Annotated in this window: 60 protein-coding genes and 3 tRNA genes (2 of these 63 only partly in view); 28 read left to right on the forward strand and 35 right to left on the reverse strand. The window is 67.4% G+C overall.

All coding sequences use genetic code 11. From position 1 onward, the window contains the following. Window positions 1-572, forward strand: the 3' portion of a protein-coding gene (locus tag C441_RS01405; RefSeq protein ID WP_007273452.1) for a DR2241 family protein. Its footprint begins 610 nt before the window's first position; only the last 572 of its 1182 coding nucleotides appear in the window; the start codon falls outside the window, past its left edge; the stop codon is at window positions 570-572. A gap of 56 nt (window positions 573-628) precedes the next feature. Here the strand turns inward: C441_RS01405 and C441_RS01410 are convergent, their stop codons facing one another. The 3 genes from C441_RS01410 to C441_RS01420 all read right to left on the reverse strand — a co-directional run bounded on the left by C441_RS01410 (window position 629) and on the right by C441_RS01420 (window position 2903). Continuing rightward, window positions 629-1210, reverse strand: coding sequence for a DUF7524 family protein (locus tag C441_RS01410; RefSeq protein ID WP_007273453.1), 582 nt, complete (start codon window positions 1208-1210; stop codon window positions 629-631). Between the two features lie 57 nt (window positions 1211-1267). Then, window positions 1268-1453, reverse strand: a complete 186-nt coding sequence (locus C441_RS01415; RefSeq protein ID WP_013035425.1) for a methytransferase partner Trm112 — start codon at window positions 1451-1453, stop codon at window positions 1268-1270. A gap of 118 nt (window positions 1454-1571) precedes the next feature. Then, a complete protein-coding gene (locus C441_RS01420) occupies window positions 1572-2903 on the reverse strand; it encodes an adenylosuccinate synthase (protein ID WP_007273454.1) in 1332 nt (443 codons plus the stop codon). Between the two features lie 232 nt (window positions 2904-3135). On the opposite strand from C441_RS01420, the gene C441_RS01425 reads away from it, so the two are divergent. Next, on the forward strand, window positions 3136-3441 hold the full coding sequence (locus tag C441_RS01425) for a hypothetical protein (RefSeq protein WP_004043804.1): 306 nt from the start codon (window positions 3136-3138) through the stop codon (window positions 3439-3441). Window positions 3442-3706: 265 nt separating this feature from the next. Here C441_RS01425 and C441_RS01430 read toward each other — a convergent pair whose 3' ends face one another. Next, on the reverse strand, window positions 3707-5689 hold the full coding sequence (locus tag C441_RS01430) for a DUF7527 domain-containing protein (protein WP_007273455.1): 1983 nt from the start codon (window positions 5687-5689) through the stop codon (window positions 3707-3709). 177 nt (window positions 5690-5866) lie between these two features. Between C441_RS01430 and C441_RS01435 the strand changes: the two genes are divergently transcribed. After that, window positions 5867-6772 carry a hypothetical protein gene (locus C441_RS01435; protein WP_007273456.1) on the forward strand — a complete coding sequence of 302 codons (906 nt, stop codon included), beginning with the start codon at window positions 5867-5869 and terminating at the stop codon, window positions 6770-6772. Here the strand turns inward: C441_RS01435 and C441_RS01440 are convergent, their stop codons facing one another. Both C441_RS01440 and C441_RS01445 read right to left on the reverse strand, forming a co-directional pair. Then, window positions 6773-7597: a CDP-alcohol phosphatidyltransferase family protein gene (locus tag C441_RS01440; RefSeq protein WP_007273457.1), complete on the reverse strand. Its 825-nt coding sequence runs from the start codon at window positions 7595-7597 to the stop codon at window positions 6773-6775. Between the two features lie 166 nt (window positions 7598-7763). Then, on the reverse strand, window positions 7764-8117 hold the full coding sequence (locus C441_RS01445) for a hypothetical protein (RefSeq protein ID WP_007273458.1): 354 nt from the start codon (window positions 8115-8117) through the stop codon (window positions 7764-7766). A gap of 53 nt (window positions 8118-8170) precedes the next feature. Here C441_RS01445 and C441_RS01450 point away from each other — a divergent pair, with 53 nt between their 5' ends. Beyond that, window positions 8171-9829, forward strand: a complete 1659-nt coding sequence (locus tag C441_RS01450; protein ID WP_007273459.1) for a potassium channel family protein — start codon at window positions 8171-8173, stop codon at window positions 9827-9829. A gap of 80 nt (window positions 9830-9909) precedes the next feature. Here C441_RS01450 and C441_RS01455 read toward each other — a convergent pair whose 3' ends face one another. Next, window positions 9910-10758 (reverse strand): cytochrome c oxidase subunit 3, encoded by an 849-nt coding sequence (locus tag C441_RS01455; protein ID WP_007273460.1) that lies wholly within the window; start codon window positions 10756-10758, stop codon window positions 9910-9912. A gap of 211 nt (window positions 10759-10969) precedes the next feature. Further along, window positions 10970-12046: a phytoene/squalene synthase family protein gene (locus C441_RS01460; RefSeq protein ID WP_049918188.1), complete on the reverse strand. Its 1077-nt coding sequence runs from the start codon at window positions 12044-12046 to the stop codon at window positions 10970-10972. Window positions 12047-12163: 117 nt separating this feature from the next. On the opposite strand from C441_RS01460, the gene C441_RS01465 reads away from it, so the two are divergent. Next, the gene (locus C441_RS01465) at window positions 12164-13306 is read left to right on the forward strand and encodes an acyl-CoA dehydrogenase (RefSeq protein WP_007273461.1); all 1143 of its coding nucleotides are present in this window, start codon (window positions 12164-12166) and stop codon (window positions 13304-13306) included. Between the two features lie 2 nt (window positions 13307-13308). On the opposite strand, the gene C441_RS01470 is transcribed toward C441_RS01465, so the two are convergent. Further along, entirely contained in the window at window positions 13309-13659 is a 351-nt protein-coding gene (locus tag C441_RS01470; RefSeq protein ID WP_007273462.1) for a hypothetical protein, read from the reverse strand. Between the two features lie 120 nt (window positions 13660-13779). Here C441_RS01470 and C441_RS01475 point away from each other — a divergent pair, with 120 nt between their 5' ends. Both C441_RS01475 and C441_RS01480 read left to right on the forward strand, forming a co-directional pair. Further along, window positions 13780-14055: a DUF7111 family protein gene (locus C441_RS01475; protein WP_007273463.1), complete on the forward strand. Its 276-nt coding sequence runs from the start codon at window positions 13780-13782 to the stop codon at window positions 14053-14055. 71 nt (window positions 14056-14126) lie between these two features. Continuing rightward, the gene (locus tag C441_RS01480; protein ID WP_007273464.1) at window positions 14127-14390 is read left to right on the forward strand and encodes a hypothetical protein; all 264 of its coding nucleotides are present in this window, start codon (window positions 14127-14129) and stop codon (window positions 14388-14390) included. 14 nt (window positions 14391-14404) lie between these two features. Here C441_RS01480 and C441_RS01485 read toward each other — a convergent pair whose 3' ends face one another. Further along, entirely contained in the window at window positions 14405-15076 is a 672-nt protein-coding gene (locus C441_RS01485; protein WP_049920372.1) for a protein sorting system archaetidylserine synthase, read from the reverse strand. Between the two features lie 166 nt (window positions 15077-15242). Between C441_RS01485 and C441_RS01490 the strand changes: the two genes are divergently transcribed. After that, the gene (locus tag C441_RS01490; protein WP_007273466.1) at window positions 15243-15689 is read left to right on the forward strand and encodes a cupredoxin domain-containing protein; all 447 of its coding nucleotides are present in this window, start codon (window positions 15243-15245) and stop codon (window positions 15687-15689) included. A gap of 128 nt (window positions 15690-15817) precedes the next feature. Here C441_RS01490 and C441_RS01495 read toward each other — a convergent pair whose 3' ends face one another. From C441_RS01495 to C441_RS01510, 4 genes are read right to left on the reverse strand one after another with little or no spacing between them, the layout of a single operon-like run. Further along, complete coding sequence (locus C441_RS01495) at window positions 15818-16483, reverse strand: 30S ribosomal protein S3ae (RefSeq protein WP_007273467.1); 666 nt, start codon at window positions 16481-16483, stop codon at window positions 15818-15820. Continuing rightward, window positions 16476-16718: a KEOPS complex subunit Pcc1 gene (locus C441_RS01500; protein ID WP_007273468.1), complete on the reverse strand. Its 243-nt coding sequence runs from the start codon at window positions 16716-16718 to the stop codon at window positions 16476-16478. The genes C441_RS01495 and C441_RS01500 overlap by 8 nt, the downstream gene beginning before the upstream one ends. Next, window positions 16715-17836, reverse strand: a complete 1122-nt coding sequence (locus tag C441_RS01505) for a hypothetical protein (protein ID WP_007273469.1) — start codon at window positions 17834-17836, stop codon at window positions 16715-16717. The genes C441_RS01500 and C441_RS01505 overlap by 4 nt, the downstream gene beginning before the upstream one ends. Before the next feature lie 4 nt (window positions 17837-17840). After that, on the reverse strand, window positions 17841-18308 hold the full coding sequence (locus C441_RS01510; protein ID WP_004977438.1) for a 30S ribosomal protein S15: 468 nt from the start codon (window positions 18306-18308) through the stop codon (window positions 17841-17843). A gap of 233 nt (window positions 18309-18541) precedes the next feature. Between C441_RS01510 and C441_RS01515 the strand changes: the two genes are divergently transcribed. Next, a tRNA-Ala gene (locus C441_RS01515) sits at window positions 18542-18613 on the forward strand. Between the two features lie 413 nt (window positions 18614-19026). Here the strand turns inward: C441_RS01515 and C441_RS01520 are convergent. Beyond that, window positions 19027-19239, reverse strand: a complete 213-nt coding sequence (locus tag C441_RS01520) for a hypothetical protein (RefSeq protein WP_007273470.1) — start codon at window positions 19237-19239, stop codon at window positions 19027-19029. A 152-nt stretch (window positions 19240-19391) separates the two neighbouring features. On the opposite strand from C441_RS01520, the gene C441_RS01525 reads away from it, so the two are divergent. After that, window positions 19392-19463: transfer RNA gene (locus tag C441_RS01525), tRNA-Ala, on the forward strand. 514 nt (window positions 19464-19977) lie between these two features. Continuing rightward, window positions 19978-21492 carry a DUF7289 family protein gene (locus tag C441_RS01530; RefSeq protein WP_049920360.1) on the forward strand — a complete coding sequence of 505 codons (1515 nt, stop codon included), beginning with the start codon at window positions 19978-19980 and terminating at the stop codon, window positions 21490-21492. 60 nt (window positions 21493-21552) lie between these two features. Here the strand turns inward: C441_RS01530 and C441_RS01535 are convergent, their stop codons facing one another. The 9 genes from C441_RS01535 to tatA all read right to left on the reverse strand — a co-directional run bounded on the left by C441_RS01535 (window position 21553) and on the right by tatA (window position 31159). Beyond that, on the reverse strand, window positions 21553-22323 hold the full coding sequence (locus C441_RS01535; protein WP_007273472.1) for a DUF7289 family protein: 771 nt from the start codon (window positions 22321-22323) through the stop codon (window positions 21553-21555). Next, window positions 22320-22835, reverse strand: coding sequence for a DUF7266 family protein (locus tag C441_RS01540; protein ID WP_007273473.1), 516 nt, complete (start codon window positions 22833-22835; stop codon window positions 22320-22322). The genes C441_RS01535 and C441_RS01540 overlap by 4 nt, the downstream gene beginning before the upstream one ends. After that, complete coding sequence (locus C441_RS01545; protein ID WP_007273474.1) at window positions 22832-23866, reverse strand: hypothetical protein; 1035 nt, start codon at window positions 23864-23866, stop codon at window positions 22832-22834. The genes C441_RS01540 and C441_RS01545 overlap by 4 nt, the downstream gene beginning before the upstream one ends. Beyond that, entirely contained in the window at window positions 23854-24489 is a 636-nt protein-coding gene (locus tag C441_RS01550; protein WP_007273475.1) for a DUF7288 family protein, read from the reverse strand. Before C441_RS01550 ends, C441_RS01545 begins: the two co-directional genes overlap by 13 nt. After that, window positions 24483-24986 (reverse strand): DUF7287 family protein, encoded by a 504-nt coding sequence (locus tag C441_RS01555; protein ID WP_007273476.1) that lies wholly within the window; start codon window positions 24984-24986, stop codon window positions 24483-24485. Before C441_RS01555 ends, C441_RS01550 begins: the two co-directional genes overlap by 7 nt. After that, entirely contained in the window at window positions 24983-27025 is a 2043-nt protein-coding gene (locus tag C441_RS01560) for a type II secretion system F family protein (RefSeq protein WP_007273477.1), read from the reverse strand. Before C441_RS01560 ends, C441_RS01555 begins: the two co-directional genes overlap by 4 nt. Next, window positions 27026-30274, reverse strand: coding sequence for an ATPase, T2SS/T4P/T4SS family (locus tag C441_RS01565; RefSeq protein WP_007273478.1), 3249 nt, complete (start codon window positions 30272-30274; stop codon window positions 27026-27028). A 455-nt stretch (window positions 30275-30729) separates the two neighbouring features. Beyond that, window positions 30730-30802, reverse strand: a tRNA-Arg gene (locus C441_RS01570). Between the two features lie 81 nt (window positions 30803-30883). Next, window positions 30884-31159 (reverse strand): twin-arginine translocase TatA/TatE family subunit, encoded by a 276-nt coding sequence (gene tatA / locus C441_RS01575; RefSeq protein WP_004970850.1) that lies wholly within the window; start codon window positions 31157-31159, stop codon window positions 30884-30886. Window positions 31160-31420: 261 nt separating this feature from the next. Here tatA and C441_RS01580 point away from each other — a divergent pair, with 261 nt between their 5' ends. Together C441_RS01580 and C441_RS01585 are read left to right on the forward strand one after the other, a co-directional pair. Beyond that, the gene (locus C441_RS01580) at window positions 31421-31921 is read left to right on the forward strand and encodes a redoxin domain-containing protein (RefSeq protein ID WP_007273479.1); all 501 of its coding nucleotides are present in this window, start codon (window positions 31421-31423) and stop codon (window positions 31919-31921) included. A gap of 81 nt (window positions 31922-32002) precedes the next feature. Next, the gene (locus C441_RS01585; RefSeq protein ID WP_007273480.1) at window positions 32003-32815 is read left to right on the forward strand and encodes an HD domain-containing protein; all 813 of its coding nucleotides are present in this window, start codon (window positions 32003-32005) and stop codon (window positions 32813-32815) included. Between the two features lie 75 nt (window positions 32816-32890). On the opposite strand, the gene C441_RS01590 is transcribed toward C441_RS01585, so the two are convergent. From C441_RS01590 to C441_RS01600, 3 genes are all read right to left on the reverse strand, one after another. Next, window positions 32891-33799 carry a mechanosensitive ion channel family protein gene (locus tag C441_RS01590; RefSeq protein WP_007273481.1) on the reverse strand — a complete coding sequence of 303 codons (909 nt, stop codon included), beginning with the start codon at window positions 33797-33799 and terminating at the stop codon, window positions 32891-32893. After that, entirely contained in the window at window positions 33796-34044 is a 249-nt protein-coding gene (locus tag C441_RS01595) for a YhbY family RNA-binding protein (RefSeq protein WP_007273482.1), read from the reverse strand. The genes C441_RS01590 and C441_RS01595 overlap by 4 nt, the downstream gene beginning before the upstream one ends. A gap of 111 nt (window positions 34045-34155) precedes the next feature. Continuing rightward, window positions 34156-34431, reverse strand: a complete 276-nt coding sequence (locus C441_RS01600; protein ID WP_004970845.1) for a ribonuclease P protein component 4 — start codon at window positions 34429-34431, stop codon at window positions 34156-34158. A gap of 109 nt (window positions 34432-34540) precedes the next feature. Between C441_RS01600 and C441_RS01605 the strand changes: the two genes are divergently transcribed. Continuing rightward, window positions 34541-35602 (forward strand): glycosyltransferase family 4 protein, encoded by a 1062-nt coding sequence (locus tag C441_RS01605; RefSeq protein WP_007273483.1) that lies wholly within the window; start codon window positions 34541-34543, stop codon window positions 35600-35602. A 134-nt stretch (window positions 35603-35736) separates the two neighbouring features. Then, complete coding sequence (locus C441_RS01610) at window positions 35737-36852, forward strand: glycosyltransferase (RefSeq protein WP_007273484.1); 1116 nt, start codon at window positions 35737-35739, stop codon at window positions 36850-36852. A 26-nt stretch (window positions 36853-36878) separates the two neighbouring features. Here C441_RS01610 and C441_RS01615 read toward each other — a convergent pair whose 3' ends face one another. From C441_RS01615 to C441_RS01625, 3 genes are all read right to left on the reverse strand, one after another. Next, a complete protein-coding gene (locus C441_RS01615; RefSeq protein ID WP_007273485.1) occupies window positions 36879-37316 on the reverse strand; it encodes a hypothetical protein in 438 nt (145 codons plus the stop codon). A gap of 58 nt (window positions 37317-37374) precedes the next feature. Then, on the reverse strand, window positions 37375-38121 hold the full coding sequence (locus tag C441_RS01620; RefSeq protein ID WP_007273486.1) for a DUF2797 domain-containing protein: 747 nt from the start codon (window positions 38119-38121) through the stop codon (window positions 37375-37377). A gap of 115 nt (window positions 38122-38236) precedes the next feature. Beyond that, a complete protein-coding gene (locus C441_RS01625) occupies window positions 38237-39184 on the reverse strand; it encodes an NAD-dependent epimerase/dehydratase family protein (RefSeq protein ID WP_007273487.1) in 948 nt (315 codons plus the stop codon). A gap of 137 nt (window positions 39185-39321) precedes the next feature. Here C441_RS01625 and C441_RS01630 point away from each other — a divergent pair, with 137 nt between their 5' ends. The 6 genes from C441_RS01630 to C441_RS01655 all read left to right on the forward strand — a co-directional run bounded on the left by C441_RS01630 (window position 39322) and on the right by C441_RS01655 (window position 44043). Beyond that, entirely contained in the window at window positions 39322-39864 is a 543-nt protein-coding gene (locus C441_RS01630; RefSeq protein WP_007273488.1) for a tRNA (cytidine(56)-2'-O)-methyltransferase, read from the forward strand. A gap of 84 nt (window positions 39865-39948) precedes the next feature. Beyond that, window positions 39949-40479 (forward strand): transcription factor, encoded by a 531-nt coding sequence (locus C441_RS01635; protein ID WP_004043767.1) that lies wholly within the window; start codon window positions 39949-39951, stop codon window positions 40477-40479. Then, window positions 40480-41157, forward strand: a complete 678-nt coding sequence (locus C441_RS01640) for a DUF2110 family protein (protein ID WP_004970838.1) — start codon at window positions 40480-40482, stop codon at window positions 41155-41157. A 4-nt stretch (window positions 41158-41161) separates the two neighbouring features. Beyond that, a complete protein-coding gene (locus C441_RS01645) occupies window positions 41162-41917 on the forward strand; it encodes a DUF5803 family protein (protein ID WP_007273489.1) in 756 nt (251 codons plus the stop codon). A gap of 86 nt (window positions 41918-42003) precedes the next feature. Then, window positions 42004-42696 (forward strand): competence/damage-inducible protein A, encoded by a 693-nt coding sequence (locus tag C441_RS01650; protein ID WP_007273490.1) that lies wholly within the window; start codon window positions 42004-42006, stop codon window positions 42694-42696. Window positions 42697-42978: 282 nt separating this feature from the next. Further along, complete coding sequence (locus C441_RS01655; protein ID WP_007273491.1) at window positions 42979-44043, forward strand: ATP-NAD kinase family protein; 1065 nt, start codon at window positions 42979-42981, stop codon at window positions 44041-44043. 78 nt (window positions 44044-44121) lie between these two features. On the opposite strand, the gene C441_RS01660 is transcribed toward C441_RS01655, so the two are convergent. After that, window positions 44122-44496, reverse strand: coding sequence for a carboxymuconolactone decarboxylase family protein (locus C441_RS01660; protein WP_007273492.1), 375 nt, complete (start codon window positions 44494-44496; stop codon window positions 44122-44124). 314 nt (window positions 44497-44810) lie between these two features. Here C441_RS01660 and C441_RS01665 point away from each other — a divergent pair, with 314 nt between their 5' ends. Next, window positions 44811-45842, forward strand: coding sequence for a phosphate signaling complex PhoU family protein (locus C441_RS01665; RefSeq protein WP_004970831.1), 1032 nt, complete (start codon window positions 44811-44813; stop codon window positions 45840-45842). Window positions 45843-45872: 30 nt separating this feature from the next. Here C441_RS01665 and C441_RS01670 read toward each other — a convergent pair whose 3' ends face one another. Continuing rightward, a complete protein-coding gene (locus C441_RS01670; RefSeq protein ID WP_004970830.1) occupies window positions 45873-46316 on the reverse strand; it encodes a DUF7528 family protein in 444 nt (147 codons plus the stop codon). 183 nt (window positions 46317-46499) lie between these two features. After that, window positions 46500-47696, reverse strand: a complete 1197-nt coding sequence (locus C441_RS01675; protein ID WP_007273493.1) for an LEA type 2 family protein — start codon at window positions 47694-47696, stop codon at window positions 46500-46502. A gap of 152 nt (window positions 47697-47848) precedes the next feature. Between C441_RS01675 and C441_RS01680 the strand changes: the two genes are divergently transcribed. From C441_RS01680 to C441_RS01695, 4 genes are all read left to right on the forward strand, one after another. Further along, on the forward strand, window positions 47849-48031 hold the full coding sequence (locus C441_RS01680) for a DUF7525 family protein (protein ID WP_007273494.1): 183 nt from the start codon (window positions 47849-47851) through the stop codon (window positions 48029-48031). 61 nt (window positions 48032-48092) lie between these two features. After that, a complete protein-coding gene (locus tag C441_RS01685; RefSeq protein WP_004043755.1) occupies window positions 48093-48317 on the forward strand; it encodes a DUF7123 family protein in 225 nt (74 codons plus the stop codon). Between the two features lie 43 nt (window positions 48318-48360). Continuing rightward, a complete protein-coding gene (locus C441_RS01690; RefSeq protein ID WP_007273495.1) occupies window positions 48361-48792 on the forward strand; it encodes an SRPBCC family protein in 432 nt (143 codons plus the stop codon). Between the two features lie 445 nt (window positions 48793-49237). Continuing rightward, entirely contained in the window at window positions 49238-49552 is a 315-nt protein-coding gene (locus C441_RS01695; protein WP_007273496.1) for a DUF7526 family protein, read from the forward strand. 52 nt (window positions 49553-49604) lie between these two features. On the opposite strand, the gene C441_RS01700 is transcribed toward C441_RS01695, so the two are convergent. Next, complete coding sequence (locus tag C441_RS01700) at window positions 49605-51131, reverse strand: aldehyde dehydrogenase family protein (protein ID WP_007273497.1); 1527 nt, start codon at window positions 51129-51131, stop codon at window positions 49605-49607. Window positions 51132-51263: 132 nt separating this feature from the next. Here C441_RS01700 and C441_RS01705 point away from each other — a divergent pair, with 132 nt between their 5' ends. After that, window positions 51264-51983 (forward strand): helix-turn-helix domain-containing protein, encoded by a 720-nt coding sequence (locus C441_RS01705; RefSeq protein ID WP_004970824.1) that lies wholly within the window; start codon window positions 51264-51266, stop codon window positions 51981-51983. A gap of 30 nt (window positions 51984-52013) precedes the next feature. Here C441_RS01705 and C441_RS01710 read toward each other — a convergent pair whose 3' ends face one another. Further along, window positions 52014-52853: a proline dehydrogenase family protein gene (locus C441_RS01710; RefSeq protein ID WP_007273498.1), complete on the reverse strand. Its 840-nt coding sequence runs from the start codon at window positions 52851-52853 to the stop codon at window positions 52014-52016. Window positions 52854-53033: 180 nt separating this feature from the next. Between C441_RS01710 and C441_RS01715 the strand changes: the two genes are divergently transcribed. Further along, window positions 53034-53470, forward strand: partial view of an ABC transporter substrate-binding protein gene (locus C441_RS01715; RefSeq protein WP_007273499.1) — the beginning only. Its footprint extends 874 nt past the window's final position; the window shows 437 of its 1311 coding nt (coding positions 1-437); the start codon lies at window positions 53034-53036; its stop codon lies beyond the right edge, outside the window.

Raw genomic sequence — 53470 nt, forward strand, 5'->3', positions numbered from 1 at the left:
ACCTCGGCGGCCGCGACCTCGTCGAGACCGTCGAGACGTTCTACCCCGCGTCGGTGCCGAACTGGTACCGCGAGCGCCGGGGCGAACTCGACGTGACCCACTGGGAGGACGCCATCGGCCGCCAGACCGGGATGTACAGCGTCGTGAAGACGTGGAACCGCGGCGACGGCCACGAGCACGTCGACTGGGTCGCGGAAGCCTGCTGTGACGACAGCCAGTGCGTCAAGCGCCGCGAGTGGGAGTACGACGACGACACCGCCCTCGACGTCGACGGCGGCGACGGCGCATTCCCGTGCCGCGAGCCGTGTTCCGTCGTCATCGCGGCGTCCCGCAAGTGGACGCGGCTGGAGGGCGAAGAGACCCAGACGTACGAGTTCGAACTGACGCCCTCGGAGAAACAACAGGTCGAGGACATCATCGACGCCGTCGCGGACGACCGCACCGACGACATCCGCGAGGCCGACGTGTACGAGGGCGCGAACCGCTACCGGGCGCGGTTCCTGCGCGCGAAGCTGTTCGACGACGAGGGCAACCTCGGAGGCGTCCCGACCGACGCGCCCGACGGCGAGTAGGCCGCGCCGCGAGAAATCGGTCCGATTTCTCGGACGCGCTCAGCGCGTCGTCAGCGTCATCGCATCGTCAGCACCAGCGCCGCGAGGACGCCGCCGACGACGACGCCGGCCCCGAGGGTGATGGCGAAGCTCTCGAACAGCGACGCGAGCGCCACCGCGAGGACGAGCGCGACGAGCGCGAGGCCGAAAAGCGGGGCGGCCCGCGGGTCGACGCTCGGGAACACGTCGGCGATGCTTTCTGTCACGCTCGGCTCCGGTTCGGGTTGCTTGGGCTTCGACAGCGTCTCGTCCACGTCGACCGGCGGTTTGCCGCCGGAGCCGGGTTCGACGGTCACGTCGACGTACCTCGTCTCCGAGCCGTGGCCCGAGACGATTTTGAGCTTCCCCGACACCGGTTCGGGCGGCGAGGTGACGAACACCTCGACGGTCTTCGTCTGGCCGCCGTCGACGAAGTGGTTTCCTTCGGACAGGCTCGCCGCGCGCGAGAGTTCGTCGTCGATGTGGAGGTGGACGTGCACCGCCTGTCCCTCGTTCGCGAGCTCGACCGAGAACGGCCCGTTCGTCGAGAACGACGGCGCTACCGAGAGGTCGTGAGGGCGCTCGTCGTTCAGCGTGACGGTGAGCGGCGCGTTCGACACGGCTTCACCGTCGAGACGAGAATAGAAAAACGTTCAGGTCCGATGAGGTGTCGCGCCTCAGTCGTCGCGCATGTCCGGCGGCAGGAGGTTCGGGATGCCGTCCTCGATGGGGTACACCTCGCCGGTGACCGTGCCGATGAGCCGCCCCTCGATGATTTCGTCGCCGTCGCGCTCGTCGACTTCCAGCTCGAGTTCGCTCTTGTCGAGGGGGTCACAGAGGATGTCCATCAGGGATTCTTTCATCGTCGTGACGGTGGATTGCGCGAAGTAAAAGCGTACGGGTTCGCCGCCGTCGCGGCGGTGGTCGCCGATGGTTGTCGGGCGACGGCCGGCCGTCAGCGCTCGGCCGACTGCGGGGCGCTCAGTCGTCGAACGGGTTCTCGATGTGGACCGTCTGCTCGCGGCCGGGGCCGACGCCGACGGCGTAAATCGGCACGTCGAGTTCGTCCGAGAGGTATTCGAGGTAGTCCTGTGCGGCGTCGGGAATGGCGTCGTAGCCTTCCTCGGCGACGGCCGCCCAGTCCACTTCGGGCCACGTGTCGAACTCCTTGAGAACGGGTTCGCACTCGCCCCAGCGCTCGGTCGTCGCGGGCATCGTCAGGCGTTCGTCGCCCTCCAGTTCGTAGGCGTGGCCGACCTTGACCTCGTCGAGGCCGGCGAGCACGTCGAGGTGGTTGACGGCGATGCCGGTGAACCCGCTGACGCGAGCGGCGTGGCGGAGCATCGGCATGTCGAGCCAACCGATGCGGCGCGGGCGGCCGGTGACGGTGCCGAACTCGCCGCCCTTCTCGCGGATGAAGTCCGCGAGCTCCTCCTCGCGGTCGTCGTCTTTCAGCTCGGTCGGCATCGGGCCCTCGCCGACGCGGGAGAGGTAGGATTTGACGATGCCGACGACCTCGCCCTGTCCGACGACGGTCGGGCCGACGCCGGTGCCGGTGGCCGCGCCGCCCGCGGTCGGGTTCGAGGAGGTCACGTACGGGTAGCTCCCGTGGTCGATGTCGATGAGGGTGCCCTGGGCGCCCTCGAACATCACGTTGTCGCCGGCCTCGCGGCGCTCGGCGAGGAAGTCGCCGCAGTTGACGGCCATGTCGTCCTCGCGGAGGCGGCGGCCGATTTCGGTGTACTCCTCGACGAGCGCTTCCACGTCGCACTCCTCGCCGGCTTCGAGGCCGTACACGTCCTCGATGAGCGCCTGCTTCTGGGGGACGACGTACTCCAGTCGCTGGCGGAGCACGTCGGGGTCGAGCAGGTCGCCGACGCGGATGCCGCGGCGGCCGGCCTTGTCCTCGTAGGTGGGGCCGATGCCGCGGCCGGTCGTGCCGACGGTGAGGTCCGAGTCGGCTTTCGCCTCCTCTTCGATGTTGTCGAGGCGGCGGTGGTACGGCATGATGACGTGCGCGCGCTTGGCGAGGCGCACGTCGGGGTCGAGGCCGCACTCGCGGAGGTCGTCAATCTCGGAGAACAGCGTCCGTGGGTTGATGACACAGCCGTTTCCGAGGACGCCGACCTTGTCGCGGACGGCCCCGCTCGGGACGAGCGACAGCTTGTACTCCTCGCCGTCTTCGACGACGGTGTGGCCGGCGTTGTCGCCGCCCTGATAGCGGACGACGATGTCAGCGTCGCCGCCCCACAGGTCGACGAGCGCGCCTTTGCCCTCGTCGCCGAGTTGCGAACCGACGATGGTAACAGTCATACGTCGGCCGTTCCCCGCGCCGGACTAAACAGATTACGGTCGCGGCCGACGAGCAATACACGTTCGTGGCTAATTCTCCCGAAGTCGCCGAGGAATACGCCATGAACACGCATTGGCGTGGCGACGGATAACACAACGGTTAATTAGTGTCCTCAGTAAGGTCGGGTTACCGGATTTTTCGCCGGCTCGGAGGGCAAGGCTTAAAGCCTACCAAGAAGAGTTAACAAATGGCATGATAGACCGACTTGAGAAGGAAGTCGATATGTTGGAGCGCCATCTCCAGGTCCTGAAGATGGTCATCGAAAGTGAACCAATCGGCATCGTGAAGATGTCCAACGAGACGGGCTACCCGCACCACAAGGTCCGCTACTCCCTCCGCGTTCTCGAAGAAGAGAACCTCATCGAACCCTCCAGCCAGGGCGCAATCACCACCGAGCGCACCCAGGAGTTCGTCGACGAACTCGACGACAAGCTTGACGAAATCGTCGGCAAGCTCGAATCGATGAAAATCGAGGAAGCGGCCGAAATCGAGAACTAACCACACTTCAGGCGCACGCGGTCGTTCTATCCTGTTTCGTCCGACGAGTCTTTCCGGGCACGACATCGGACCGACCGCGGTAGCGACGCTTCGACGCGCGGTACCGGCTGTACCGACACGACACGACACCACGGACACTATCCGCGGTCGCTCTCCAAGCACCGCGGTCGTTTCACTATTGCTCAGTCGCACCGCCAGCCGCGGCGCTCCGCGGGCGTAGAACACCACAGCGACAGCGACCGACGACGGTCGAAGCTGGGCCGACTCAGAGGTCGGGGACGTTCAGGTGGAACTCGCCGCCCCGCGCTTCGACCAGACAGAGGTGGTAGCCCTGCTTCCGCGAGAGCTTCACGAAGCTCTTGCGCTTCGACCGGCTCAGGAGGCCGCCGCCGGTCTCCTCGGTGGCGGCTTCCAGCGCCCCCGGCTCGAAGAAGCTCTTCGTGACCATGAACGCCGAGCCGAGCGTCTCCTTCGCGTTGGCGACGCCCTTCGAGTCCTTGATGAGCTGGGTGACCATCGGCCGGGTCGCCGGGTCCCGCGAGTCGTTCAGGTTCGCCACGAACAGCGGCTCGCCCATCTGGTCGCGGACGATGATGTCGAACTGGCGCGACTCGGCTTCGCCGTCACCGAGGGGTATCGAGACGCTCCCGTACAGCTCGATTCGGTCGGCCTTCGGAATCGAGTCGAAGACGCCGGCGAGGCTCGACCGATTGCCCGTCTCGCCGATTTCGTAGAGCAGGTCGGTGACGACCCACTTGGCGAAGCCGTACTCGGGCGTCTCGTGGAGGAACTCCTCGTAGGGCTGGCCGTCGATGCCGAGCCCCTCCGTGTCGAACGTGGTGTGGTGTTCGAGCCGGAGGTTCTCGACGACCTCCTCGCGGGAGGCCTGCCCGTCGTGGGCCTTCTCCAGCGTCGCCTCGCCCTTCCGGGCGTAGCGGACGAACAGGTTCGTCCCGCGGAGCGCCTCGTCGGCCGACATCGAGCGGTCGGTCGACCGGATGCCCGCCTCGTCGAGCTGTCCCCGAAGCCGCTCGACCTCGGATTCGAGCTCGGCGACGCGGCCTTCCAGCTCCTCGGCGCGCGAGCGGTGTTCGTCGCGCTCCTCGCGGAGGGCGTCGCGCTCGGATTTGAGCCGGTCGCGCTCGGACGCCAGCGCCTCGACTCGCTGTTTCAGCGACTCGGCTTCCGCCGGGTCGACCGCGGGCTCTTCCGACGTCTGTTCGTCCGGCTGAGACCGCCGCTGGGGCGGCTGGTCTTCCGACGACGGCCGCGACTCGGCGGCCGCCCCGCCCCGCGACGGTCGGCGGTGCGTCGCGTGCGTCGTGTTCCGCTGGTGGCTCCGGGGCGTCCCGGGGCGGCCGTCGACGGACTCGCCCTCGGCGTCGCGGGGGTCGAGCGAGGGAATCGACCGGGCGTTTCGCCACTGCGCCTCGGCGGAGAACACGTCGCTCGCGGCCGCGTCGGCCGAGGCGGCAGGGGCCGGCTCTTCGTCCGCCGGCTCCGGCTCGTCACCGACGAGGTCGCCGTCGCCGTCGTCGACCTCGGGGGTCTCGTCGCCGTCCTCGTCGGCAGTGGCGGTCGCTCCCGGCTCGTCGGTGGCCGTCGGGGCGTCCGCGTCCTCGGCCCCTTCGTCGCCCGTCGGAGCGACACCGCCAGCGACGCCGCCAGCGGCGACTCCCGCCGTCTCGTCGGCCTCCTCGTCGGGGTCGCCCCCGGGAATGTCGACGAGGTCGATGTCCACGTCGTAGACCTTGTAGATGCCAACCTCGTCGCTCGCGCGCTCGAACGCCTCGTCGCCGGTGATGAGTCGCCTGCTGTTGCCGACGAAGGCGGCGCTCATCGACTTCCCCCCGTGGTAGACGACGTAGTAGTCGCCCGAGAGCACGTTCTCCGACAGTTCGACGTAGCCGGTGAAGCCGCCCGCCGAGAGCGTTCCGTCGGCGTCCTGTAGCGGCGTCTCCTCCGTGTAGTACTGCGCGCGGACGTCGCCGCCGGTCTCCCGCATCGCGTACAGAAGCGGCAGGGCCGGGTCCGGTGCGCGATACGCCTCTATCGATTCACCCTCGAAACCGTCGACCGTCCCGTCGAAAACCCCGAGGAGACGGCCGTTGAGCATGAATCCCCACGTCATGCCTGCGACGACGGCTCCTGTGAAGCCGTCGTCCGCGAGCGACCGGAGACCACCGTAGCCTCGTTCGGCGGGCGCGGAGTCCCACCCGGTCACCGCGTCAATAATCTCGCTATCCATTTGGCGTTACATCACCGGAACCGAATCAAATACTTTCCGGGCGAATCGAGTGAACGTTTAGCTCAGTTCACACTTGAGCGTGTCCGCCGTGACCGATTCGCTCGCCGCGCCCGAGGCCGGACCGGGCGGAGTCGGGCCGGGAGAACGGTTATACGAGTCCGCCGAGACGAGTCGGTCGTGACCAGCCACGACGACCGGTTCGTCCACTACCTCCGCGCGAAGGAGTCCGTAGACGACCGCGCGCTACACCGACCGACGCTGGCGAGCCTCGAAGACCGACTGGAGGCGCGCGCCGAGTCGCGGTCGGGAGAGCCGCTCCGCGTCGTCTCGGTCGGGGCTGGGACGGGCGCGATGTGTCGGCGACTCCTCTCGTGGGGCGTCTTCGACGCGCACGACGAGATAAAGTACGTCCTCGTCGACCGAACGCGCGGGATGGCCGACAACGCGGCCGCGGCGTTCGCCGAGTGGGCCCGCGCCGCCGGCTGGACCGCCGAGCCGACGTCGAACGGGTTTCGCATCGACCGCCACGGTCGCTCCGTCTCTCTCACCTACGTGACGAGCGACATCTTCGAGGCGATGACGGTCCTCCCGAAGGCCATCGACCTCGTGGTCGCCCACGCGGTCCTCGACGTGCTCCCGCTTCGCCGCGCGGTCGCCGCGCTCCTCTCGCGGCTGACCGACGACGGCCTCTTTTACGCGCCCATCACGTTCGACGGCCGAACCGCGTTCCGCCCGAGCCACCCCGACGACGACGCGGTGCTCGGCGCGTACCACGAGACGATGCGCGACGACGACCGCGCGGGCCCGGACACCGGCTCCGACCTCCTCACGGCGCTCCCCGACCTCGGCGCGCCGGTCGTCGCGGCCGGCGGCTCCGACTGGGTCGTCCACCCGCCGCACGACGACGAGGCGCGAATCTTCCTCGACCGCATCCTCGGCTTCGTCGAGGAGTCCGTCGGCGAGTCGGACGCGGTCGACCGCGAGACGCTCGACGGGTGGCTCCGCGCCCGACACGATGCCCTCGCGGGCGACGAACTCGCGTACGTCGCCCACAACCTCGACGTGTTGGCCGAACTGGACTGATTACTCCGCGACTGACGCGTCTCCGCCGGCCTCGCTCCCGAATCGCCCCGAGACGTAGCCCCAGTCCCGAGCGAAGCCGACGAGGAGCGCCGCGGCCGCGACGCCGGTCACGAGGGGCATCGACGGGTCGAAGACGCCGGGCGCGAGCGCCAGCGGGACGACGCCCATCTGGACGCCGGCGAGGACGCGGCGCGAGGCGCGGGGCGGGAGGTCGAACGTCGCCCGGCCCGCCCGCTGGCGGAGCCTGAGGCCGAGGAGAAACACGTACCGCGCCGCGCCGACCGAGAGGTACCACCACGCGAGTTCGCCGAGGAGGACGCCAGCGAGGGGGGCGACGAGCAGGCCGAATGCGTCGACCGCGGTGTCGAGTCGCGCGCCGAGTCGGCTGACGCGGTCGAGCCTGCGGGCGAGCGCCCCGTCGAGCGCGTCGAGCGCGGCGGCGACCCCGTAGCCGACGGCGGCGGCCCACGCCCACGGCGGACTCAGCGGCCCGTGGAGCGCCACGCCGGCGACGCCGGCGACTCCCGCGACGAGAAACCCGCGGGTGAGTGTGACCGCGGTCGGCACTCCGAGGCCGTCGTAAGCGCGGGCCTGCTCCGCCGCGGACTCGGCCGTCTCGCCGCCGCGGGGCGCGACGTTCTCGTTCGCGTTCGCGTAGGTGTACGCGCAGAGTCCGACGACGACGAACAGCGTCCCGGCGGCCCACGTCGCCGCGGCGGTCTCGGGCGAGGGTTCGGCCCGCGAGACGAGCCAGACCCACTCGGTCGCGAGCAGTCCGCCGAACGCGAGCGTGGCCGCGGCCGCCGCGCCGCCGGTTTCGAGCACGCGGCGTCTCGTCCGGCGGGTCGGCGGTGGGGTCGCACCCCCGTCGGCCGAGGCCGTCACGGTCGCCGTCCGTCGTCTCGGCGGTCGAAGGCTGTGCTACGCATACCCGTACTGGGGGACGGATGTCGGTTAAGTATTCCTCGCGTAACAGGTCCGAGGGGCCGAATCACGGACGGCGCTCGGGACCGGAGCGGCGACTTTGGAGCTCGACCACCGCGAGGAGAAGCAGATACGTCGAGAGCCCGGCCGCGACGACGAGGAGCGACGCCGGCCCGAAGACGACGACGGCGAGGGCGGTGCCGACGATGGCGAGCGCGACGGACGCGGCTCGCACGCCCCGTCGTTCCCACAGTCTACGGGCGCTCGACGCCCGCATCGAGAGCGCGAGTTCGAGCGCGAGCGCCCCGACGACGCCGACGAAGGCCGGCTCGGCCGTCACCGGGGTCCGCAGGAGGGCCGCCGCGACCGCGACGGGGACGAGCACCGCTCCGGCGAGCGCGGCGTCTCGACGGCGGGTCATGGAACTCCTACCGCGTCAGGACGCTTTTAGCCACCGGCGGTCATAGCGGGAGTATGTCTATTTCGGGCGACGGCCCCGGGTTGTCGAAGGCGAAGCGACGACTCGGCCGCTATCTCGCGGGTGCCGGGCTGTTGATGCTCTCGTTCTCTATCGCGTACCAGTGGGCGGCTGGCTTTTTCGCCGGTGAGGACGTCACCTTCCTGCAGGCGGTCCACGTCGTCGTCGAGACGTTCACGACGACGGGCTACGGCGAACAGACCCGGTTTTGGGTCGACCACCCGCCGTTGCTCGCGCTGTCGATTCTGATGCAACTCACGGGCGTCACGACCGTCTTCCTCACGCTCCCGCTGTTTCTCGTCCCGCTCGTCGAAGACGCCCTGCGGACCGCGCCGCCGACGGCGTCGACGAACACGGGCCACGTCGTCATCTGCACGTTCACCCCCCGCGGCGACGCCCTCGTGGACGAACTCGACTCGATGGACGTTCCCTACGTGATTCTCGAAGCCGACCGCGACCGCGCCGAGGAGCTGTACGGCGAGGGCTACGAGGTCGTCCACGGCGACCCCGAAGAGGTCGAGTCGCTGGAGGCGGCGAACGCGCCCGAGGCGCTCGCCATCGTCGCCGACGACGACGACGAGACGAACGCGAGCATCATCCTCGCCGCGAAGCAGGCCGCGCCGGACGCCCGCGTCGTCAGCCTCATCGAGGACCCCGAGGTCGCCGACTACCACCGCTACGCCGGGGCCGACCGGGTCGTCTCGCCGCGCCGGCTCCTCGGCGAGAGCCTCGCGAGCAAGGCGACCACGTCCATCTCCTCGGAGCTCGGCGACGCCATCGAAATCGGCGAGGACTTCGAGGTCGCGGAGTTGCTCGTCCAGCGCGGCAGTCCGGTCGAGGGGCGGAGCATCGCCGAGAGCGGAATCGGGCAGGTCACCGGCGTCAACGTCATCGGCGCGTGGTTCACCGGGGAGTTCGTCTCCCCGCCCGGCCCGGACGCCGTCATCGACGAACACACCATCCTGCTCGTCGTCGGCCGCGAGAAGCAACTCGAAGAGCTCCGCGCGCTGACGCTGTCGTCGGCGCGGCGCTTCCGCCGCGGGACCGTTATCGTCGCGGGGTACGGCGAGGTCGGCTCCACCGCGGCCGAGACGCTGGCGAGCGCCGGCGTCCCGCACCTCGTCGTGGACAAGCGGGACAAACCCGGCGTAGACCTCATCGGCGACATCACCGACCCCCAGACGCTCGCCGAAGCGAACGTCTCCGAGGCCCGCGGCGTCCTCCTCGCGCTCGACAACGACACCACAGCCGTCTTCGCCACGCTCGTCTCCGAGCGCGTCTCCGAGGAGACGGAGGTCATCGCCCGCGCCAACGAGACCGAAAGCATCGCCAAGCTCTACCGGGCCGGCGCGGACTACGTCCTCGCGCTCTCGACGGTCGCCGGGCGGATGCTCGCCTCGACGGTGCTCGACGAGGAGGTCATCGCCCCGCAGTCCCAGATAGAAATCGTCCGGACGAACGCCCCCGGCCTCGTGGGGCGGACCCTCGCCGGGGCAGACGTCCGCGCTCGGACGAACTGCACCGTCATCGCCGTCGAGCGAAACGGCGACCTCGTCACCGAAATCGAACCGGGGTTCCGGGTGGAAGCGGGCGACGACCTCGTCGTCGCCGGCATCGACGAGGACATCTACCGGTTCAACGAACAGTTCGGGTGAGCGGCCGCGGCTCTCGGAGGACAGAGCGCTTCGAAAGAATCGGTGCCGCGGCGTCGCGGCGACAGGCGGGTTCGGTCCGGTTACGCGCCGACTTCCGCGCCGACGTAGAGAACGACGACGAGGAAAATCCAGACGACGTCCACGAAGTGCCAGTACATCGAGGCCGTGCTCACGGAGACGTGGCGCTCGGCGGAGTACTGCCCGCGGAGCGCGCGGACGAAGACGATACCGAGAAGCACCGCGCCGAGGCTGACGTGGAGGCCGTGCAGGCCGGTGAGGCCGTAGAACGCCGACCCGAAGATGCCGTCGGTGATAGAGAAGTTCGAGTGGACGATGAACTCGTAGTACTCGTACACCTGCCCGCCGATGAACACCACGCCGAGCAGGAGGGTGACCGCGAGGCCGAGAACGAAGTTACGGTGATTCTCCTCGCGGATGGCGACGTGCGCCCAGTGGAGCGTGAAACTGGATATGATGAGGATTGCGGTGTTGGCCAACACTAACGACCCGGTTAGCTCCGGCAGTTCCTGCGGCGGCCACGTCCCCGCGCGGATGAAGAAGTAGTAGGTGAACAGCGCGCCGAACGTCCCGAGTTCGGAGCCGAGGAAGGCAATCATCCCCCAGCGGAGCTTCGAGGCGCTCTTCTGGTTCGCGTCGCGCGACCAGAAGTGGCTCACGAACGCGTGGTACAACCAGCCGTAGAGCCCGGCCAGGAAGAGGAAGATACTGCCGATGAACACGGCGGGACCCGCCGTCTGGCCGACGATTCCGTCCTGTCCCATGACGTACAGCCCGGCACCGGCGTAGATGCCCGCGCCACCGACGGCGGTGACGAACGGCCACCAGCTCGCCTCGCCGAAGCCGCGCGGCCAGTCCTGAACCGCCGGCAGGTGATGGCCGTGGTCGTCGTGTGCTTCTTCGGTACTCATAGACGCCCGTTATGCTTGGGTTACTAAAAATCCTCCCAAACTGCGTTCGTCACGGGACCGCATGGGTCTCGAACCGCGGCTCCGACGGCGACCGCGACGGCTCCGACACAGAGCGCTCGCGAGGGTCGGTTGCTCGGCGGGTTGGCGGCGCTCGGCGCGAGAAGAGACGCGAAAACGGAGCCGGGGCCCGACCGACGGTGCGGCGGTGTCTTCAGTCGGCGTTCGTCGTCGCCCGGTGGAACGGCTGTCGCGAGATAATCTCGCGCATCTCCGCCAGCGACTCGGAGCCGGAGCCGTTCATCTCGGTGACGACGGCGAACACCTCTTGGCGGGAGATTTTGACGCCCTCACCCGTCACCGCGTGTTCGGGGTTGGCGACGAGTTCGCGGAGCGTCCCGACCGCGAGCAGGAACGGAATCGCCCACGCGGCGAGCGTGTTGCCCTCGCGGAGCGGCACCGTCTCCAAGTAGGTCTGGGCGTCGTCGAGGAACGACTTGGCGTGGTCGGCGGTCCGCTGGACCACCGAGGCCGTCCGGTCGTTGTGCTCGGGGGCGACGACCTCCTCTTGGGGGACGCCGGCGTCGTCGAGCCAGTCGGCGGGGAGGTAGACGTTGTTCTCGGAGGTGTAGTCGTCGTGGACGTCCTTCGCGATGTTCACGAGCTGGAGGAGTAGGCCGAACTCCTCGGCGGTGTCGTAGAGCCGCGACCGGCGCTCGCTGTCGATGTTGCCGCGAGTCACGAGGTTCGTGATGAGGTTGCCGACGGTGCCGGCGGCGTAGTAGCAGTACTCCTCTAACTCCTCGCGGGACTGGATGCGGAGCCCGCCGGTCTGGGAGTAGCGTTCGACGAACATCGCCATGCCCGAGACGAGTTCGCGGACCGGCGGCGTGACCGCCTCCCGAACGTCCTCCGGAAGCGCCTCGAACGTCCGGAAGACCCGAGCGGTGTTGGCGACGACCATCCAGTCGTCGGACTGTTCGCCCTCCGGGGGGAGGTGCGGCTGTACTGCGTGCACGAACTCGTCGACGGTGGTGTCGTCGTCGGGGTCGAGCGCGCGGTCGTAGAGTCGAAGGAGGTGTGCCTGCTCGTCGGGCGCGATTGAAGACGAATCCTCCACGGTGTCGGCGATTCGACAGAGGAGATATCCGATACAGATGTGCGACGCCATCGGTTCGTCGAGGACGTCGACCGTGAGGGCGAAGGTCCGAGAGACCCCCTGAACTGCATCGTGACACCAATCGAGGTCGTCATCAGTTGCCGGTGGCCGGGCATCGGCGTGTCGAGACATTCGAAGCGTACCCGTATTACGGAAGGGGGGATAAAAAGTCTCGTGGGGAACCGAACCCAGCGGCGCTCGGCGGCGGCACAGGAGAAAACATAAGCATAGTCGATGACAGACTCACGTATGGACTTCGCGCTCACTGCGGAGCAGAAGCAAATCAAGGAGATGGTCTCGGAGTTCGTCGACGAGGAGGTCAAACCTCGCGCGGCGGAGATAGACGAGACCGACGAGTTCCCCGCCGACCTCGTGGCCGAGATGGGCGAACTCGGCTTGATGGGCATGCCCTTCCCCGAGGAGTACGGCGGTGCCGGCCTCGACTACCACTCCTACGCCATCGGCCTCGAAGAGATTTCCCGCGGCTCCGGCGGCCTCGGCACCATCGTCGCCGCCCACACGAGCCTCGCCGGCAACATGCTCTACGAGTTCGGGAACGAGGACCAGAAACAGACCTACCTGACCCCGCTCAACGAGGGCACCGATATCGGCGCGTTCGCGCTCTCCGAACCCGGCGCGGGAAGCGACGTGCCCGCCATGGAGACGACGGCGAAGAAAGACGGCGACGAGTACGTCGTCGACGGCGGCAAGCTCTGGATTTCGAACGGCTCCGTCGCCGACACGGTCGTCGTCTTCGCCAAGACCGACCCCGACGCGGGGAACAAGGGCATCTCGTCGTTCGTCGCCCGGCCCGAGGCGGACGACGGCTTCGTCGTCGAAGGCACGGAACACAAGCTCGGCGACAAGGGCTGTCCGACAGCCGAACTCCGCTTCGACGACATGCGCATCCCCGAAGACCGGCTCCTTGGCGACGAGGGCGACGGCTTCGTGCAGGCGCTGAAGACGCTCAACGGCGGCCGCATCACCATCGCGGCGCGCTCTATCGGCATCGCCCGCGCCGCCCTCGACGACGCGGTGAAGTACGCCGGCGAGCGCGAGCAGTTCGACCAGCCCATCGGCGACTTCCAGGCCATCAAGCACAAACTCGCCGACATGGACACGAAGGTGCAGGCCGCGACGCTCCTCATGCACAAGGCCGCGGACCTGAAGATGCGCGACGAGACGTTCATCAAGGAGGCCGCGCAGGCGAAGCTCTACGCCAGCGAAATCAGCCGCGAGGTGGCCAACGAGGGCATCCAGATTCACGGCGGCTACGGGTACACCAAGGACTTCGCCGCCGAGCGCTACTACCGCGACGCGAAGCTCAACGAAATCTACGAGGGGACGAGCGAGATTCTCCGCAACACCATCGGCGACTGGCTCCAGAAGTAACGTCAGTCGACGACCGACTCGCCAGCGTCGCCCAGTTCGTCTGCACCGCCCATCTCGTCCGCGCCGGCCGTTCGTCGCTCCCCGTTTTCGACCCGCGCCGCGAGCCATTCGTAGTACGATTCGACCCGGCCCGCGCCCGCGTCGGTGAGGCCGTACACGTCGTAGATGCCCTCGGTCCGGCGTTCGAGGTGCCCCGACTCCACGAGCGCGTCGAGCGTCCCGTAGAACGACTGGGGGTCGAGTCGGAGGTCGTAGTAGCGTTCCAACCGGGTCTTCAGCTTCTGTCCGCAGAGTTCGCCCGCGTCGTAGAGGACGGCACACAGGTCCCGGCGGCGGCCGCTCTGAAACCACATACCACCACCTCGGCGGAGAGACACACGTCACTTTCGTTCCGCGGTCCGCCGCGCCTCCGGTCCCGTCTCCCGTCCGCCGGAACCGGTAGTTTAGACAGTCCCGACTCCCTAGCGCCTCGCATGACCGACGCAACCGCCGAGGCGAACGGCGTCACCGCCCGCTACTACGTCACCGACTCCGAGCGCGTCCTCGAATTCGACCGCGACGGCCGGACCGCCGCCGTCGCCCAGAACGTCGACGGCTACGCGATGCTGAAGGTCCGCCCCACCGTCGACGGCGACGAACTCGAACGCTACTACGGGTTCGACATGGCGCTCGACCACGCCGCGGAACTCCTCGGCGTCTCGCCGCACGACCTGCCGGTCCCGGAGGACGCGGCGGACATGGGGATGTGACTCCGGGCGTCGACCGCGAGCCTCCGCGAACGGGAAACCACTTTTCTCCGAGGCAACTGTGAGTTGCGGATATGTCAAACGAGGGACTACCCCAGCGAGCGACCCGCGCCGCGAAAACCGGCGGTCCGCCGGCGCTTATCACCGCGGGCATCGGCGTCGGCGCGACCGGCGCTGTCGGCTCTCGCATCGAGTCGCGGACGGCCCCCGTCGCGCGCGGTGTCGCACAGACCGTCGGCGTCGCACCGGAACTGGGGCCGGTCGTGTTGGTGGTCGCCGCCGCCCTCGTGGTAGTCGTCGCGCTCTTCGTTCCGGAGCTGTTCGACCGCCGCCGATAGCGCCCGCGGTCGGGTTACCCCCAGTAGAACCGCGGGCCCAAAAACAGGTAGCCGAGCGCCAAGAACAGCAGGCCGAACGAAAACCCCTCGCCGAGCGTCCCGGAGCAGACGATCGCGAGGCCCTGCACCGCGCCCATGACGAGCGCGTCCTGCGCGTGGAGGTCCGGGTAGCACACGTCGGAGAGCATGAGCGCGGCCATAACCGCCGAGAGGCCGACGAGCAACATCGGCTCGACGAAGCCGACGAGCACGCCCGCCGAGAGAATCGTCGCCGCGAGCGTCGTCGGCACCCCAATCGTCTCGTCGGACCCGCTGTCGTAGGCGGTGTACAGCGCCAGCCGGACGACCGCGGCCGCGACGAACAGCGCGGCGACGCCGACGCCGGCTACGACCCGGACCCGGTCGAAGCCCCACATCTCGCGAACGACGGCGACGACGAGCAGGGCCGGGGCGACGCCGAAAGAGGCCACGTCCGCGAGCGAGTCGAGGTACGGCCCGGCGTCGGTCCCGCCGTAGCGTCGGGCGACGACGCCGTCGAGACCGTCGGCCATCGCGGCGAGGAGGATGACCTTGGCGGCGAGGTGCACGTCGACCGCGGTTAACACCGCCGCGACGAATCCCAGCGCCGCGTTCCCGGCGGTGACCACGTCGGCGGGGCCCAACCGGCCGACGAATCGGGGTCTCATACCGATGCGATTGCGTACCTTCCCTTTCCCTCTTACGTTCCGTCCGTCGGCGGCCGACGCCGCGTCGCCGCCGCCCGAACCGGACAGAGACGGCGTGTTTCGCTTCGTTCGGCGGTTCGGCGGGCGAACCATGCGACCTTTATCGGTCGCGTCCCGAGGGACGGACATGCGAGACCACGGGTCTTCGGACGGCGGTCGGACGCGGCGTCGATTCCTCGCGGCGGCCGGTGCGGCGGCGACCGCCGGCCTCGCGGGCTGTGCGACCTTGATGGCTTCGGGCGACGACTTCGATATCGGGATGACCGCCGTCGCGTTCGACCCGCCGACGCTGACCGTCGAGGTCGGCGACGAGGTCGTCTGGCGCAACACGAGCTCGCGCGGGCACACCGTCACCGCCTATGAGGGCGTCCTCCCCGAGGACGCCGCGTTCTTCGCGAGCGGGGGCTACGAGAGCGAGCAGGCCGCCCGCGACGCCTACTCCAACTCCCTCGGCGGCCTCATCGGGAGCGGCGAGACGTACGCCCACACCTTCGACGTGCCGGGCGAGTACGAGTACCTCTGTATCCCCCACGAACAGGCCGGCATGGTCGGCACCATCGTCGTCGAGGAGTAAGCTCGGCGCACGGCGTCGAATTCTGAGGGTTAGTTTTTCGCATCCGACCCGAGAGCGACGTGACTCTCGCTCAGCGCGCAGTCGGCGAAAAAGTCGGGATTCGAAGTCGAGCCGTCGGCGAGACGGGCTTACGCTTCGGTCGCTTCGTCCTCGTCGACGTCGACCGCGACGTCGCCTTCGTCGACGCTGACGGCGGCTTCCTCTTCGGCCTCGACCTCTTCGGGGTGGGCTTCGAGGGAGAACTTCTTGACCTCGACGCGGCGCAGGGGGTAGATGACCTTCGCGTCGCCGTAGATGGCCGACGAGAGGCGACCCTCGACGACGCTCTCGGTGAGCGCGTCGTAGGTGTGGCCCGTGATGGCCTCGCGGGTGAGCTCCGTCATGATGCGACGGATCTCGTGTTCCTGGCTCCGGTCCGCCTTCTTCGTGGTGAAGGCGACGGGCTGGAGCTGGACGCGGTAGTCGTCCTTGGTGATGGCCGTGACGTTGGCCTCGATTTTGGACGCGCCGCGGCGGACGAGACTACGGAGGTAGTCTCGGGTGAGCTCCTGCTGGATGAACTCGGTGTAGGCGGCGTCGCTACCGACGTCGGTGATCTTGAAGGTGAGCTTGACGTTGTTCGCGCCCTGGTCGTCGTTGAGGTCGCCGAGGGTGGACTCGACGGTGCGACCGTTGATCTTCTCGGGTTCGTCCGCGAAGGTCGAACCGAGTTCCTTACGGTCGAAATTCTCGGGAGCGATGACGGTGTACCATCGCTTTCCGCGCTTCTGCTTGGAGACGGATCGTTCACTCATGGTTAGTGTCTATGTGCGTTCGTGTGGCTTCGATGACGGTCTCGGCGACCGTCACGTTGACGACGTAGTCATCGACCGTGGCGTGCAGGCCGCCGGTCGAATCGCGTTCGATTGTGGTGACGAGTTCGTCCCCCTCGAGTCGGCTGTGCATCGACTCCGTGTTGTCCGGTTCGAGCGCGCCGGCGACGATGCCGGGGTCGTCGTGGGTCGTCCGCAGGGTCGCACGCCGGGTCATCGGCGCACCTCCCTGACGGCCGCGACGACGTCGCTCGGCTCCGCCGCGGAGTCGAACGTCATCGTCGCTTCCGACGGCGACCCGGTCGCGGACGCGTCCGGCAGGTCGCTCGCGGCCGCGGCGAGGTCCTCGTCGAGTCCGGCAGGGCCGGTCGAGACGAGGGCCGCGGCACCGACGCCGACCGCGAGAACGGTCGGCTCGGGCGAGCGGAAGTCGCGGGCGAGCCTCGCCACCGTGGCGAGTCGCCCCGGCGACGACAGGTCACAGGAGAGCGCGTAGAGGCGCTCGTAGCGGCCCGTCGTCGCCTCGCGGAGCGCGGCGTGGGTCGCCTGCGCGTGGTCGCGCCACGCGTCGAGCGCGGCGTCCCGAACGTCGTGTCCGAGCGCCAGCGCGACGGCGGTCCCGGGCGACTCCCGGACGGTCGCGTCGAGCACGTCGGCGAAGCCGCCGACGGTTTCGAACGGTCCGTTCGGGGTCGTCTCCGGCCCTAACGCGCGTTCGACGGCGGTCGCCGCGCGAGCGGTCGCCTCGCCGCCCGTCGCGTCGATGGCGACGAGGGACGCGACGCGCCTGCGAGCGTCCGCGTCGAGTTCGGCCGGGAGCGACAGTTCGGCGAGCGTCGCCTGCGCGCGCTCCCTGTCGGCCGAAAACGGCGCGTGGACGAGCGTCGAGTGCGCCAGCCCGTCTGCGAGGTCACCCGTGGGGACGGCCACGCCGGGTCCGGCTTCGACGCCCGCGTCGGCCGCGGCGCCCGCGAGTTCGGTGTCGTCGTCCGGCGTCTCGCCGGCGGCGTGGAAGCCGGCCAGCGCGACCACCGGGTCGGGGTCGACGCCGAGTTCGCGGACGACCGAAACGGCGTCGGTCGGGTCGAGTTCGAGGTCCGCATCGGCGTCCGACAGCCCGATGACCGCCACAACGTCGTCGTTTGCGACAGTGTCCGGGTCGTCGGTCGCGCGGATGCGGAAGGGGACGTCGAGTGTCCTGAGCGCCCGTCCGACGACACCGGCGGCCGCGACGGCGGCGCCGCTCCCGTGGACGCGGAGACGAACGAACGTCGCCTCGCGTAGGGTCGCGGCGGCGTCGGCGGCGGGTGTCTGTTCGGCGGGGCTCACGGACATTCAGTTACTCTTCGAGGAGTTCGACAGCGACGTCGTAGCTGTAGGTGAAGTCGTCGTCGAGCTTGTCGCCGCGGTAGTACGAGACGAGGCGGCGAATCTTCGACTCCGTGTTCTGGAGCGCGCGACGGTTGGACTTGTCCTGCTGGTTCTCCTCCATGTGCTCGCGGAGGCGGACGGCGCGCTCCATGAGGTTGCGGAGGTCCTCGGGGAGGTCGCCTGCGGCGTCGTTCTCCTCGAGGATGGTGGTGACCTTCTTGCCCGTGGCGAGCTTGACGTCGGGGACGGGAACGCCCTTGACGCCTTCGTCGCGCAGGGACAGGCCGATCTGGCTCGGGTCCTTGCCCTGTTCTGCAAGTTCGACGACGCGGGCTTCGATGTCAGCCGCGTCGACGTCGCTCCACTCCGGTGCTTCGTCTGCCACCGGCTTGTCCGAGCTGGACGAGCCACGGCGGCGGGTGTGCATTCGTGCCATTGTTGCGGGTTGGAACCGCACTGACCGCAGAAACGAGTACCCCGCAGTCGTATCACCGACTACCGGGGCACTACCGCAATCCCAAGCCCAAACTGGGCGAGTCAGATTTGCGGCCGTGCTGGATTCCCATCGGGTTGTCCACGCGCGCCGGGTTAAACCGTTTCGACTCGGTCCCGACTCGACCCGGTCGGAATCGAAGGGCTTCTAAACGGGCGACGGCTATCGGAAGTTGCGGGCTCGTAGATCAGGGGTAGATCACTCCCTTGGCATGGGAGAGGCCCCGGGTTCAAATCCCGGCGAGTCCACTAATCTCTCTCTGGACTTCCGACGAGCGGAGCGAGTCGCGAGGCCAGAGTAAATTAGTCCTGTTCGAGACGGGATTTGAGCAGCGAGCAAATCTTCGATTTGCGAGTGAGTTCAAATCCCGGCGAGTCCACTCACTTCCTTCCGTCGCTTCGCTCAGTCAGTCGTTCGTGGACTCGCCGACGTCCCACTCGCTTCGTCTGCGGGCGACCCGCGAGTCGCCCGCATGGCATACGAGACGGCAACGCCGTCTCGCTCTGCTCGCGGGACTCCCGGCGAGTCCATTTCTGAACGAAGTGAAGAACTGAGAATGAGCGCTCGGTTCGTCTACAGGCAACTCATTCGTCCGGCAACCGCGTTCGAGCAGTCGCGACAAACACGCCGATTCGACACGCTGTCGAGCGCGTCTGCGACCTCACCCCTCGTCTTCGAACACGCTCATGTCTTTCGCCGCGAGGTCGGTCACGTGCTTGACGATTTCGGGGTCGACCTGCGCGACGTCGTCGCCGTCGTGGACCTGTTCGTTGTGGCGCTCGATGGCGTCCGCGACCTCGGAAAGCGGAACGCGAGTGGTCGTGTCGCAGGTCTCGCACACCACTGGGACTTCGGGGGCGTCGTCGTCAGTCATACCGAGTCGTTCCGTCAGCGACGGAAAAAACGAGTCGGTTCGTCGCCAGGAGCGCCGAGTTCGGGTGTGTGGGACGCACGCGATCACTCCACAGCCGTCGAACGATTCGAAGCCCTTATTTATCCGACCGGGGAATGGATGATTGCGTTTGAGGGCTCGTAGATCAGGGGTAGATCACTCCCTTGGCATGGGAGAGGCCCCGGGTTCAAATCCCGGCGAGTCCATTTCTGAACGAAGTGAAGAAATGACGAGCCGAGCGCTCGCCGTAGCGAGCGCGTGGATTTGAAGCCCTGGAAGTCGCGTGGAGCGAACAGCGTGAGCGAGCACGTCTTCCTCCGGGTTCAAATCCCGGCGAGTCCACTCATTTCCTTCCGTCGCTTCGCTCCGTCAGTCGTTCGTGGACTCGCCGACGTCACGTTCGTTTTACTCACGTGACTCCCGGCGAGTCCATCTCTGAACGAAGTGAAAAGATGTCAAGCCGAGCGCTCGCCGTAGCGAGCGCGTGGATTTGAAGCCCTGGAAGTCGCGCGGAGCGAACAGCGTGAGCGAGCACGTCTTCCTCCGGGTTCAAATCCCGTGAACTCCGTTCACGACCGTCGCAAACCTCCGGTTTGCTCAGTCCCGTCGAGTCCACTGTTCTGCTTGACGGTCGCGTGAACACGCCTCTCGAACGATTCTACTTACCAGATTGTCAGGTACCCCGCGACGTTTTGTCCCCGCATCGCCTTCAGTCAGGTAATGAGCGGTCGCCCCCGAGTCCCACTACTCTATCGCGTCGTCAGAGACCGGACGGCGCAGACCTCGCCGATTGCGGTGGTGCTTCTGTTAGCGGTCACGGTCGCCGGAACGACCGCCGTCGTCGCCCTCGGCGGCGTCGCCCTCGACGAGACGAAACAGGCGTCCCAACTGACGCGCGCCGAGCACTCGATGACGCTTTTCGACTCGCGGGTCGCCATCTCCGCGCTCGGCGAGGGCGAAACGCAGTACGTCGACCTCAGCGGCACCGGCGGCGGTGCCTACGTCGTCGACGACGACAGCGGCTGGCTGAGCATCACGCACAAGAACTACACCGACGACGGCGACGACCAAGAGCTCTACAACGAGTCGCTCGGGACCGTCGAGTACCGCAACGGCGACGCCCGCATCGCCTACGAGGGCGGCGGCGTCTGGCGCACGCAGGACGGGGGGACGACGATGGTCTCGCCGCCGGAGTTCCACTACCGCGGTGCGACGCTGACGCTTCCGGTCGTCCGCGTCGCCGGCGACGGGTCGTCGTCGGGCGACGTGTCCGCGAGGGTCGCGGCGACCGAGCGCGCCCATCGCATCTATCCGAACCAGACGGCGCGTTACGACGACCTACCGACGGCCAGCTACGACAACCCGGTCAGTAACGGGACGATCGTTGTGACGGTCCACAGCGACCACTACCGAGGGTGGGCAGGGTTCTTCGAGTCGCGGAGCGAGGGCACCGTCACGGTCGACGACGCCAACCAGACCGCGAGCGTGGAACTGGAGACGCTCGGTCTCGTCGGCGAGTTCCAGATGCCGAACGAGGGAACCTCGGTCGACGTGCGCGGGATGGCCGGGAACCACAACGTCTCGACGTTCACCCTCACGCTCTCGAACGACCAGCACCTCCAGAACATGGAGTGGGGGATGTACTACGACGGCGACCAGCGCGACCTCGAACTCCACGTGCAGGCCGACGACAAGTGTAGCGGCGATAGCTACGACGGCACGTTCGACCTGACGCTCTACTACGCCACCGAGGACGGCAAGTACCACGGCTGGCAGGCGACCGACCTCGACCCCGACACGAGCGACGCGGTGAGCATCGACTGCTCGTCGAGCAACCCCGAAATCAGCGTCGACTTCACCAGTTCGCAGACGATGACCTACGGCGACATCCAGTCGGACAAGGGCTTCGGCAACCAGAACAAATGGCAGTTCGCCCCCGAAATCACGGACGGCGAGGCCTACGACAGCGTCACCTTCGACGAGCACGCCGCCGACAGCGGCCAGACGTTCTCGAAGGCCGCTGGGGACACCGCCCAGATGGAGTTCGTCGTCAACCACTACTTCTCGCTCGCCGCGCCGCAGTTCGAACTGACCGTCACGGACGGGCCGGGCAACAGCCAGAGCGTCGACGAGTCGGGGTCGCGCGGCGAACTCGACTACGACCAGGCCGAAGGCGGCCAGTTCATCACCTTCCTACACGTCACGGAAAACGAGGTCGAAGTCGAGGTCGAGTGAGCGAGTCCGCCCGCCCACTCCCGACCAGACAGTCACGGTCGGAGCCGGTTTTGGTTCGGCTCAGTCGGCGAACGTCATATCGACCGATGTCGAGACGACGTGGACGCGCGCCGTCCCGTTGACGTGACACGAGACGCTCGGGTAGGCGTCCGGCGGCTCAACCACATCGCCGCAGGTCACGTCGGGGCGGCTCGATAGCTCTCGCTCCCAGAGCGCCGCACGGGGGGAGCGAACGGTCAGGTTCACGTCGTACGGCCCATCGGTCCGCGCGGCCAACACGTCGCTCGCGGCCTTGTCGGCGCGGATGAGGAACGTCCCCGACCCGCCGACGGAGGTCGTCGCCCCCTCGTCGGGCCGCGTCACGAACGCCGGAATCAACACCCGCTCGTCGGTGAGCACCAGCGACGGTCGCCGGACGAACGTCCCGCTGTCGCCCCGCGTTCTGAACAGCGCGTCGAACGCGTAGACGACTCGCTCGTCGCTGGAATCCGCCTCGTAGACGATTGGCGACACCTCGTAGGTGTTGGTGAAGACGACCGACGAACCCCCCGACCGCTCTCCGGAGACGACGAACTCGACGGGTCGGTCGAGCGTCAGGCTGGCGTCCTGAAGCTTCACCTCGGTCGCCCGACTCGGCGCGCCGCGGTCGGCGATGTCCTCCATGTTGTCGCCGAGGATGTCCAGCGCGCGCTCGGCGTTGTTGACGCGCTCGACGTCGCGGGCGTCTTGGAGGCCGGTCATCCCGACGGCGGTGACGAGACCGACCATCGAGAGGACGATGGCGAAGACGAAGACGAACCCGAGCGTGTCGCTCACGGCGCGGTCGCTCACGACACCACCTCCAGCGTCCCCGACGACGAGTCGTAGGTGATGGTCACGTCGCCGCCGTCGAGGCGGCTCGCCGCCAGCGACGTTTCGTTCTTGACCGGCACGCGGACCGTCACCTCGGGGTAGGTCGAAGTGAGTGCGAGTTCGGTCGGCGGACCGGGTTCGACCTCGATGGTGTAGGTCGTGCCGGCGACCCTCGGCGGCAGTCGGATCGTCGCCTCGACCCGCGACTCGCCGGGGGCGGCCCCGATTCGGTCGACCGACTCGATGCCGGCCGCGAGCCGGTTGCCGACGACGTCGAGCTCCGTCTCTGTCACCCGCTCGCGCTCGTCGGAGACGAACCCGCCGGCGGCGACCATCAGCCCCGAGATGAGGACGACCGTGATGGAGAGCGTGAGGACGTAGCCGAGCGCCGTCGAGACGCCGCGGTCGGTCGAGCGACCCCGAGCGCGAAGCGCGCGCTTCCCGCGCCGAGCGCGGTCTCCTGGGTCGTCCGGGAGCGTCGGCGGCGTCACGCAATCTCACCCGGGGCGACCCGGACCTCGCGGGAGACGTACGTCTCGCCCGACTCGTAGACGTACGAGACGGTGACGGCGTACAGCGCCTCCTGTGCGACCGGCGACGACCCGCTTCCGGCGGGTTCGTACTTCGTCGCGTCGAAGACCGTGGCGTTCGTCTCGTCCACGTACAGTTCGTAGGACCCCTCGGCCGCCGCCGCGTTCCGATACGAGACCGTGACCGGGGCGTCGAGGTCGGTGTGGACCGCGTCGAGCGGGTCGCAGGCGGTCCCGTTGAGTCGGCCGTCGGCGACGTCGACGGTGACGTAGTCGCCCGCGTCGGCCGCGACGCTACAGGTCGTCCGGGTCCCGCCGGCGTCCACGACGGTCACGAAGACACGCCCCTGCGTCGTATTTTGGTAGAGCTCGGCCTCGACGACGTCGGACCCGTCGTCGACGACGAGTTCGAACGCCGACCCGCTACTCGTTGCGAGCGAGTCGCGCGAGACGTTGAACCGGACGCCGCGGACGCCGACGTCGCTCGCGAGGGTCCAGTCGGCCGTCTCGTTCCTGTCGGTGAAGTTCCGCGCCGCGTCGGTCTGAGAGATGCGCGTGCCCCGGACGTGGCTGACGCGCTCGGCGTCCGTCGCGGCCCCCCTGACCGCGGCGAGCGTCGCGGCCGCGTCGCTCCAGTTGCCGAACGTCTCGTCGAACTCGTCGGCGAGTTCGACGTACGTGCCGCCCTCGCGGTTGGCCTCGTCGAGGACCGCCCCCGCACCCGCCTCCACCGCGCCGCCGTGGGTGACCGCGCCGTCGAGGTTCGTGTCGGTCGTCCGGGTTGCGAGGTTCTCCGTGTAAATCGCGGTGTTGAGCGTCAGCGCGAGACCGACGAGGAGCACCGCGATTGCGAGCGCGGCGACGAGCATCAGCTGGCCGCGGTCGTCGCCGCCGAGAGCCCTCGCCCCGAGCGACTCTCTCACCTCACCCGACTCCCTCGCCTCGCCAACCGCGTCGCTCGCGCGGTCGAACGCGTCGGTCACATCCGCCATACGACCACCTCCACGTCGACGACGCCGTAGAGCGGCCCCGCGCTCCCGTCCTGCACGAAGTACTCCTCGTCGGCCGCGGCGTCGACCGAACCGAGCGTCTTCGGCGTCTCGACCGCGCGGGGGTCGCCGCCCGGCGAGGTGCCCGGTTCGGTCAGCGCGTCGTCGTCCGTGAGCGTCACGAGCCGGGTCCGCGAGACGGCGTGGTCGCTCGGCTCGCCCATGTACACGAGGCGGGTCGTCCGTCGGACCTCCCGGTCGCGCAGGTAGTGCAGGTAGACGTTGAACGCGATGCCGCGGTCCAAGAAGGACTCGTCGAGCATCCCCCCGAAGGCGGTCGGCGGCCCGCCGTCGACGTAGTAGCCCCGCTCGTCGATGCCGTAGAAACTCCCGTTTTCGGGGTGCGTGAACAGGAGCGTCCGCTTCAGCGCGTCGGTCTCGGCGGCCGCCGTCAGGACGCCGTCGGCGACGGCGGCCTGCTGGTTTTCGATGTGTTGGCTCGACGTGCTCGCGGTCAGGGGCGTCACCGCGGTCACCTGCAACGCGAACGTGACGCTGGCGAGAAGCACCATCGCGGCGACGAGCGCTTCGAGCGCATGGGCCTGTGCGCGAGCCACGGTCACCACACCCTCACCGAGAGTTCGTGGAGGTCGCCGTCGAGGAGGATGGCCCGCCGCGCGGTGACGACGCTCCGGGTGGTCGGAACCGGCTCGCCGGTCGTCTCGACGACGCTCCCGTCCCGCGAGAGCGTGACGTTGAGCCCGTAGGACGCGTCGATGCCGGTCGCGGTGTTGGGGTCGGCACTGCCGTAGTCACAGCCACCGGGGGGCTCGTCGGGGGAGTCCGCGTCGAAGAACGCCTCGGTACAGACCGAGTCGAGCACGTCGGGGTTCTCGTCGTCGACGAGCAGGCGCTGGGTGAGCGAGTCGGCGGCGCGGTTGGCGACGAGCGGGCGGTCCTGTTCGGCCTCGAAGGGGTCGAGAATCTGCGGGATGGTGCCGACGACCCACGCGACCGCGAGGAGGAAGATGCCGACGCCGACGGCGAAGTCGATGGTCGTCTGGGCGCGGGCGCTCCGGCCGCTCGTCTCGCGGCGACCGTCACCGCGGCCGCGCCGCGTCATCCGACCACCATCCACACCGCGAGCGAGAGCGTCTGGAGGATGACGACGAACTTGACCCCCGACAGGAGGTCCGCGTTGCGGATGTAGCCGCTGATGAATCCCGACAGCATCGCCTGGATGGTGACGCCGTGGAAGAACAGAAGCGACAGCAGGTCGGGGTCGATGCCGCCGCCGAAGCTCGGCCCGCCGGTCGTCGCGCCGCCGGAGCTCGACGCCTGCGACGAGAGCCCGGCCATCACGTCGAGGAACTGCGTCTTCAGGATGGCCATCACCGCGAGTAGCGTCACGTAGGTCATGAGGATGATGGCGACCTGCATCCGGGTCCGCGAGATGCGCTCGCGCTCGATGTCGTCTTGATTCTCGGAGGCCTGCGCGGCCGTCGTCAGGACCTCGGTAATCTGGCTCGACGCCTCCTGGGCCTTCGTGATGAGCTTGACCGTCCGGGCGAGCCGCGGGATGTGGTACTTGTTGTTGAACTCGACGAGCGCCTCTTTGAGGCTCATCCCGTAGTGGACCTTCGCGTACATCACCTCGAACTCGTCTGCGAGCTTCCCCGACGAGGTGTCGGAGACGGTCTTGACGGATTCGAGGAGCGTCTGGCCGGTGTCGTTCGCGCTCGACAGCTTGCGGAGGTTGTCGGAGAGCTTCCCCGTGATGGCCGCCCGCGAGTGGACGTTCCACTCGTGGAAGACGGTCAGGGGCACCGCGACGAGATAGACCGGGACGTAAAACCAGATGAACGTCCCCCAGACGGGGCTGGCTATCATCCCGTCCCACGTCGTCGGGGCGGCCCCGCCGACGACGGAGACGGCGAGGAGCGCGAGCGCCGCCGGAACCGTCAGCGCGAGGGTGAAAAGCGGATGCTGTTTGAAAAACAGGTGCGGCCGGCGCAGGAGCTCTTTCGTCTTGAACGTCCCCTCGCGGGACTTGATGCGCGAAAAGAGGCTGAACTCGCCGACGTAGCTCTCGACGAGCCCCATGTGGATGAGCCCCTCGCGCTGTTGGCCCTGCAGGCGGTCGCTCTCGTCTTCGGGGCTGAGGAAGCCGTCGCCGATTTCGTCCTGTTTGACCGTCGAGACGAGCACGAGGAAACCGACGCCGGTCAGCGGGATGAGCCCGTAGACGGTCGCGTACAGCAGGCTCGACTGGGCCTCCCCGAGCATGCTCATGATGACGAGGATGATGATGAGAAGTAGCGGGAACAGCGACAGCGTCATGTACATCTCGCCGAACAGCTCCATCGTCTCCAGCGTCTGTTCTTGCTGTTGTTTCGCGGTCCGGAGGTGCTTGTCCTTCTTGTCGTCGAGGAAGCCCTGCATGTCGCCGCCGGAGTTGACGATAGAGAGCATGTCCGTCAGGAACTGCGAGAGCTCGTCGGAGGGGGTCAAAATCGCCTGGTGGCGGATGGCGTTGCGGTAGTCGGTGCCGAAGTACTCCGTCTCCTGGACGATGCTCTGGAACTCCCGGGAGACTTCGCCGTAGGTGTCTTCGGCGCGGGCCATCGCCTCCAGAATCTCCAGTTGGTTCAGCCCGCCCACGGAGAGGGCGTACATGAACGAGACGGCGTCGGACAGGAGCATGTTTATCTCGCGTTTCCGCGCGGACGCCGTCGAGTACGGGATGGCGACGAGCGTCCCGAACCCGCCGGCGAAGCCGAGCGACCCGAAGACGACCCCCGAGACGACGACCGCCGCGGGCATCGCGAGCGACCGGAGCGTGTCCGCCGTGGCCTCGCTCCCGACCGGAATCCCGAGACTCAGCGAGTCGGACGAGACGAGGCCGAGCGCGAAGACGCCGTAGCCGACGACCATGCCGACGAGCCACAGTACGAGACCGACGAGCACGCCGACCGCGAGCGCCCGCGAGAGGTAGAGCTCGACCGTGTCGGGCATCCGGGCCTGCTGGAGCTTCTCTTCGACGTCGGCGACGAACTCGCCGTCCGTGTCGAACAGAAGCTGAAACAGCGGGTAGAAGGCGTCGCCGAGGGTGTCGGTACTGCGGTCGAGCCCGCCCGAGGTGTTCGAATCGAGGTTGCTCATCTACTCCCCCTCACCGGAGTCCGGACCGCGCGCGTCCGCGTCGTCGTCCGGTGGGTCGTCGGCCTCTGCCGCCTCGAAGCCCCCCCACGTCTCGTCTTCGGGGCCGCTCTCGTCGTCCGGCTTCGACCCGTCGTCTGCGTTCGCGGCCCGCCCCGACTCTGACCCCGACCCCCCGTCGATGCCGAACGCGCCGAAGAAGTCGTCGAGGTCGGCGTCGTCGTTGGGGTCGGATAGCGAGGGGGCGTCGTCGCGGAAGCTGAACGGCCCGTCGGCGTCGTCCCGGTCTGCCGGCTCGCGGTCCGCGTCCGTCTCGTCGCGACCCGCCTCCAGCGCGGGCGTCTCGTCCTCGCCATCGAGCGACGAGGGGCCGCTCTCGCCCTCGATTTCGGGCGTGTCGTCGCCGGGTCCGAGTTCTGACCGGTCGCGCCCCTCGCCGAGTTCGGGGTCGCTGGTCGACGCTTCGAGCGAGTCGAGTTCGCCCCGCTCGCCGGGGGTCGCCTCCACGTCCGGCTCGTCGCGCATGTGGTTGAGCGCCTCTGCGACCTCGCCGACGTCGCGGCCGCGGTAGTCGGGAAACAGCTCGTCTTCGGCTCGACGGAGGATGTCCTGCGCCAGCTTCCGGACGTGTTCGGGCGGGTCGGGTCGGGGGACCATCGCCTCGCTTTCGGGGTCGATGTTGATGTGGACCGACTCCATCTCCCGGAGGTCTTCGAGGCTCCGTTCGAGGTCGTCGGTCGCCATCAGCCCGAGGATGGTGTCCTGGTCGTTGATGAACGCCTGGAACGTCGCCGCGACCTGCGTGTAGGTGTTGAGCCCGCGGTCGATGAGGTACGCGAGGACGACCTGCCGCTTGAAAATCTCCAGTTCGAGCGTCTCGTGGTTCCAGCCGCGGTCGAACTTTATCTCTTCGAGCGTGTTCGACGAGCCCATCTGGAGGAACTCGTCGGTCTCGGCCTGCCACTGGTAGACGTCTTGGACGTTAATCTCGTCGTTCTCGGGGTCGTAGTGGTTGATTTCGGTGAGCGACTTGTTCCGGCGCACCTTGTTGCCGCCGACCCGCGTCGACGTCTGGATGGACACGAGGTCGAGGGCGCTGAACATCGTCTTCGAGACGTTGATGGGCGCGGTCGTAAACCGCTTGAGCACCTCGCCGACCGAGTCGGCGTGGAACGTCGTGTAGGTGGTGTGGCCCGTGGACATGACCTGAAACAGCGTCCGGCCCTCCTCGCCGCGGATCTCGCCCATGACGATGTAGTCGGGGCGCTGACGGAGCGCGGCTTCGAGCAGGTCGAACTCGTCCACGTCGCCTTTGTCGTCGTCCGCGAACGACGGACGGGTGACCGAGGCGATCCAGTTCCGCTGGGGCAGTTCGACCTCGCGGGTGTCCTCGATGGAGACGATTTTCGTGTTCGACGGGATGAAAAGCGAGACGGCGTTGAGCGAGGTGGTCTTGCCCGACGCCGTGCCGCCCGCGAAGATGAGGCTCTTGTCGTTTTCGATGCAGAGCCAGAGGAACGCCATCTCCTCCAGCGAGAACGTCGACCAGTTGATGAGGTCGATGGGCGTGAACGGGACGTCCTTGAACTGGCGGATGGTGTAGTTCGTCCCGTGGTCCGACACCTCGCGGCCGAGGGTGAGCTGTGCGCGCGACCCGTCGGGAAGCGTCGCGTCTACCTGCGGGCGGCGCTTCGAGATGCCCTTCCCGGAGCGCTGGGCGAGTTTCACGACGAAGTCGTCGAGTTCGCCCTCGCCGTGGTAGACGTTCGAGATGATCTGCTCGTAGTCGGAGTGGTAGACGAACACCGGCGAGTTGTAGCCGTCGCAGGAGATGTCCTCGACGTTGATGTCGTGTTTGATGCCGTCGATGCGCTCGTAGCCGATGAAGTCCCGTCGGAGGTAGTACTGGAGCTTCCGCACCTGGTAGTCGTTCAGGTCGTCGGCGTCGTCGGCGAGGACCGCGGACTCGGGCCGGGCGGCGATGCCGTCGATTCCACCGAGCGGGGCGTCCCCGCCGGTGTCTCGGGAGCGACCGCCGAAGACCGAGCCCAGCCCGAGACGGCTCCCGAGGCCGCCGAACCGCCCGGTGGTCGCGTCGGCCGCCGACGCGTCGGCCGCCGAGCCGTTTCCGCCGCCGAAAAGACCGCCCAGTCCGAGTCGAGACGCGAGCCCGGAGGACTCCGCCGCGGATTCCGCCGTCGCCCCGTCGGCGGCCGATTCGTCGTCGCTTTCGCCGCCCGCCGCCGACGCCGGCGGGTCGTAGAGGTCGTACCGCGAGAGCAGTTCGTAGGTCTCGGCCTCGATGACTCGCCCGCGGTTGTCGCGGCCGCCCTCGACGACGCTGTCGTCGCCGTACTTGATGGCGGTCCGGAGCTTGTTCGTGAGAAACTCCGTCAGGTCGTCTTCGATGCGGTTCAGGTACGGTTCGACGACGTAGTACTTCTTCTCGTTTTCCTTGACGGAGTGGAAGATGATGACGAACGCGTAGGGCTTGTTCACCCAGTAGCGCTCGACCTCGCGGAAGTGCGTCTTCTTCTCCATCGGGACGGCCTTTTCGAGGTCGTAGCGGTTCGCTAGCGTGGTCGTGCCGTCGACGCTGGAGAAAAACGCGTCCTCGTCGAACTCGGGGTCGACGTCGACCGTGCGCTCGTCGACGACCGCGCCGAGTTCCTTGCCGCGCTGTCCGGCCCGCGCCAGCGCGTTCTCGATGTGGTCGGGGTCGAAGCCCAGCGCCGCCTCGCCGTCGAAGGGGACGATTTCGCCCGCCGAATCCCGCGGGCGAGAGCCGTCGTCCTCGTAGTAGTACTCGCGTTTGTAGTGTTCCCACAGCCACACGTCCTTGATGACGGGCGTCGTCTCGGGGTCGCAGAAGGCCTCGAACTGCTCGGAGATGTCTTTCGCGTGCGCGCCGCGTTCGCCGACGACGGCCGACACGTCGACCGGGTGACAGTCGAGGAACTCCTCGGGGTCGAGGTCGACGCGGTCCCAGTCGGCCCGAGTCAGCGCCGCGACCGCCCGGTCGTCGTCTTCCCACCGGGACGTTCCGGGCGCGTCGCGTCCCGTCCGCGGGTCGGTCCCGTAGAGCGCTTCTACGTCGCCGTCACTGCCGTATTCGTCGAGAAAATCCGCCCACGTGTACGACCCCACGCGAGCGTTCGACGCCTGCTCCGGAGCGGTGTCGCTCTCCTCGGGTGACGTCACATCACCCGTTAACGCCTTTTGGTCCCCTCCGTCGGCGTCGTCGGTTGCCATTGTGACGGGGTATTCGGGCCGATGGAAAAGTCTTTTTCTCAATTAACTCACAATTTAAGTCCTTTTTAAGTTCCATTTTTATACCCCTTTATAAGAGATGGCCGCTCCGCACGCGGAGCGACGGGCCGGTAAATCAGGGCTTAATGATCGCGTGAGTCACCCGCCGGGGTGACGGACCACCGTCTGAAGCCAGCGCCTCGTCTGCCGGGGGTAGGTCGGCGGGGCGGTCGACGAACTGGTCAAAACAAAGCGAGACGGCGGGGGAATTTCGGACGGGATGCGGGCGTGACGGGAGTCCCGCGAGCGGAGCGAGTGGGACTCAGGAACGCCCGCGGAACGAACGAAGTGAGTGAAGGGCTGGCGGGATTCGAACCGGACCGAGACTCGCTTCGCTCGTCTCGTAGGATTACGAATCCCGTCACGCCGGTTCGCTCGTCGCTACGCTCCTCACTGCACGGGCGTGACGGGATTCGAACCCGCGATCGAGAGGTTAGGAACCTCTCGCCCTGTCCACTAGGCCACACGCCCCACGGCGCTATCTCTCAGGACCGGTCAAAAATCGCGTGGTTCACACTGGGGCGGGCAGAAGAGAGAGAAAGTGGGCCGCGTTTACTTCGAGGATTCGGTCGAAGCGGACTCGGTCGAAACCGAGTCAGCCGAGCTCTCGTCGGTCGCGTCGTCTTCGTCGTCGTCGCCCGCCACGTCCTGCAGTTCGTCTTCAATCTCTTCGCGGCCGCGCTGGAACTCGCCGATGGCCTGCCCGGAGGACCGTGCGAGCTTCGGAATCTTGTTGGCGCCGAACAGCAAGACGACGATGAGCAGGACGACGAGCAGCTCGGGCCCGCCCGGGAGTCCCGGGAACAGTGGGGTGATGGTATCGAACATCGCTATCTCTGCGTTACCTAGTGGCAATTATAGGCTTTTTGCCTTCTACGGGTTCTGGAAAGACGGAATATCGTCGCCTCGGAACTCTCGAATCGGCCGAATCGACGCGTCTCGGCGCGTCACTCCTACGAAAAGCTTGTGGCCGGTCGTCGGACGCCCTCGCTCGTCCCGCTGTTGGCGACCGTGTCGGGCCGCCGTCGGCGGTCCCCCTGAATTTCCGCCGACGGTGAAATAATGTGGGCGGAGTCGAATGGCACCCGTATGGTATCAGTCGGCGACGCCGCCCCGGACTTCACCGCACCGCTCACCGACATCGACGGCGACATCGAGTCGTTCACGCTCTCGGAGAACCTCGACGACGCGCCGCTCGTCCTCGCGTTCTTCCCCGCGGCCTTCACCGGCACGTGCACCACCGAGATGTGCACCTTCCGCGACCAGATGGCCAACTTCGAGGACGTCGGCGCGACGGTGTACGGCATCAGCATCGACACGCCGTTCACGCTGACGGAGTTCGCCGAGCAGAACGGCCTCAACTTCGGCCTCATCAGCGACACGAACCGCGAACTCGTCGACGCCTACGACGTGGCGATGGACTTCGCGGAGCTCGGCGTCAACCGCGTGGCGAAGCGCGCGGTGTTCGTCGTGGACGGCGACGGCGAAGTTACCTACGCGTGGGTCAGCGACGACCCCGGCGTCGAACCCGACTACGAGGCGGTCGAGGCCGCCGCCGGGAAACTCGAAGAGCCGAGCGAGGCCGCGTAGAGCCGAGACACCGCGTGACGCGGTAGCGCACCTGATTCGGAGCCCAAGTCCTTTTCTCTCCGTGCGACTACCTTGCGGGTCATGAGCGATACTGAAGACGCCCTCAACGGCGGCCGCGTCTACGACCCCGAGGCGGACCACGCCTTCCCCGACGAGAAGCTCAACGAGGTGCTTCCCGCGCTCCTCGACGACGAAGAGGTGACGACGCTCCTCGAAGCGCAGAACGTGAACGCGGTGACGCGCAAGGGCTACAACGACCACGGCCCGAAGCACATCGAAATCGTCCGCAACCGCGCGCTCCGGCTGTACGACCTGCTCAAGGCCGGCGGCTGTGAGTTCAACGGCGCGGCCGAACAGGGGCTCGACGAGGCCGACGAGGCGGTCATCGTCGCCCTCGCGGCGCAACTGCACGACATCGGCCACATCGTCCACCGCGACAACCACGCCTACTACTCGATTCCGCTCGCGTCGGACGTGCTCGACCGCTTCCTCCCCGAGTTCTACGGCGTCGCCGACGCGGTCCGCGTCAAAGCCGAAGTCCTCCACGCCATCCTCTGTCACCACCGCGAGGAGGACCCGCTGACGCTCGAAGCCGGCGTCATCCGCGTCGCCGACGCGCTCGACATGGAGCGCGGCCGGTCGCGCATCCCCTACGAGAAGGGCGGCCGCGGCATCAACACGCTCTCCAGCCGCGCCATCAACAACGTCGTCCTGAAGCCCGGCGAAGAGTCGCCCGTCCTCGTCGAAATCGAGATGGTCAACGCCGCCGGCGTCTATCAGGTCGACAACCTCCTGAAGGCGAAACTCGACGGCTCCGGCCTCGAAGACCACGTCCGCATCGTCGCGGTCAACACGAAGTCCGACGACAGGCTCGTCGAGCGCATCGAGCTCTAAGCGGCGCGTCGGGCGTCGAAAAATAGTCGCGGACGACGTCCGCGGGTCGGTCCCGCGGTCGGCGCTGTGTCTCTCTCAGTCGTTGGACTGCGCGAGGCGGTCCATCCCGCCGACCGAGAGCTCGCCGCTGAGGGTGCGGTTCGGGTAGGGGATGTCGATTCCCTCCTCGTCGAACCGCTGTTTGACGGCGGTGACGTACTCGCCGCGGGTCTTGACGAAGTCGGCGCGGCTGGGCTGGGAAATCCAGATGCGCGACTTGAGCGTGACCGACGAGTCGCCGAGCTCGGTCAGTCTGACCGACGGTTCGGGCGTCGTCATGATGCCGTCGTGCTTTTCGGCCTCGTCGAGGATGATGTCGGTCGCCTGCTGGATGTCGTCGTCGTAGCCGATGCCGAACGGCACCTGCAGGCGGAGTTTGTCCTTCGCGACGGGGTTTTTGATGACGCCGTCAGTGAGCTGTGAGTTCGGCACGGTGAGCAGTTCGTTGTCGAACGTGCGAACCCGCGTCACGCGGAAGGAGATGTCTTCGACGACACCGGAGTTACCGTCCCATTCAATCCAGTCGTTGATGCGGAACGGCTTGTCGGTGAAGATGAAGATGCCGGCGACGAAGTTGGCGATGACGTCCTGCATCGCGAAGCCGATTGCGAGCGTCGCGGCCGCGCCGATGGTGGCGAGCGACTGCAGGATGTTGCCGAGGCCGGCGAACGCGAACCCCGCGCCGAGCGCGACGAACGCCACGACGAGGGTCGCGATTTTCATCAGGGGCTTTTTCGCGTGTTCGTCCGCGCCGCGGCGGTCGAGGACGCGGTTGAGCGCGGACGAGACGACGGCCTTGCCGACGACGTAGACGACGGCGAAGCCGAGAACGAGGCCCAAGAGCGTCCCGAGCGTCTCGGCGTACGGGACGTTCTGCTGGGTGAGGAGACGGCCGATAGCACCGCCGTCGCCCTGCAGTTGAAGCGGGAGTGCAAGTGCGTTCATCGATGGAAAACCGCTGTCTTCCCCCTCGTCTCTATCAGCTCGGCGTTCACCCGCTCGGCGAGGTCATCGGCCGCCTCGTCGACCGTCGTCCCCCCGAGCGCCGCTCGGAGGAACTTCGCTTTCACGAGGTTCCGGTCGGCCAGCTGGTCGTTGAGTTCGCCGACCACCGATTCGATTCCGCTCTTACCTACCCAGACGGTCACGTCGAGGTCGTGGGCCTCCTTTCGAAGCTCCTGCGTGTTCATGCGTGGCCTCCACTATGTGCCGGAGGGCTTCAATAGTAAGGCTTTGACGGCCGTTTGGTTGTCGTGCACACGCGAGAACGAGCCGGTTCTGCCGGAATCGCCGCAGGGCGGTCAGTACGGGTAGCGTTTCGTCGCCCCGCAGTCGCATCTGACGACGACGTGACCGCCGGCGCGGGTCCGGACGCGGGCGTTGACGCCCGGGCGGAGGTAGGCGTCGCAGTCGTCGCAGGTGAACCGGCGGAACGCCTTCGGGAGGCCACAGCGGTTCCGCTCCGCGACGCGACGGGCGAGGCGGACGTACTCGCGGGCGCGCTCGTGGTCGCGGTCGCTCGCCGCCTCGCGGGCGAGGGCGTGGAGTCGGTCGATGCGCTCCTCCGCGATGTTCATACACGTTCGGGCGAGCGGCCCGGACAAAGACGTTCCGAACCGCGACGCGGGACCGACACCGGAGGACCGAAGCCGGTACTGTGATACCCCGGCCCGAAAAACGACGACCGTGCGCGTCCTGAACTACCTCGAGTTCGCCTCGCAACTCGACCGTAGCGGCATCGGCACCGCCACCGACCAACAGCGGGCGGCGCTCGCCACGACCGACGTGGAGGTCGTCACCTCCCCGTGGCCCGAGTCGGTCGCCGCGGGTGCCGCGGGCCTCCTGCGGGGCGACGGGGTCGTCCGCGACTACGACGTGGCCCACTGCAACCTCATCGGCCCCGGCTCGCTCGCCGTGGCCAGACACGCCAAGCGGAACGACATCCCGCTCGTCCTCCACTCGCACGTCACCCGCGAGGACTTCGCCGAGAGCTTCCGCGGGTCGACCGCGGTCGCCCCCGCCCTCGGGAAGTACCTCAAGTGGTTCTACTCGCAGGCCGACGTGGTGCTCTGTCCGTCCGAGTACACGAAGCGAACCCTCGAATCCTACCCGGTCGACGCGCCGATTCGCGCCGTCTCCAACGGCGTCGACACCGAGGCGCTGGCGGGGTTCGAGGACCTCCGCGACGAGTACCGAGCCGAGTACGACCTCGACGGGATGACCGTCTTCACCGTCGGCAACGTCTTCGAGCGCAAGGGCCTGACGACGTTCTGCACGCTGGCGCAGGAGACCGACTACGACTTCGCGTGGTTCGGCCCCTACGACACCGGCCCGCACGCCTCGAAGAAGGTGCGGTACTGGGTCGAACACGCCCCGGAGAACGTCACGTTCTCCGGCTGGATAGACGACATCCGCGGCGCGTTCGGCGCGGGCGACGTCTACCTCTTTGCGACGAAAAACGAGAATCAGGGCATCGCGGTCCTCGAAGCGATGGCCTGCGGGAAGGCGGTCGTCCTCCGCGACATCCCGGTGTTCGAGGAGTTCTACACCCACGGCCACGACTGCCTGAAGTGCTCGACCGACGCGGAGTTCCGCCGGGCGCTCGACCTGCTGGCCCGCGACCCCGACCTCCGGCGGCGACTCGGCGAGAACGCCCGCGAGACGGCGGCCGAACACAGCCTCGACCGCGTCGGCGACAGGCTCGTCGAGACGTACGAGGACGCGCTGTCCGGGCGACTCGAAGGCTGAGCGACCGGGCCGACGCGGGCGACCCCCGCTCCATATCCGACGTTGCCGACGCCGGCGACCGACAGGTTCGGTAACACACGACAGTCCAGCGAGAAGTCACAACGGTTTATCCCGTCGGGGTCACAGGAACGGCCATGCAGTCGGTCGCCGCGTTCACCGACACGTACTTGCCGACCGTCAACGGCGTCACCTACACGATTCAGACGTGGCGCGAGCGGTGGCACCGCCGCGGCGGCCGCATGGACGTGGTGTTCCCGGCGGACGACGACTACGACCCCGAACCGGGTGAGTACGGCGTTCGAAGCCTTCCCTTCCCGTTCTACGAGGGGATTCGAATCGGCGCGCCGCGGATTCCGGGGGCCGTCGACGACGTCGACGTCGTCCACGCCCACACCCCGTTCGGCCTCGGGCTGGCCGGGCTCCGACTCGCCCGCCGGCGCGACCTCCCGCTCGTGGCGACCTACCACACCCCGACCGGCGAGTACGCCGAGTACCTCAGCTCCGTCGGCGCTATCGAGCGCGGCGTCGAGCGCACCGCCGAGCGCTACGAGCGGTGGTTCTTCGACCGCGCCGACGCGGTCATCGTCCCGAGCGAGGACGCCGAGCGCCGCCTCGTCGACGAGGTCGGCGTCGAGGCCGAAATCGTCGTCCTCTCGAACGGCATCGACGTCGAGCGGTTCGAACCGGTCGCGGGCGACGACTTCCGCCGCCGGTACGACCTCGGCGACGGGACGCTCATCGGCTACACGGGCCGACACGGCTACGAGAAGCGGCTCGGCGAACTCGTCCGCGCCGCGGCCGACCTCGACGACCTCGACGCGACGCTCGTCTTCGGCGGCGACGGCCCCGCCCGCGACGAGCTGACCGCCCTCGCCGACGACCTCGGCGTGGACGCTCGCTTCCTCGGCTTCCTCGACCGCGAGGAACTGCCGGCGTTTTACTCCGCGCTCGACGTGTTCTGTTTCCCGAGCCCCGTCGAGACTCAGGGGCTCGTCGCGCTGGAGGCCAACGCCTGCGGGACGCCCGTCGTCGGCGTCAACGAGGGCGCGCTGGAAGACACAGTCCTCGACGGCGTGACCGGCTACCACTACGAGTCCGGCGACTTAGACGGCTTCCGCCGCGGGATTCGGCGGGCGCTGGCCGAGCGCGAGGGGCTCAGCGCGCGGTGTCTCGACCGCCGCGACGAGGTGAGCGTCGACCGCTCTGTCGACCGGCTCGCGGCGCTCTACGAGCGAGTGGCGTCGAAATAAAAAGCGAGACCGACTGCGAAACCGCGTTAGTCGCGGCCTTCGAGCGCGTCGGCGATGCGGCGCAGTTCGCGATTCACGTCGCGGACCTCGTCGCGGAGCTGTCGGACCTCGCGGACGAGCTGTTCGTCGCTGCCGCTTCCCTGCTCGGGGTCGCGCGGGCCGCCGCCCATACTTCCGGGGCCGCCACCCATGCCGCCGGGACCGCCGCCGCCGCCCATACCGCCGGGGCCGCCGCCGCCCATCATGCCGCTCATCATCTGCGCGAAGGGGTTGCCGCCGCCGCCCATGCCGCCGGGGCCGCCGCCGCCCATCATCTCCTCGGGCTCGGGGCGTTCGCCTTCCTCGCGCTCTTTCTCGCGGCGCTGTCGAATCTCTTCGACCCGCTCGCGGAACGACTTCTCCTCTTCGCCGTCGTCGCCCTCGTCGGGCGTCTGCGTCTCGTCTGCGGGTTCGTCGTCAGCCATGAGAGCGAATTGGCCGTCCTCCCGGAAAGTGCTGACGGTCTCTGAAATTCGTGACCGCTCACCCGAACGTGCCGAGGCTCGACTGGAGGTCGCGGTCGGTCCCGCCGTCTCCGAGTTCGTGGCCGACGAGGTCGCGCAGGTCCACCGCGTAGGTCGTCCCGCGGTGGTCGAGGACGAGCACGCGCCCCTTCACGCCGCGGACGGTCCCCGTGGCGACGGTTTCTGCGACCGGCGAGCCGTCGAGGTCGAGGCCGTAGTCGAACGCGAACGTCTCGATGGGGTCGAACTGGGCGAGGAGGTCGTCCCACGCCGCGGCGTCGACCGACCGGCCGAACCCTTCGATTTTGGTCGGGACGCGGATGCGGTCGGGAATCTCGGTCGCCAGTTCGGCCTCGTACTCGCGGGCGACGCGGCCGTCCGAGAACGTCCGGACGTGGGCCGCGCGGTCCGCGCCCTGCTCGCGCAGGCGGGTGTCGAGCCGCCACTCGCGGGTGACGCCGACCTTGAACGTGTCGGGGGCGAACGCCGCGAGGTAGACCGCGTGGTCCTCGTAGCAGTCCATCTCGTCTTTCAGGCACGTCCCGGTGCACTTCGCGCAGACCCACGTGTGGCGGTGGTCCGAACAGTACGGCGCGCGGTCGTTGTCGCAGGCGACGTGGCGGTCGTCGTGGATTGTGCCCGCGCAGTGGCGGTCGCCGAGGCGGTAGTCGAGTTCGGTGCCGGGGGCGAGCGCGACCGAGTCGACGCCGCCGCTCGCGCTCACGAACAGCGCGGGGGTTCCGGTATCGTAGCCGACGACCTGCACGCTCCGGGGTAGGGAGTCGCGGTAGAAAGGTGGCTCGCTCCGGGGGCGGGCTGTCGGGCGTCGGCCGCGGGTCACGGCCGTGGTCGTGGGGTTCGGCCGCGGCTATCGGCCGCCGTTATTCGTACTCGGCGCGAAGCTCCTCGGCGAGCTCCTCGGCGGCGCGGCGGACGGCCTCGTCGCTCGACCCGTCTGGCTCCCAGCCGAGCGCCGAGAGCTTCTCGATGGACAGCCGCATCTTCGGCACGTCGCCGGTCCAGCCGCGGTCGCCGCCGGTGTACTCGAACTCGGGGTCGAGGTCGAGCACGTCGGCGACGATGTCGGCGATGGTCGTCACCGAGGTGGTCGTCCGCGTGCCGAGGTTGTAGACGTTGTAGTCGCGCTCGGCGTGTTCGACGACGTGGCACATCGCGTCGATGCAGTCCTCGACGTGGAGGTAGGACTTCTCCTGGCGGCCGTCGCCGAGGATTTCGAGCGTCTCGGGGTCTTCGAGGAGCTTCTCGATGAAGTCCGGGATGACGTTGCCGCGCTGGTTCGGGCCGACGATGTTGGCGAAGCGGTACATGTAGACGGTGAAGTCGTAGGAGTGGGCGAACGTCGAAAGCAGGCCCTCGTCGGCGAGCTTGGAGGAGCCGTAGATGCTGATGGGTTCGAGGGGGGCGTAGTCCTCGGGGGTCGGCCGCGGGGCCTCGCCGTAGATGGTCGACGAGGAGGTGAAGGCGACGTTCGACACGCCGACCTCCTGCATCCGTTCGAGGACGTTGTAGGTCATCTCGGTGTTCTCCTCGAACAGCTGACGGGGGTTGCCGTAGTTCGTGTCGGTGTAGGCCGCGAAGTGGAAGACGATGTCGAGGTCCTCGGTGACGGCCTCGGCGACGTCGTCGGCGTCGGTCATGTCGGCCTGTACGAACTCGACGCCGTCGGGGACCTGCTCGCGGACGCCCTTCGAGAGATCGTCGGCGACGACGACGTGGTTGTCCTCGGAGAGGCGCGCGGCGAGGTGAGACCCGACGAGACCTGCGCCCCCGGTCACGAGGACGCGCTTGTCGGAGAGTTCCAGCGACATGGCACAGATGATTCGGCCGAGTGATAAGTTCGTTTCCCTCCGGGCCGCCGACAGGTGGCGGTGGCGACCGCCGACGCGACCCGCGCCGCCGCCCGCGTTCCGAAAGCACCACTTTCCCCCGCCGTCTTCGGAGAGACATGCACAACGAACCCGAGGTCTGTGTCCTCCGGTACGGACACCGACCGGGGCGCGACGACCGGATGACGACGCACGTCGGCCTGACGGCCCGCGCGCTCGGCGCGGACCGGGTCATCCTCCCGGACAACGCCGGCCACTCGATGGAGACCGTCGAGGACATCACGGGTCGGTTCGGCGGCCCCTTCGAGGTCGAACTCACCGAGGCGCTCAACGGCGTCATCCGCAACTGGGAGGGCAAGGTCGTCCACCTCACGATGTACGGCGAGCGCGTTCAGGACGTGGAAGCCGACATCCGCGAGGCGCACGCCGGGGAACCGCTTCTCGTCGTCGTCGGCGGGGAGAAGGTCCCCTTCGAGGTGTACGAGGGGGCCGACTGGAACGTCGGCGTCACGAACCAGCCGCACTCGGAGGTCGCCGGCCTCGCGGTGTTCCTCGACCGCCTGTTCGACGGGCGCGAACTCGACCGCGAGTGGGAGGACGCCGAAAATCGGGTGGTTCCGATGGCGACGGGCAAGAAAGTCGTGCCGGCCGACGAGGAGTAATCGGCGCGTCGGCGCGCCCGCTGGCGGTTCTCCACTGTCCGGGAGTAATAAGACTTAATGGCGTTCCTGACGCCATTTCGCACAATGGCTTTTGAGGAGTTACTGAACGACCCTGTTATCCAGAAGTACCTCCACGAGTTGGTCGGGCCAACCGGGATGCCGGTCGCGGCGGCACCCCCGGACGGCGAGGTCACCGACGAGGAACTCGCCGAGGAACTGCGGCTCGAACTCAACGACGTGCGCCGCGCGCTGTTTATCCTCTACGAGAACGACCTCGCGTCGTATCGTCGCGTCCGCGACGAGGACTCCGGCTGGCTCACCTACCTCTGGACCTTCCACTACGAGAACATCCCCGAGAACCTCGAAGAGGAGATGTACCGCCTCCTCGACGCGCTCGAAGAGCGTCTCGACTACGAGCGAAACCACGAGTTCTACCTCTCGGAGCCCGCCGGCATCCGCTTCGAGTTCTCCGAGGCGATGGAACACGGCTTCCAGTGCCCCGAGACGGGCGCGCAACTCGAACCGATGGACAACGACGACCTCGTCGACGCGATGGAACGACGCATCGAAGAGCTTCGCGACGAGCTCAACGTCGAAGTGACGGGGACGAACTGAATGGTCGTTCTCGCAACGAAGTGCTACATCGATGGTGACGCCCGCGAGCGGGCGCTCGACAGCCTCACGTCGCTCGTCGCCAACGACATCGGCGACCTCGACGTCGAGTACGACATCGGCGTCCGCGACGACGGCTTCATCTCCGTGACGGTCTCCGGCGACGACGAGACGGTCGCGCGGAACGTCCTCCGCGAGGAGTGGGGCGAGGTCACGCCGCACCTGTCGGCCGGCGAGACCTACGTCGGCACCCTCGAACACTGGGACGACGACGGGTTCGTCCTCGACGCGGGCATCGAGGTCCGTATCCCGACCGAGGAACTCGGCCTCGGCCGCGGCTCCGCGACCCAGGTTCGCGACCGCTTCGGCCTCGTCCAGCACATGCCGCTGACGTTCGTCTACGGCGGCGACGAGGGGCCCTCGCGGCTGGCCGACGAGCAGATAGACCGCCTCTACGACTGGACCCGCGGGAGCGGTCGCGTCAACGTCAACAGCGCGACCCGCGGCGAGGTCCGCGCGACGGTCAACCGCGCCGGCCACGCGAAGGACATCGTAACGGTCGAGCGCCTCGGCCTCCTCGAACAGAGCATCGTCTGCCGGGACGAGACCGACCCGCCGGGCCTCCTCGCGAGCATCGGCTCGTACCTCCCGTCGGAGCTGAAGTGCGTCATCGGCCAGTAAGACGATGAACAGGCGACTCCTCGTCGGTATCGCCGCGCTCGCCCTCCTCCTCGTGACCGCCGGCTGTCTCGGCGGCACCTCCAGCGTCTCGAACGACCGCCTCGACGCCGCGCCCGACGGCGACTACGCGTGGTCCGCGGAGACCGACGCGCACATCACGGTACAGGACAACGGCCGGTTCCGCGCTGTCTACGAGGTGAACAGCTCGTCGGTCGAACTCTACCGGTTCGACGGCTTCGGCAGTCGGACGCCGCTTTCGGTCGAGGCGGTCCGCTACCGCTACGAGAACGGGACCGTCGTCAACGGGACCGAACTGAAGGCCCGCGGCGGCGACGTGACGCAGAACGACCGCATTACGAACGTCACGCTCCCCGCGGACGCCGAGAGCGACGGCAAAATCGCGTTTAGCTCGCCCTCGACGCCCAAGCGGTTCTCGCTTCCCGTCTTCGTCGAGGGGAGCTACGAGGTCGTCCTGCCCGCGGACCGCCGCGTCGACTTCCCGATATTCGGGTCCGTCCGGCCGTCGGGCTACGACACCGAAGTCGTCGACGACCGGCTCCACATCCGGTGGGACGAGGTGACCGATGGGAACGTCGTCGTGCAGTTCTACCTCCAACGCGACCTCGGCATCTTCGCGGCCGTCGCGGCCGTCTCGGTGCTGGTCGGCGGCGCGGGGATACTCTACTACCGCCGGCAGATTCAGGCGCTCCGCGACCGCCGACAGGAACTCGGTCTGGACGTGGAAGACGACGACCGCTGACGGACGGTTTCAGTCGCGGCGTCGGTCGACCGACCCGGTTCGCCGGTGTGAACGCTTTTTTGCCTCGCAACCCGCTAGCTCGGGATATGCAAGTCGCCGTGGTCACCGTCGGGGACGAACTCCTCGCCGGCGACACCGTCAACACGAACGCCGCGTGGCTCTGTGAGGAACTGACGGCGCGGGGCGTCTCCGTCGAGCGCGTGACGACGGTCCCCGACCGCGTCGCCGACATCGCCCGCGTGGTCAACGAGTACCACGCCGAGTACGACGCCGTCGTCGTCACCGGCGGGCTGGGACCGACCCACGACGACGTGACGATGGAGGCCGTCGCGGCCGCGTTCGGGCGCTCGCTGGAGCGCAACGCCGACGCCGAGGAGTGGCTGGAGGCCAACGGCGGCTACTCCGCGGCCGACCTCGTGGAGGGGACGACCGACCTCCCCGCGGGGTCGCGGATGCTCCCGAACGACGAGGGCGTCGCGCCCGGCGCGGTCGTCGGGTCGGTGTACGTGCTCCCCGGCGTCCCCGGCGAGATGAAAGCCATGTTCGCCCGCGTAGCCGACGAGTTCGCCGGCGAGCGGACTCACGTCCGGTTCGTCCACACCTCGGAGCCGGAGAGTTCGCTCATCGAGCGGTTCGAGGCCGTCCAGTCCGAGTTCGACGTGACCGTCGGGAGCTACCCCGGCGACCACGTCAGAATCAAGCTCGCCGGGGCCGACGAGGAGGCGGTCGAATCGGCGGCCGCGTGGCTCGAAGCGCGCGTGGACCTGTACGAAGAATAGGGTCGGTCGGCCGGCGGGTCAGCGCTGGAGGTACCAGAGCCACCCGGCGGTCATGAGGATACCCACGAGAAGCACGGTCGCGGCCGTCTCCGAGGTCGGCAACACCTGCTCGCTGGCTGATAGCGGAATCATAGGTGACAGTTCCCACGTCCGGTTCTTAAACGGTGAGGTTCTGGCGACAGTTGTCGCGGCGTGAGCGTCCGCGAATCCGTGGGGGCGCGACCCGGTCGCCTCTCGTCGGCTACCGCGTCGCTTTTCCCCCGGGCGCGGGTTCGTTCAGCCATGCGAATCGGTGTCGTCGTCAACCCGGTCGCGGGGATGGGCGGCCGGGTCGGCCTGAAGGGAACCGACGGGAAAGTCGCGGAGGCCAGAGCGCGCGGCGCGGAGCCGCGGTCGCCCGAGCGAGCGCGGCGGGCGCTCTCCCGGCTCTTCGAGGCCGCCCCCGAGGCGGAACTGCTCGCGTGGGGCGGCGAGATGGGCGCGGCGGCCGCCCGAGACGCCGGCTTCGACCCCGACGTACTCGGCGAGCCGTCCGGCGACGAGACGACCGCGGCCGACACTATCGCCGCCGTCGAGGCGTTCGTCGCCGCCGACGCGGACCTCGTGTTGTTCGTCGGCGGCGACGGCACCGCGGCCGACGTGGCCGAGGCGCTCGACGGGACCGACGTGCCGATGCTCGGCGTCCCCGCGGGCGTGAAGGTCTACTCCTCCGTGTTCGCCGTCTCGCCGGAGGACGCCGCCCACGTCGTCACGTCGTTCGAGCGGACCGAGGCCCGCGAGGTCATGGACATCGACGAGGACGACTACCGCGCCGGCGAGGTCAGACCGGAGCTTCGGGCGGTCGCGCACGTCCCCGTCGCCGAGGACCTCCAGTCGTCGAAACAGACCGGCGGCGGCACCGTCGAGGCGCTCGCCGCGGGCGTCGCCGACGACATCCGCGCGACCGAGGGCGTCACCTACGTCCACGGCCCCGGAAGCACCGTCGGCGCGGTGAAAGCCGAGTTGGGCATCGACGGGTCGCCGCTCGGCGTCGACGTCTACCGCGATGGCGAAGTGCTCGCCCGCGACGCGACGGAGGCCGAAATCCTCGATAATCTCGGCGAGGAGAACGTCATCGTCGTCACGCCCATCGGCGGACAGGGGTTCGTCTTCGGCCGCGGAAATCCTCAGCTCTCGCCGGCGGTGATTCGCCGCTGTGACGTGTCGGTCGTCGCCTCCCGGTCGAAACTCGACGCGATTCCGGTCCTCCGGGTCGACACCGACGACCCCGACCTCGACGCCGACCTCCGCGGGTGGACGAAAGTCCGCGTGGGCCGCGTCGAGCGTCGGATGATGAAAATCGAGTGAGCGGCGCACGTCGGTCGCGGCCGACCCGCCGCGCCAACGGAAAAATCGAGCGAGAGACCGTTTCCGTCGGCCGTCTCGTCAGTCGTCCGCCGGTGCCTGTCGTTTCGTGATGTACTCGACGATTTCGTCCGTTTCGGCCTTGAAATCGCCGAGGTCGGTCTCGTTCCCGTGGAGCACCGTCGAGAAGTACTTCGTGTCGGCGGCGAGGTTGACGGCCTCTCTGAGTTCCTCGTCCGTGACGCCGCTCAACCGCGCTTCCTCGGTGTGGAAGTAGGTGCAGTACGGGCAGTTAGTCGCGGCCGCGACGCCGACGCCGATGAGCGCCTTCTCTCGCCCGGACAGTTCGGTGTCTTCCCCCAGATTGAGGTCGCGGAAGAGTCCCCAACTGTGTTCGCTCGCCGACTCTGCCACGTCCTCCATCCAACTCGGGACCTGGCCGAGCATCCCCTCCATCTCTTGTCGTGTAGCTTTCGATACCATCTCTCCTCTCCACCTCCGCTATCCCGTAGCTTGGAGGCTCTTATTACGACGTTCCGAAGCAGTAAAGTTATGAATCTGCTGAACGAGTATAATCTACTCGCATCGACGACGTTCCGTCGAAACGCGCGGTTAATACGTCGCTCTTCGCGACGGTTCGCCGCCCGGTCGAAGCCGAGTGACGCAACTGATTTAATATTTTGAATCGTGTACAATGACACCTACAACCCATTATTCACAGAGGGTGTAATATAGTGAGATTTAAGGTCATTGGATGGGTTCTGACTACCATGGAGACCCGGAAAGTCCAGCGTCTCGGTCCCTCCACGCTGGCGATGACGCTTCCAGCGGAGTGGGCCAAGGAACACAACGTCGAGAAGGGCGACGAAGTGACCATTCGGACGAGCGGGAAGGGAACGCTGACCGTTCTTCCCGAGTCGGTCAACACGGAGGATTCGAAGGCGACGATTCGCGCCGACAGTCTGAACGCGGAGGCGCTCGAACGCGCCATCGTGGCGCAGTACGTCCTCGGACGGCGCGTCATCCACATCGAGAAAAGCGAGGGCGCGCTCGACTCGGACCACATCAACGCCGTCTACAAGGCCGAGACCCAGCTCATGGGCCTCGGCGTCATCGAGGAGACGCCCGAGCGAATCGCGATTCGCTGTTCTGTCGACGCGGAGGACTTCACCCTCGACAACCTGCTCGAACGCCTCGAAAACACGGGGAGCACGATGCGCGGCGAGGCCGTCAAGGCGCTCGCCCACGGCAACCCCGACCTCGCCCAGCGGGCGCTCAACCGCGAGCGGCAGGCGAACAAGATTTTCGTCCTCCTGCTCCGGCTCATCTTCACGTCCTACCAGAACCCCAACCTCGCGCGGGCGGTCGGCCTTGACTCCGGCTTCCCGCTCATCGGCTACCGCTCGGTGGCGAAGAACCTCGAACTGACCGCCGACAACGCCGAGGACATCGCCAACATCGTCATGGACGCCGAGGGCCACACCATCGACGTCGACCAGTCGACGATGCGGCGCATCCGCGAGTTCACGGACCACGTCGACGAGATTACGACGACCGCGGTGCGGGCCGTCGTCGAGCGCGACTACGACCTCACCATCGAGTGCCGAGAGCTGTTCCGCGAGATAAGCGACCGCGAGCGCGACATCCTCAACGACCTCCCGGAGATGGAAAACCAGAAGCTCCTCCAGATTCGCGAGGTGCTCGTCAGCCTCCAGCAGACCGCGCAGTACGCGATGCGGAACGCCGAAATCGCGTCGAACCTCGCGCTCAACGAGGAGTCCGACCACGTCACGATAGACTGAGGAACCGAAAAGCGGCCGCGGCCGTCTCGCTCAGTCGGCGACGACTTCCATCGCCTCGTTGTTCTCGGTCTCGGACGACTCTTTTTCGCCCGTCAGCGGGTTCCGACTGGCGATGCGGCAGTCGAACCCCGGATGCTCGCCGAAGTGCCGGAGTATCATGTGGCGGCGCGACCCGGTGATGCCGGTGCGACCGATGTCCTCGGCGGTAAAGCGCTCGGGCAGGCGGTCGTACAGGCGGCGCAGTTCGTCGAAACTGGTGAACACCTTCGCGTTGCCGGTGGAGTCCGCGCCGCGGCGGGAGACGACGTAACTGCCGTCCCGGCGGTACTCGCCGGCCGTGCGGAAGAACTCCCGTTTCTCGGTCAGCGCCGAACCGATGGCCTCCTGTAGGTCGGCGGCGGCGTCTCGGGACAGTTCACAGGACTGGTCGCCAAAGGAGACGACGATGGTTTCGTCGTCGCTCTCGACGGACACAGGGTTCTCATTACGGGAGAAGAACTCGATCAGGAGCGTGGGTACTCCGTGTCATATCACCGAGTATCGTAGCCGAGGGTAAAGAGTTGTCGGCTGAGTCAGGAATCACCGAAGATTTCTCGGCGAATCGGGGCCGTCGAACGGCGGTTCGACGAGCGTCCCGCGGGCGGTGTGGCCCGGCCGCTACAGCAGGCCGTCGTCGGTCGTGGTGGTCCCGCCGTCTGACGACGTCGTCGTTGCGGTCGTCGTCGTTGCGGTCGTCGTCGTTGCGGTCGTCGTCGTGGTTGTGGGTGCGGTCGCGGTGTCTGTCGAGGTCTCGGTTGCGGTCGCGGTCGAGGTGGTGGTCGCGGTTCCCGCGGCCGTCTCGGTCGCCGTCGTCGTCTCAGTCGCCGTTGCCGTTTCGTCCGCCGTCTCGTTTCCGCCTGACGCCGCCTTGTTTCCGAAGATGTCCGTCTCGAACGTCTTCTCGTAGGTCAGCGGGTCGAGGGGGACGCGGAGCGTCGTGCCGCCGGCGTCGAGGTTCGCGTAGAAGTCGATGCGCAGGTCGGTCGTCTGGTCGCGTTCGAGGTGCGTGACCCACCACTCGTCGAGCCTGTCGTTTTCGATGTGGGTCGTCGCCTCGATGGTCTCCGTCGACTGCGGGGAGATGACGTACTCGGAGTTCGTCGTCCCCTCGCCAACGTCCACGTCGTTCATCGAGATGTCGTAGCCGAGTTCGGAGACCGCGACCGGGTACGGCTTGGGGTTGTGGACGACGAACGTGAGTTCGAGCGCCGTGCGCTCGTCCGTGGACTCGCCCCACTCGGCGCTCGTCTCGTTGATGTACAACACGGGGTCGGAGACGACCGGCGACTCCGCGTTTATCTCGCGGGTCTCCGTGGAGTTGAACGCCGACAGCAGGTCGGTATCGATGCTCCGGGTAATCTCGGGCGCTTCGAAGGTCCGGCCGAGCGTCTCCGAGGTGACGGTGGCATTCACGGCGAGGTCGGTGTGTTCGCCGTTCTGGATGTGCGAGACCCACCACTGGGGGATGCGCTCGTTTTCGAGTGTCGTCCGGAGCGGGACCGCCGAGGTCCCGCGTCCGACTGAGACGCCGTCCTTCTCGCCGGTCGCCATCCGAATCCCGTTCATCTCGACGCCGTAGTCGACTTCGAGCCCAGAGAGGTTCGCCGAAAGCGGGTTGGGGTTCGAGACGTACAGGTCGGTCTCGACGACCGTCGCGGTCTCGTTGACGCCGGCGAACCGGTTGTCGACTCGGTCGACGCTCGGCGCACCGATGACGCCGGCCGCGAACGCGCCGCCGACGCCGGCCGCGACGAGCACCAGCGCGACGAGCGCGATACGGAGTTTCCCGCCGAACAGCGCGGATGTCAGTCCCATCGTTGTGGACACACGAGACTGGTGGTACATATGTCGAACGGCCGAGCGCGACGCCGGCTCGTGGGACCGTACCGCACGCCTCGCCCCCGTCACGTCGCCCCACGGCAGGCGGTGTCGAATGAACTAAGTGCGCACCCGCGAAGGTCGGAAACATGGAAACCAAGACGGTGCAATCCGACAAGTCCATCGGCTTTGCGGCGTTGTTCGGCGCGCTCACGCTCGTCGGCGCAGGGCTGATGGTCGCCGGACCGGACCAGTTGACGAAGGCGCTCGGGTTCATGGTGGCGATTATCGCGGCCTCGCTGGCCGTCTCCGGCGCGCATCTGTTCCAGTAATTATCGACGCTGAGGAACACGGGTAACCGTTAATAACGCCCATTCCCTAGACGGTCCGAGGATGACTGAGTACACCGACGAGGAACAACGCATTCTCGCCTATCTCCGCGACAGCGTTAGCCGCGGCGAGGGCTACTTCCGGGCGAAGAACATCGCCGAGGCTATCGGTCTCACCGCGAAACAGGTCGGGTCCCGCCTGCCGCGGCTGGCCGAGAAGTCCGAAGACGTCGAAATCGAAAAATGGGGACGCGCCCGCTCGACGACGTGGCGCGTCACCCGAAGCTGAAGCGATTCCACGGCTTTTTACTGTGGAGGTGTGATGGTATCCCATGACCGTCCGCGTGAAACGAACGTTCGAGTTCGACGCTCCCGGCGAGCGCGTCTGGGAGTTCATCGCCGACCCGGCCAAGCGAGCGGGGGCTATCAGCGTCGTCGACCGCTTCGACGTGGCCGACGACGGCCGCCACGCGACGTGGTATCTCGAACTCCCGATTCCGCTCGTCCGCTCGACGGTGACCGTCGAGACCGAGGACATCGAGGTCGACGAGCCGACCCACGTCAAGTTCGTCGGCAAGTCGCGGGTGATGCGAGTGACGGGCGAACACACTATCGAAGAGCGCGACGGCGGGAGCCGACTCGTCAACGAGTTCACCGTCGACGGCCGCCTGCCCGGCGTCGAGGCGTTCTTCGAGCGCAACCTCGACCGCGAACTCGACAACCTCGAAGCGGCGCTCCGACGCGAGTTCGAAGCGACGGCCTGAGGCCGGCGACGGGTTCGCCGGTCGCCGCCCCCGTCGGCGACCGGGCGACCGATACCGCGAGAATCGTGTTCTCACGGGGTATGAGAACGGGTGTTGCGGTGGGTTTATACATTGCGGCTCCTTAGCGAAAGTCGCCGACGCAATAGGCGCTTTTCTCGCCAGTCGTCGGCGACTCCACATCCGCCGCACCCGCCGCAACGTTTCGGGGTCCGTTGCGGCATCCGAAACGGCGTGGCCACGTCGTTTCGCGCTCCCAAGCCCGGTGGGAGCGCACTCCCCTCGTCTCACTTCGCCAACTGGTGACACGAGATTCGGCGGGAGGCGAATTCGCCTCCGCCTTTTGACGACCGCTTCGCTCCGAGCGACGGCCCCGTCGTGCCTCGGCGGCGACCGCCCGACGGCCCGAGAGCGCACGCTTCTTTCCTCCGGACCTCGTGGAGCCACCATGACCGAGACGATTCGAGGCGACGTACTACACGCCATCCCGCCGGACGAACTCGACGACGAGGACCTGTCGCCCGAGCTCCGGGCGCTGGCCGACTCGCGCCACGTGCTCGTCATCAGGAAGGGCGGCCATCCCTCGATGCTCGACCTCGTCTGGGCGTTCGTCCGCCGCGACCCCATCGAGGCGGTGACCGTCGTGACAGACCGCCCGGCCGAGGAGGACGAGGAAGTGACGCTGACCGTCGAGGAGACGGACATGCCCGGCGTCTACGTCGCGGCGGACGCTCGCGAGCAGACAGCGTCGGACGACGGGTGAGACGACGGAACGGAAAAGCGAGACAGATGCGGGGCCGTGGTGGGCGACGACCTTACTCGTCTTGTTTGGTCTTGATGTCCGCCGAGAGGCCCTGCGCCATGCGAATCTCCTTGGAGTTGTTGAGCGTCCACGCGGTGCGCTCGGTGACGGCCTCGATGATTTCGCGCGCCGAGGGGTAGCCGTTGCCGGACTTCTTCACGCCGCCGAACGGGAGGTGGACCTCCGCGCCGATACACGGGAGGTTGCCGTAGGCGAGACCGACCTCGGCGTGGTCGCGGAAGTAGTTTATCTGGCGGTAGTCCTCGGAGATGACGGCACCGGCCAGCCCGTAGTCGGTGTCGTTCTGAATCTCGACGGCGTCCTCGATGTCGCCGGAGTACTTCAGCAGGGCGACGTGGGGGCCGAAGACCTCCTCGTGGGTACAGCGGAGGTCGTCGTGGGGGTCAGCCTCGTAGACGAACGGCCCGACCCAGTGGCCCGCCTCGTGGCCCTCGGGAATCTCGTCGCCGTCGAGTTCGGTGCGGTCGACGAGGACGTTCACGCCCTCCTTTTTCGCGAGTTCGTTGTACTTCGTGACCTTCTCCCTGTGGCCCTCCTCGATGAGCGGCCCCATGAACGTGTCCTCGCGGAGCGGGTCGCCGACCGAGACGTTCTTCGCGTTCTCGACGAAGCGCTCCTTGAACTCGTCGTAGACGTCCTCGTGGACGACGATGCGCTCGGAGGAGACACAGCGCTGGCCGGTGGTCTTGAACGACGACATCGTCGCGGAGTGGACCGCGATGTCGAGGTCCGCCTTCTCGGTGATGACGATGTTGTTCTTGCCGCCCATCTCGCACGCGGCGAGCTTGCCGGGCTGTTGGGCCACCTTGCTCGCGACCTCGTGGCCGACCTCGGCGGAGCCGGTAAACAGCACGGAGTCGACGCGTTCGTCGTCGACGATGCTCGCGCCGGCGTCGCCGAAGCCCTGTACCATGTTGAACACGCCGTCGGGGATGCCGGCGTCCTCGAACATCTCGGCGATAATCTGGCCGCACCACGGCGTCTGCTCGGCGGGCTTCCAGACGACGGTGTTGCCCTCGACGAGCGCGACGGCCATGTGCCAGAAGGGGATGGCCACGGGGAAGTTCCACGGGGTGATACAGCCCACGACGCCGCGGGGCTTGCGGCGCATGTAGGCGTCCTTCGCGGGAATCTCGGAGGGAATCACGTCGCCCTTGGGGTGGCGGGCGTCGCCCGCGGCCCACTCGACCATGTGGTACGCCTCGATGACGTCGGCGCGGCCCTCGGAGATCTCCTTGCCGCACTCCTTGGTGACGACCTCCGCGAGCTCCTCCGTGCGGTCGCGCAGTTCGTGGTAGATGTCCCAGAGGTACTCCGCGCGGTCGATGTGCGAGAGTTCGCGCCACTCCTCGTACGCCTCGTCGGCCGCGGCGGCCGCCGCGTCGATGTCCTCGGGCGTGCCGCGTCGGAACGTCCCCAGCGACTCGCCCGTCGCGGGGTTCGTGCTCTCGAACGTCTCGTCGCCGGTTCCGTCCGTCCACTCGCCGTCGATATAGTGCCGATATTCGTCTTCCGCCATATGACTCTAGAGTCACGACTAAGATTAATAACCCCGGACCCTCCCATGGAAGGGCCGCGTCCGAACCGACGCGTCACCGCGACGCCGCGTGACCACAGACAACATCTTACGTAACGACGTGTTACCCGGTGTATGAGCGAGCGCACGTCAGGTGAAGGTACGCGCCTCACGCTCGACCTGTGGCATCCGAACTGTTGGGCCATCGAATCGACCAGCGAGTACGACGGCGGCATCCTCGCACACGCCATCTACGACGCGCCCACCGCGGGCGTCGAGCGGTCGAACGGACTGTTCACCGCCTACGGCGAGTCGCTCGACGAAGTCGAGACGCTCCTCGACGTCATCGCCGACTCGGACCTCACAGGCGAGGTGTTGGAACTCCAAGAGCGGTTCGACTCCCGCGGGAAGCACGTCGCGCCCGGCCCGGTCGCCCGCGAGTTCTTCCTTGAGTACGACCCGAGCGACATGATGTGTCCGGAGCTACTCAAGCAGGGCTTCGTCCACAGCGCCCCCACGCAGATAGAAAACGGCCGCGAGCGGTGGGAGGTCTGGTTCGCCGGCGCGCGCGAGGAGATACAGCCGAGCATCGAGACCGTCATGGACGAGACCGGCGCGGAGATTCGCGTCGCCTCCATCTCCACGTCCGAGGGCGCGGAACCGGAGCGCAGTCGGCGGCTCGACACGCTCACCCGAAGCCAGCGGCAGGCGTTCGAACTCGCGCGCGAAGAGGGATACTACCGCTGGCCCCGCGAGGTGTCGACCCGCGAACTCGCCGCCGAGATGGACATCTCGAAGACGACGCTCCTCGAACACCTGCGCAAGGCGGAATCGAAACTGCTCGACCCGCAGTAGCGCGGGGCGAATCGAGGGTTCGGCCCCGGCTCAGATGCCGGCGACGGCCCGGAGCGCGAACAGCGCGTTCGATTTCTGCTCGCGGACGCGCCGGTAGAAGTAGGAGAACCACTTGTCGCCGTAGGGGACGTACTGCCACATCTCGATGTCGGCGGCCGCGAGGTTGCGCTGGCCGTCCTCGCGCACGCCCATGAGCATCTGCACCTCGTAGGGCGTTCCGTACTGTTCGTGGAGGCGGCGGGCGTGCGCAATCATGTGCGGGTCGTGACTGCCGACCGCGACGCCGTCGTCGAACTCGGTGAACATCTGTTCGAGGAGGTCCCTGTACACCTCGTCCACCTTCGACTTCTCCTTGTACGCGATGGACGCGGGCTCGTTGTACGCGCCCTTGACGAGACGGACCTTCCCGGGCACCTCCGCGAGGCGTTCGAGGTCGTCACGCGTGCGCTTGAGGTTCGCCTGCACGCAGACGCCGACGTTTCCGCCCGTCCGGTGGCCGAGGTCGTCGACGGCGTCGAGGGTCACGTCGGTCGTCTCGTGGTCCTCCATGTCGACCCAGACGAACACGCCCTCGGCGTCCGCGGCGTCGACGATGCGGTCGAGGTTCTCCCGGAACGCGCGGTCGCCGACGTCGAGACCGATTTGCGAGGGCTTCACCGAGACACAGCCGTCGAGGTCCGTCGCGCCGAGTTGGCGGACGAGGTCGACGTACGCGTCGGCGTCGGCGTCGGCGGCCGCCCGGTCGGTGTAGTGCTCGCCGAGTAAGTTCAATATCCCCGCGATGCCGTCGCGGTTCAGCGACTCGACGTGCGAGACCGCCCCGTCGGCCGTCTCACCCGCCACGAAGTTGTTCGCGATGGGGGGTATCATGCCCCGCTATTGTGAGACACCTACCCTAAAGAGAGACCCTACCAAATCATTCTGAAAAATATTGGTGAAATAATCCGTTGACGCCCGTTTCGTTCGACGGAGTCCGCGGTCCCGACCATGGACGGTTACAGGTATATTTAGGATAATTCGAGAGGAATGTTTGTTATGTCACCGCACGACATGGACCGCAGAACGCTACTGAAACTGTCTGGACTCTCGCTCGTCGGAGCGACCGCCGGCTGTCTCGAAGGGGAGGAAGAAGAGACCACCGCGGCGACGACCACCGAGGAAAGCGGCGGTGGCGGCGGCGAAGAGACCACCACGACCACCGAGGAAAGCGGCGGTGGCGGGTCGTCGTACACCATCGGCATGGTCGACTCGCTCACCGGGTCGCTCGCCCCGTACGGCGAGCGCAACACCCGCGGCCGCGAACTCGCGCTCGCCGCCGTCAACGAGGTCGGCATCGGCTCCGAGGGCGCATCCCTGAACATCTCCGTCGAGGACGACGAGAGTACGAACCAAGGCGGCGTCAACGGCGCACAGAAACTCGTCAACCAAGACGGCGTCCCGCTCCTCATCGGCTCTGTCGGCTCGGGCGTCTCCATCGCCATCCACGA

This window comes from Haloferax sulfurifontis ATCC BAA-897 (genome assembly GCF_000337835.1).
Lineage (GTDB): Archaea > Halobacteriota > Halobacteria > Halobacteriales > Haloferacaceae > Haloferax > Haloferax denitrificans.

What these genes read in the sequence shown, in the direction of transcription:
- C441_RS01700 (WP_007273497.1), bottom strand. Translation starts at nt 51,131, where the DNA reads ATGGCGGAAGACGAATATCGGCACTATATCGACGGCGAGTGGACGGAC.
- C441_RS01690 (WP_007273495.1), top strand. Translation starts at nt 48,361, where the DNA reads ATGACCGTCCGCGTGAAACGAACGTTCGAGTTCGACGCTCCCGGCGAG.
- C441_RS01505 (WP_007273469.1), bottom strand. Translation starts at nt 17,836, where the DNA reads ATGTCCGTGAGCCCCGCCGAACAGACACCCGCCGCCGACGCCGCCGCG.
- C441_RS01615 (WP_007273485.1), bottom strand. Translation starts at nt 37,316, where the DNA reads ATGGCTGACGACGAACCCGCAGACGAGACGCAGACGCCCGACGAGGGC.
- C441_RS01490 (WP_007273466.1), top strand. Translation starts at nt 15,243, where the DNA reads ATGCGAGACCACGGGTCTTCGGACGGCGGTCGGACGCGGCGTCGATTC.
- C441_RS01580 (WP_007273479.1), top strand. Translation starts at nt 31,421, where the DNA reads ATGGTATCAGTCGGCGACGCCGCCCCGGACTTCACCGCACCGCTCACC.
- C441_RS01710 (WP_007273498.1), bottom strand. Translation starts at nt 52,853, where the DNA reads ATGATACCCCCCATCGCGAACAACTTCGTGGCGGGTGAGACGGCCGAC.
- C441_RS01455 (WP_007273460.1), bottom strand. Translation starts at nt 10,758, where the DNA reads ATGAGTACCGAAGAAGCACACGACGACCACGGCCATCACCTGCCGGCG.
- C441_RS01520 (WP_007273470.1), bottom strand. Translation starts at nt 19,239, where the DNA reads ATGACTGACGACGACGCCCCCGAAGTCCCAGTGGTGTGCGAGACCTGC.
- C441_RS01445 (WP_007273458.1), bottom strand. Translation starts at nt 8,117, where the DNA reads ATGACCCGCCGTCGAGACGCCGCGCTCGCCGGAGCGGTGCTCGTCCCC.
- C441_RS01640 (WP_004970838.1), top strand. Translation starts at nt 40,480, where the DNA reads ATGGTCGTTCTCGCAACGAAGTGCTACATCGATGGTGACGCCCGCGAG.
- C441_RS01630 (WP_007273488.1), top strand. Translation starts at nt 39,322, where the DNA reads ATGCACAACGAACCCGAGGTCTGTGTCCTCCGGTACGGACACCGACCG.
- C441_RS01610 (WP_007273484.1), top strand. Translation starts at nt 35,737, where the DNA reads ATGCAGTCGGTCGCCGCGTTCACCGACACGTACTTGCCGACCGTCAAC.
- C441_RS01680 (WP_007273494.1), top strand. Translation starts at nt 47,849, where the DNA reads ATGGAAACCAAGACGGTGCAATCCGACAAGTCCATCGGCTTTGCGGCG.
- C441_RS01635 (WP_004043767.1), top strand. Translation starts at nt 39,949, where the DNA reads ATGGCTTTTGAGGAGTTACTGAACGACCCTGTTATCCAGAAGTACCTC.
- C441_RS01665 (WP_004970831.1), top strand. Translation starts at nt 44,811, where the DNA reads ATGGAGACCCGGAAAGTCCAGCGTCTCGGTCCCTCCACGCTGGCGATG.
- C441_RS01460 (WP_049918188.1), bottom strand. Translation starts at nt 12,046, where the DNA reads ATGTCTCGACACGCCGATGCCCGGCCACCGGCAACTGATGACGACCTC.
- C441_RS01555 (WP_007273476.1), bottom strand. Translation starts at nt 24,986, where the DNA reads ATGACGCGGCGCGGCCGCGGTGACGGTCGCCGCGAGACGAGCGGCCGG.
- C441_RS01465 (WP_007273461.1), top strand. Translation starts at nt 12,164, where the DNA reads ATGGACTTCGCGCTCACTGCGGAGCAGAAGCAAATCAAGGAGATGGTC.
- C441_RS01650 (WP_007273490.1), top strand. Translation starts at nt 42,004, where the DNA reads ATGCAAGTCGCCGTGGTCACCGTCGGGGACGAACTCCTCGCCGGCGAC.
- C441_RS01500 (WP_007273468.1), bottom strand. Translation starts at nt 16,718, where the DNA reads ATGACCCGGCGTGCGACCCTGCGGACGACCCACGACGACCCCGGCATC.
- C441_RS01475 (WP_007273463.1), top strand. Translation starts at nt 13,780, where the DNA reads ATGACCGACGCAACCGCCGAGGCGAACGGCGTCACCGCCCGCTACTAC.
- C441_RS01660 (WP_007273492.1), bottom strand. Translation starts at nt 44,496, where the DNA reads ATGGAGGGGATGCTCGGCCAGGTCCCGAGTTGGATGGAGGACGTGGCA.
- C441_RS01430 (WP_007273455.1), bottom strand. Translation starts at nt 5,689, where the DNA reads ATGGATAGCGAGATTATTGACGCGGTGACCGGGTGGGACTCCGCGCCC.
- C441_RS01470 (WP_007273462.1), bottom strand. Translation starts at nt 13,659, where the DNA reads ATGTGGTTTCAGAGCGGCCGCCGCCGGGACCTGTGTGCCGTCCTCTAC.
- C441_RS01655 (WP_007273491.1), top strand. Translation starts at nt 42,979, where the DNA reads ATGCGAATCGGTGTCGTCGTCAACCCGGTCGCGGGGATGGGCGGCCGG.
- C441_RS01645 (WP_007273489.1), top strand. Translation starts at nt 41,162, where the DNA reads ATGAACAGGCGACTCCTCGTCGGTATCGCCGCGCTCGCCCTCCTCCTC.
- C441_RS01565 (WP_007273478.1), bottom strand. Translation starts at nt 30,274, where the DNA reads ATGGCAACCGACGACGCCGACGGAGGGGACCAAAAGGCGTTAACGGGT.
- tatA (WP_004970850.1), bottom strand. Translation starts at nt 31,159, where the DNA reads ATGTTCGATACCATCACCCCACTGTTCCCGGGACTCCCGGGCGGGCCC.
- C441_RS01485 (WP_049920372.1), bottom strand. Translation starts at nt 15,076, where the DNA reads ATGAGACCCCGATTCGTCGGCCGGTTGGGCCCCGCCGACGTGGTCACC.
- C441_RS01685 (WP_004043755.1), top strand. Translation starts at nt 48,093, where the DNA reads ATGACTGAGTACACCGACGAGGAACAACGCATTCTCGCCTATCTCCGC.
- C441_RS01415 (WP_013035425.1), bottom strand. Translation starts at nt 1,453, where the DNA reads ATGAAAGAATCCCTGATGGACATCCTCTGTGACCCCCTCGACAAGAGC.
- C441_RS01695 (WP_007273496.1), top strand. Translation starts at nt 49,238, where the DNA reads ATGACCGAGACGATTCGAGGCGACGTACTACACGCCATCCCGCCGGAC.
- C441_RS01590 (WP_007273481.1), bottom strand. Translation starts at nt 33,799, where the DNA reads ATGAACGCACTTGCACTCCCGCTTCAACTGCAGGGCGACGGCGGTGCT.
- C441_RS01675 (WP_007273493.1), bottom strand. Translation starts at nt 47,696, where the DNA reads ATGGGACTGACATCCGCGCTGTTCGGCGGGAAACTCCGTATCGCGCTC.
- C441_RS01450 (WP_007273459.1), top strand. Translation starts at nt 8,171, where the DNA reads ATGTCTATTTCGGGCGACGGCCCCGGGTTGTCGAAGGCGAAGCGACGA.
- C441_RS01560 (WP_007273477.1), bottom strand. Translation starts at nt 27,025, where the DNA reads ATGAGCAACCTCGATTCGAACACCTCGGGCGGGCTCGACCGCAGTACC.
- C441_RS01510 (WP_004977438.1), bottom strand. Translation starts at nt 18,308, where the DNA reads ATGGCACGAATGCACACCCGCCGCCGTGGCTCGTCCAGCTCGGACAAG.
- C441_RS01625 (WP_007273487.1), bottom strand. Translation starts at nt 39,184, where the DNA reads ATGTCGCTGGAACTCTCCGACAAGCGCGTCCTCGTGACCGGGGGCGCA.
- C441_RS01545 (WP_007273474.1), bottom strand. Translation starts at nt 23,866, where the DNA reads ATGGCGGATGTGACCGACGCGTTCGACCGCGCGAGCGACGCGGTTGGC.
- C441_RS01585 (WP_007273480.1), top strand. Translation starts at nt 32,003, where the DNA reads ATGAGCGATACTGAAGACGCCCTCAACGGCGGCCGCGTCTACGACCCC.
- C441_RS01420 (WP_007273454.1), bottom strand. Translation starts at nt 2,903, where the DNA reads ATGACTGTTACCATCGTCGGTTCGCAACTCGGCGACGAGGGCAAAGGC.
- C441_RS01595 (WP_007273482.1), bottom strand. Translation starts at nt 34,044, where the DNA reads ATGAACACGCAGGAGCTTCGAAAGGAGGCCCACGACCTCGACGTGACC.
- C441_RS01480 (WP_007273464.1), top strand. Translation starts at nt 14,127, where the DNA reads ATGTCAAACGAGGGACTACCCCAGCGAGCGACCCGCGCCGCGAAAACC.
- C441_RS01705 (WP_004970824.1), top strand. Translation starts at nt 51,264, where the DNA reads ATGAGCGAGCGCACGTCAGGTGAAGGTACGCGCCTCACGCTCGACCTG.
- C441_RS01495 (WP_007273467.1), bottom strand. Translation starts at nt 16,483, where the DNA reads ATGAGTGAACGATCCGTCTCCAAGCAGAAGCGCGGAAAGCGATGGTAC.
- C441_RS01530 (WP_049920360.1), top strand. Translation starts at nt 19,978, where the DNA reads ATGAGCGGTCGCCCCCGAGTCCCACTACTCTATCGCGTCGTCAGAGAC.
- C441_RS01600 (WP_004970845.1), bottom strand. Translation starts at nt 34,431, where the DNA reads ATGAACATCGCGGAGGAGCGCATCGACCGACTCCACGCCCTCGCCCGC.
- C441_RS01425 (WP_004043804.1), top strand. Translation starts at nt 3,136, where the DNA reads ATGATAGACCGACTTGAGAAGGAAGTCGATATGTTGGAGCGCCATCTC.